We start from the raw sequence: 57671 nt of genomic DNA on the forward strand, positions 1-57671 counted from the left end.
CGTCATGAAGCTGGTGAAGCCCAAGGTCGACGGTCTGGCCGAGGGCAGCCGGGTCGCCGCCGCCGTGAAGGCCGCCCTGGTCTGAGCCGCGGCTCAGACCAGGGCCCGCCCAGGGCCCGTCCAGGGTCGAACCCCGGGCGGCCCCGGCCCCGCCCCCTGGTGCCCCGGCAGCACGCCGAAGGGGCGCCCTCCGCACTGGAGGGCGCCCCTTCGTCATGTTCCGCGGCGCGGGTCACCCCGCCGGGAGGGCGGGTCAGCCGTTCCCGTTGCCGCCGCCGTGGCGGCCGCCGTTCCCGTTCCCGGGGCCGGGCGGGAAGGTGAACCCGCCGGGGAAGCCGCCGGGCAGCCCGCCGGGCAGACCGCCGGCCTGGTTGCCGGGCAGCCCGCCGGGCTGGCCCGGGTTACCGCCCTGCTGCGGCGGCGGGGGGTTGCCGGCCGGCGGCTGCTGGGCGTTCGGGTCGGTGGCCGGCGGGGTGGTGCCCGGCGGGGGAGTGGCCGGCTGCGGGTCCGGGATGTTGGCGGTCTGGATCGGCTCCACGGGCGTGCCCTTGAGCGCCTGGTTCATCGCCAGCTGCCAGATCGGGCCGGGGCCGTCGGCGCCGAAGACCTCGGGGAAGTACTTGCCGCCGATGGTGATGTTCTTCATCTTGACGCCGCCGGCCGGGCCGCCGAGCCAGACCGAGGTGGCCAGCGACGGGGTGTAGCCGCTGAACCAGGCGGCCTTCTTCTCGTCGGTGGTACCGGTCTTGCCCGCGATCTTGCGGCCGTCGTCGAGGCCGAGGGAGGCCGCGGTGCCCTTCTCGGTGACGTTGAGCAGGACGGCGTTGAGCGAGTCGGCGGTCTGCTCGGAGAAGGCCTGGCTGCACTGGGACTGCGGGACGGGGACGTCCTTGCCGTCGACCGTGGTGATCTTGTTGATCGCGATCGGGGTGCAGTACTTGCCGCGGGCGGCGAAGGTCGCGTAGACGTTCGCCATGGTCAGCGGGGAGAGCTCCAGGGTGCCGAGGACCATCGAGGGCACCTCCTGGAAGGCGTCGCCCTTGGCGGACTGGGTGATGCCCAGCTTGTTCGCCATCTGCTTCATCGCGCAGAGGCCGACCTGCTGCTCCATCTGCACGAAGTAGGTGTTGACCGAGCGGGCCATCGCCTCCTTCAGCTGGTACGGCCCGACCTCGCTGTCCTGTTCGTTCTTCACCGTCTCCTTGGGCTTGACGGTGTTCTTCCAGGTGCCCGAGCAGGTGGACATCTGGGGGTACTCGATCTTGTTCTCGGACGGGAACGCCTGGGTGTTCGACATGCCCGACTCCAGCGCCGCCGCGGCCAGGATCGGCTTGAAGGTCGAACCGGTCTGGAAGCCGTTGCCGCCGCCCATGGCCGCGTCCACGTTGAGGTTGACGACGGTCTGGTTCTTGTTCGGGTCCAGGCCGTACGGGCGGGTCTGGGCCATCGCCAGGATCTTGCCGCTGCCCGGCTCCATCATGGTCGCGGCGGCCGACACCGGGTCGGTCACGTTGACCTTCTTGGTGACGGCGTTCTGGGCGGCGGCCTGCTTGTCCGGGTCCAGCGTGGTGTAGATGTTCAGGCCGCCGGTGTTCCACAGCTTCTTGCGCTCGTCGGCGCTCTTGCCGAAGGCCGGGTCCTGCTTGACCACGTGGCGCACGTAGTCGCAGAAGAAGCCCATGCCGGCCTGGGCGGTGATGCAGCCGTTCTGCGGGTCCTTGTACTTCAGACCCAGCGGGGCGGCCTTCGCCTCCTTCGCCTGGTCGGCGGTGATGTGCTTGTTCTCCAGCATCTTGTCGATCACGACGTTGCGGCGCTTGAGCGTGTTCTCGGGGTAGCGCACCGGGTCGTACTGCGACGGGTTCTGGACCACGCCGGCCAGGGTGGCGGCCTCGGCGACGGTGAGGTCCTTGTTGCTCTTGCTGAAGTAGCGCTGGGAGGCGGCCTCGACCCCGTAGGCCTGGTGGCCGTAGAAGGTGATGTTGAGGTAGTTGGTGAGGATCTGATCCTTGCTCAGGTCCTCCTCCAGCTTGATGGCGACCTTGAGCTCCTGGATCTTGCGGCCCAGGGTCTTGCGCTGGGCCTCCAGGACGGCCGCCTGGTCGTCGCCGGCCTTCTCCACGTTGACGTTCTTCACGTACTGCTGGGTCAGCGTGGAGGCGCCCTGGGAGGCGGTGCCGCTCTCCGCGTTCTTGCTGATCGCCCGGAGGACGCCCTTGAGGTCGACGGCGCCGTGCTCGTAGAAGCGGGCGTCCTCGATGTCGACCTGGGCGTGCCGCATGAACGGCGACATCTGGTCCGCGGTGATGACGGTGCGGTCGCGCTCGTAGACCTTGGCGATCAGGCCGCCCTTGGCGTCGAAGATCTGCGTCGCCTGGGTGAGCGGCGGGGTCTTGAAGTCGTCGGGGATGTTGGCGAAGCTCTCCGCCGTGTCCTTGGCGGTCAGCCCGATGGCGCCGACGGCGGGCAGGGCGAGGCCTGCCAGCAGGACTCCGGAGAGCACGCTGACGCCCAGGAACTTCACGCCGTTGCCGGCGTGCTCCATCGGGGATCCGCCGGTCCGGCCGCGCGGAGCTCCGGTGTTGCCTGGGGGCTGGGTTGCCTGGGGGCGCTTCGGTGCCATGGGGAGAACCCTACGTCGCGGATTCCCGCACACCGGGGCAGGTGTTCGCCTAGGCTTGTCACAAGCTTGCGACAGCTTCGGTGCGTCAACATCGTTCACTCTTGTGGGCGAGAAGACTTGCCCGAATTACCCGCTGATGTCCGGGTTTTGAGGCAGCTGTGGCCTGCTGTGCCGGTGTGGTCGGTCGCACTCAGTGACGACTCCTGTGGCGAGAGTGGGGGTTCCGCTCTTGGCAAGGTGTGCGACCTGCGATCACTCCAACGAGTGAGCTGATCGCCACCCATAGTCCAATTGGGTCATTCGAGATTGAGCCCGAAGGGGCTGTTGCAAGCTGTCGTTCTTCCGTAACGTCCTCAACTGGCAACGGTGAATATGCCGTTGCCGCCGTGGGGGAGCCTCGATACGGGAGAGGACGGCGCCGGCATGGGCTGGGTTGACGACTGGAGTGCGCAGGCCGCCTGCCGCACGAGTGATCCGGACGAACTGTTCGTCCAGGGGGCGGCACAGAACCGCGCGAAGGCGGTGTGCAGCGGCTGCCCCGTCCGGACCGAGTGCCTCGCGGACGCCCTGGACAACCGGGTGGAGTTCGGGGTGTGGGGCGGGATGACGGAGCGCGAGCGCCGGGCGCTGCTGCGCCGCCGCCCGACCGTCATCTCGTGGCGGAGGCTGCTGGAGACGGCGCGCACCGAGTACGAGGAGTCCCTCGCGACCGGGGTGATACTGACGGACTACGCCCAGGCGGGCTGAGCCCGGCCGCACCACGCGGCCCGGGCCGGTCGGCCCCGCGGACGGGGGGCCGTGCCGCGCAGGGCCGGTGACCGCGCCGGGTTGTACCGCGCGGGGTCGGTGACCGCACCGGGTGGTACCGCGCGGGCTAGACCGCGCCGTTGAGCCGGTCCCCGATGGCCCGCAGCCCGTCCAGGTCGTGCACATCGCCCGGCAGCGCCGGCACCTCCACGATCGGCACGTCCGGGTACACCGAGACGAAGCGGTCGCGGGTACGGCGTTCGCGCCCCATGATCTGCATCCGCTCGGCGTGCAGCCGCAGCAGCCCGGCCGCGAGCAGCTCGGCCTCGGGCGAGGCGTGCTCCGAGCCGTTCTCCTCCAGGGCCTCGGCGGCCGCCAGCGCCCGTTCCGCGGTGAGCTGCGGTGCGCCCGTGCCGTGCACCCGGTTGAGCACCAGCCCGGCCAGCGGCATCCGGTCCGCGGCCAGCCGGTCCACGAAGTACGCCGCCTCGCGCAGCGCGTCCCGCTCCGGCGCCGCCACCACCAGGAACGCCGTGCCCGGCGCCTTGAGCAGCTGGTACGTGCGGTCGGCGCGCTCCCGGAAGCCGCCGAACATCGAGTCCATCGCGCTGACGAAGGTCTGCACGTCGGTGAGCAGCTGGGCGCCGAAGATCTTGCCCAGGGTGCCGGTGAGCAGGCCCATCCCGGCGTTCAGGAAGCGCATCGCGCTGCGGCCGCCGACCTTGGCCGGGGCGGTGAGGATCCGGATCACCCGGCCGTCCAGGAAGGACCCGAGCCGGTTGGGCGCGTCCAGGAAGTCCAGCGCCGAGCGGGACGGCGGGGTGTCCACGACGATCAGGTCCCACTCCTCGGCGGCGCGCAGCTGCCCGAGCTTCTCCATCGCCATGTACTCCTGGGTGCCGGCGAAACCGGCCGACAGGGACTGGTAGAAGGGGTTCTCCATGATCGCCCGAGCCCGTTCGGGCTCGGCGTGGGCCAGCACGACCTCGTCGAAGGTCCGCTTCATGTCCAGCATCATGGCCTGGAGCTCGCCGGTGCCGTTCACCCCCTTGACCACCCGGGGGGTGTTGTCGAGCTCGGTCAGGCCCATCGACTGGGCGAGCCGGCGGGCCGGGTCGATGGTCAGCACCACGACCTTGCGGCCGCGCTCGGCCGCCCGCAGGCCGAGGGCCGCGGCGGTGGTGGTCTTGCCGACGCCGCCGGAGCCGCAGCAGACGATGATCCTGGTCTTCGGGTCGTCGATCAGCTCGTCCACCGCGAGCCGCCGTCCGGTGCTCCGCACCCCGTTCGAGGTCATGCCGCCCCCTGCCGCTTCAGTTCGCCCGCCAGCCGGTACAGCCCGCCGAGGTCCACGCCCTCGCCCAGCAGCGGCAGTTCGTACGTCGGGAGCCGCAGCTGCTGGATGTCGGCGCGCTGCGCGCGCTCCAGCTCGACCCGCTCGGCGTGCTCCCTGGCCTGCTCCAGCAGCGGGTCGAGCAGCGGCTCCACCGCCGCCCGGACCTTCTCCCCGGTGCGGGTGCGGCCGCCGAGCCCGGCCTCGCCGAGCGCCAGGGCGACCTCCTCGCGGTGGTCCCCGTCCACCGCGGCCACCGCCGCCGCGTCCAGCACCGGCGGCCGGACCATGTTGACCATCACCCCGCCCACCGGGAGCCTCGCCTCGCGCAGCTCCTCGATGCCGTCGACCGTCTCCTGCACCGGCATCTCCTCCAGCAGGGTGACCAGGTGCACCGCGGTCTCCGGCGACTTCAGCACCCGCATCACGGCCTGCGCCTGGGTGTGTATCGGGCCGATCCGGGCCAGCCCGGCGACCTCGGCGTTGACGTTCAGGAACCGGGTCAGCCGCCCGGTCGGCGGGGCGTCCATCACCACCGCGTCGTAGCGCCGCCGGCCGTCCGGGTCCTTGCGCCTGGTCGCCTCGCAGGCCTTGCCGGTGAGCAGGACGTCCCGTACGCCGGGCGCGATGGTGGTGGCGAAGTCGACGAAGCCGACCTTCTGGAGCGCCTTCCCGGCCCGGCCGAGCTTGTAGAACATCTCCAGGTACTCCAGCAGCGCCAGCTCGGTGTCGATCGCCAGCGCGAAGACCTCGCCGGGCCCGCCCTCCGCGGCCGGCAGCCCGAGCTGGGCGCGGGAGACCGAGGCGATCCGGCGCTCCTCGTACGGGAGCGCGGCGATCCCGAAGAGCTCGGCGACGCCCTGCCGGCCCTCGACCTCGATCAGCAGCACCCGTCCGCCGTCGGCGGCGAGGGCCAGGGCCAGTGCCGCGGCCAGCGTGGTCTTCCCGGTGCCGCCCTTGCCGCTGACCACGTGCAGCCGGACGCCCTCCCAGTCGGGGTCGCGCCGGGCCGCCTGGCCGGGGGTGCGTGCCACGCTCCGTCTCCGTCCGTCTCCGTCCTACGGGCGTCCCCTCCTGACGAGGGTGCCCCTCGCCAGGGTGCCCTCCCGCGAGGGTAACCAGGGAGCGCACCGGATGCCCGGAGCACCTGGGCCGTCAGGCCGGATCATGCCCTGTTTGTGCCCCACCTCACACGCCTCGCGGCGGGCGGCGCGGATCGCCGCGACGGCTCGTCTAGAGTCTGGCCATGACCAAGTGGGAATACATGACGGCGCCCCTGCTGGTGCACGCGACCAAGCAGATCCTGGACAACTTCGGCGAGGACGGCTGGGAGCTCGTCCAGGTCGTGCCCGGCCCGAACCCGGAGCAGCTGGTGGCCTACTTCAAGCGGGAGAAGAGCGCATGAGCAAGGTCGAGTCGAAGCTCGCCGAGCTGGGCCTGACCCTGCCGGAGGTGGCCGCCCCGGTCGCCGCCTACGTCCCGGCCCTGCGGACCGGCGACCTCGTGTTCACCTCCGGCCAGCTCCCGGTCGTCGGCGGCAAGCTGCCGAGCACCGGCAAGGTCGGTGCCGAGGTGTCCCCGGAGGAGGCCAAGGACCTCGCGCGGATCTGCGCGCTGAACGCCCTGGCCGCCGTGAAGTCGGTGATCGGCGACCTCGACCAGGTCGAGCAGGTCGTCAAGGTCGTCGGCTTCGTCGCCGCCGCCCCCGACTTCATCGGCGTCCCGGCCGTCGTCAACGGCGCCAGCGAGCTGCTCGGCGCGGTGCTCGGCGAGGCGGGCGTGCACGCCCGCAGCGCCGTCGGCGTCGCGGTGCTGCCGCTGGACTCCCCGGTCGAGGTCGAGATCCTGGTGCGGGTCAAGAGCGCCTGAGCGTGATCACGGAGGCGGGGCCGGGCTCGTCCGGCCCCGCCTCCGCGGTGCCCGGGCGGGCCCGATCCACTCGTGAGCCTGGCGGGAATCGTCGGGCACGCCCTAGCATCCGGGCATGGACCATCGAGCGACGACGCTGCCGATGCCGCCCGGCTGGCCCGCCCGGATCCGGGCGGTCGAATCCGGCGCGGTGACCCCGCCGGTGCCCAGGGCCGCCGCGACCGTCGTGCTGCTGCGCGACGCCGCCGAGGGGCCGGAGGCCTACCTGCTGCGCAGGCGCACCTCGATGGCCTTCGCGGCCGGGATGTACGCCTACCCGGGCGGCGGGGTGGACCCGCGGGACGCCGAGGTCGAGCCGGGCTGGGCCGGTCCGTCGCCCGAGGAGTGGGCCCGGCGGCTCGGGGTGGACGCCCGGACGGCGCGGGCGGTGGTCTGCGCGGCCGTCCGCGAGACCTTCGAGGAGGCCGGCGTGCTGCTGGCCGGCCCGGACGCCGACAGCGTCGCCGCGCCGCGCGACTGGTCCGCCGAGCGGGCCGCGCTGGAGGCCCACGAGCTGTCCTTCGCCGAGTTCCTCCGCGACCACGGGCTGGTGCTGCGCAGCGACCTGCTGGGCGGCTGGGCCCGCTGGATCACCCCGGAGTTCGAGGAACGGCGCTACGACACCTGGTTCTTCGTCGCCGCGCTGCCGGCCGGCCAGCGTGCGGCCCTGGAGGTCGGCGAGGCCGACCGGGTCGCCTGGCTGACCCCGGCCGAGGCGGTGCGGGGCCACCGGGAGGGCCGCTTCGGCATGCTGCCGCCGACCGTGACGGTGCTGCGCGAGCTGTCGTCGGTACGGACCGCCGCCGAGGCCCTGGCCGCGGCCGCCGACCGCCCGCTGGCGCCGGTCCTGGGCCGGGCCGAGGTCCGCGGCGACCGGCTGACGGTCCGCTGGCCCGGCTACGAGGAACTGACCATCGACGGGGAGTTCCCCGAGGGGTCCTGAGCGTTCCACCGACGGGGACCGGTCGTACGAGCCGTACGGCCGACGCGCTCCGCACGACCTGCACCACCCGCACGACCCGCACGACCCGACCTTGCCGTACCGACGCAGAGAAAGGACCGACGCCCGATGACCCACGACGACGTGGCTCGCCGGACGGCACCCGAGCTGCCCGCCCGCCGCCTGAACCCCCGTGACCTCGCCTGCGACAGCCAGGTCCCGTTCGTCGAGGTGGCGCAGCGCGCCCTCGTCCGGGCGCTGCCGTTGCGGGCCCTGCACCGGCACGTCGGAGGCGGTCGGTGAGCGGACTCCTGCCGGGCGACCCCGCCGCCGCCGTCGGCGGCGAGGCCACCCCTCGGGCGCTGTGCGTGCTGGCGCCGAACCCGTCGCCGATGACGCTGGACGGCACCAACACCTGGCTGCTCTCCGAGCCGGGCTCGGACCTCGCGGTGGTGATCGACCCGGGCCCGCTGCACGAGGGGCACCTGCGCCGGGTGGTCGACCTCGCGGAGGAACGGGGCAAGCGGATCGCGCTGACCCTGCTCACCCACGGCCACGCCGACCACTCCGAGGGCGCGGCCCGCTTCGCCGAGCTGACCGGGAGCGAGGTACGGGCCCTGGACCCGGCGCACCGGCTGGGCTCGGAGGGCCTGGTCGGCGGTCAGCGCCTGGACGTCGGCGGCCTGGACCTGCGGGTGGTGGCCACCCCGGGGCACACCTCGGACTCGCTGACCTTCCACCTGCCGGACGACGGCGCGGTGCTCACCGGCGACACCGTGCTCGGCCGCGGCACCACGATGGTCGCGCACCCCGACGGCCGGCTCGGCGACTACCTGGACTCGCTGCGCCACCTGCACACCATGGCCTCCCAGCACGGCGTGCGGACCGTGCTGCCGGGCCACGGCCCGGTGCTCGCGGACGCGCTCGGTGCCGTCGACTACTACCTGGCCCACCGGGCGTCGCGGCTCGCCCAGGTGGAGACCGCGGTCGAGGCGGGCTGCCGGAGCGCCTCCGAGGTGGTGGCCCGGGTCTACGCCGACGTGGACCGGGCGCTCTGGCCGGCCGCCGAGCTGTCGGTGCGGGCCCAGCTGGACTACCTGGAGGAGCACGGGCTGATCCAGGGCGCCGACTGACCCGGTGGACGCGTAGGGCCCGGTGAACGCGGAAGGGCCCGTCCGGATTCGGACGGGCCCTTCCGCGTTCGCGGGTTCGCTGGTGTCAGCGCGAGCGGCGCGACAGCCGCTCGACGTCCAGCAGGACCACCGCGCGGGCCTCCAGCTTCAGCCAGCCGCGGCCGGCGAAGTCGGCGAGCGCCTTGTTGACCGTCTCACGGGAGGCGCCGACCAGCTGGGCCAGCTCCTCCTGGGTGAGGTCGTGGGCGACGTGGATGCCCTCCTCCGACTGCACGCCGAACCGGCGGGAGAGGTCCAGCAGGGCCTTGGCGACGCGGCCGGGCACGTCGGAGAAGACCAGGTCGGACATCACGTCGTTGGTGCGGCGCAGGCGGCGGGCGATGGCCCGCAGCAGCGCGATGGAGACCTCGGGGCGGGCGTGCAGCCAGGGCTGGAGGTCGCCGTGGCCGAGGCCCAGCAGCTTGACCTCGGTCAGCGCGCTGGCGGTCGCGGTGCGCGGGCCCGGGTCGAACAGCGACAGCTCGCCGATCATCTCGCTGGGGCCGAGCACGGCGAGCATGTTCTCGCGGCCGTCCGGGGAGGCGCGGTGCAGCTTGACCTTGCCCTCCGCCACGACGTACAGCCGGTCGCCCGGGTCGCCCTCGTGGAACAGCGACTCCCCACGGGCGAGGGTGACCTCGGTCATGGAAGCGCGCAGCTCGCCGGCCTGTTCGTCGTCGAGTGCCGCGAAGAGTGCGGCGCGCCGCAGAACGTCGTCCACGTGCTTCCTCCTTCTCGGCCGTACGGCGGGTGGGCCGTCCGGCGCAAGTTCCGTTCAGTGTTCTGCATCACCAAGCATGGCGCATGTCGCTCCGATCATATGAGGAGGGGGTGTGTCGGGGTGTGCCGTGCGGGGCCATTCGTACCGGCGGACCACGGGTCGGGCCCGGGAACGGGAGGCCTCCGACGGTTGTCGGTCGAACTCTTGTCCGTCCGACTCGAACAGGGAATCGCCCTCGCCGTGCGGGTGTCCGGTGCGCGGCACCGCGGACATATGTTTCACGGATAAATTACCTGTTAATCTTTTTGCATGGTCACCACCGCCCAGTTCCGCCAGGCACTTCGGGTCGGTCCGGCCGGGGACGGCTGGCACAAGCCCGCGCTCAGCGCCGTGGTCACCCTCGGCGCGCTCAACCTCACCCTGCTCGGCCTCGGCCGGCTCGACCTCGCCCTCTACACCTCGGCCGGCGGCCTGGGCGCGCTGTACGGGCACGGCCTGCCGTACCGGGCCCGGGCCCGGATGCTGGTCGGCGTGTTGCTCGGGACCGTGCTCAGCACCGGTGCCGCCCTCACCGCCGCCGCGCTGACCCGCGACGCCGTCGTCCTGGTCGCGGTCGCGGCGGTGCTCGCCGCCCTGCACAAGCTGCTCTGCGACGCCGCCCGGGTCGGCCCGCCCGGCAGTCTGATCATCACCTTCACCTCCTCCAGCTGCGCCTTCGTCCCGCAGCGGCTCGGCGAGGTCCCGCCGCACCTGGCGCTCACCGCGCTCGGCGCCGCACTGGCCTGGCTGGTCTGCATGGCCCCGGCCCTGGTGCGCCCGTACGGGCCCGAGCGGATCGCCACCGCCCGCGCCCTGGAGGCCGCGGCCCGGCTGCTGCGGACCGCTCCCGGCCGGCCGGACGCCGCCGCCCGTACCGCCCTGGTCGGCGCGGTCGAGGCGGCCCGGCAGAGCCTCGCGCTCTCCGCCCCGGCCCGGCGGCGCGCCCTCGGCGACGCGCCCGAGCGGCTGCTGGTCCGCGCGGAGGCCGCGCTCGTTGGACCGGCCCGGCCCGAGGACGCCGGGTGGTACCTCGACCGGGCCCGTGAGCTCCGGCGCGGCCGCCCGCTGCCGTCGCCCGACCTCACCGAGGCGGAGGCGGCGGAGACGGAGGCCGCGGCCGCCCGCCGGCCCGGCCCCCGGCCACCGCTGCGGCGGGCGCTGCGACCGGGTTCGGCGCTGCTGCCGATCGCGCTGCGCGTCGCGGTCGGCTGCGCCGCCGCCGGGTGGCTCTCGCTGGCGCTCGGCGTCGGCCGGCCGTACTGGGCGGTGGTCACCGCCGCCTCGGTGTTCCAGGCCAACAGCACGCTGTCCTGGCAGCGCGCGCTGCAGCGGGTGCTGGGCAACCTGCTCGGCCTGCTGCTGTTCACCGCCGCGCTGCCCGTCGCCCACTCGGGCCCGGTGGCGCTGATCGGGCTCGGGCTGCTCTGCCAGTTCGGGGCCGAGGCGACGATCGCCCGCAGCTACTGGCTGGCGACGGTCTTCGTGACCCCGATGGCGCTGCTGATGACGGAGTTCGCGGGCCCGCAGCCGGCCGGGACGCTGGTCGCCGACCGCTGGCTGGACACCTGCGTCGGCGCGCTCACCGGCCTCGCGGCCTGCCTGCTGGTCACCAACCGCCGCACCGCCACCCGGCTGACCCACGCCCTGGCCGGAGCCGAGGCCGCCGGCCACCGGGCCCTGGCCGCCGTCTCCACCGTCTCCGCCGCGAGCGCCCCGGAAGCGCGCGCCGCCCGCACCGGCCTCGCCGCCGCCCTGCTGGAACTGCGCGAGGCCACCGACACCGCCGCCGGCGAGTGGCGCCGCCCCGCCCTCCCGCACCAGCGCGCCGCCGCCACCGAGCAGCGGTCCCACCACCTGCTGGCCGCCCTGCTGGAACGCCGGGGCCGCGGGGACCAACCGGACACGGCCTAGGATCGACAGGGTCGAAGCCGACCGGCAGGCCGCAGAACGGGAGCAGCACGCGTGGAGGACGTCGTCGCAGGTGTGCTGCGCCAGTGGGAGCGGGCCTACCCGGGGCTGGACACCGGTCCGATCGCCGTCCTCGGCCGGATCAACCGCTGCGCCGCCCTGCTCCAGCAGACCCCCGACCCGCTCACCCGGGCCGGCCTCACCCGCGCCGAGTTCGACATCCTCGGCGCCCTGCTCCGCCTCGACCGCGAACTGACCCCCACCCAGCTCGCCCGGGAGAGCTTCGCCTCCGGCGCGGCCGTCACCAAGCGGCTGCGGCTGCTGGAGGAGCGCGGCCTGGTCAGCCGCCGCACCGACGACCGGGACCGCCGGGTCGCCCACCTCGCGCTCACCGAGCAGGGCCGCACCCTGGTGGACGGGCTGATCCAGGAGCTGGTCGCCCACGACCGCGCCCTGCTGGCCGGCCTCACCCCCGCCGAGCAGGACCGGCTCGCCGAGGCCCTCAGCGGCCTGCTGAACAGCCTGGAGGGGACGATCGGCCGCACCCCGGGCTGAGCCGACGGGCCCCGGCTGCCGGTTCGACGGGCTCCGACGAAGCGTCAACGGCGCTGCTCCGGTGGGAACGTATGCTCGCGGTGCGGTGTACGGGGGCGCGTCGGGTACGAAGCGGGCTCCGTACGTCGCGTGCGGCGTGTCGAGTCGTCTACCGGGAGCTCCCCTTGGGCCACAGCGCGGACCGAACCGGTGGCGATCGTCTCCGGCCGAAGCGCCCGGGCGGCTCGGCCGACCCCCTCACGCGGCTCACCCGGGGCATCGTGGTCATGACCGCCGTCGGCTTCTGTGCCGCCTCGGCGGTGGCCACGGTCCGCAACCACGACGGTCTGGCCTACCAACTGCCCGCCGTCGCCCTCCTGTTGGTCCTGCTCGGCTTCCAGATCGGGCACGCCGGCCCGTGGCGCCTGGCGCGGCGCTGGTGGCCGTGGAGCCTGGTCGCCCACGGGGTGCTCACCTACCTGCCCTTCCTGCTCCTCGACGGGACGTGGGTCGGCATCCCCGGTTCGTTCGCCGGATCGGTGCTGCTGACCGTCGCGGCGCCGCGCTCCTGGGCGCTGGCCGCCGCGCTGGTGGTCGCCCAGTACCCGCTCTGCGCGGCGCTGGGCGGGAGCACCGGCCAGTGCGTCAACGCGTCGGTGTCCATCGTCGTGGGCGGCATCGTGGTGTACGGGGTGGCCCGACTCGCCGACCTGATCGCCGAGTTGCGGGCGGCCCGGACCGAGCTGGCCGAGCTCGCGGTGGATCGGGAGCGGCTGCGCTTCGCGCGCGACCTGCACGACCTGCTCGGCTCCAGCCTCTCGGTGGCGGCGCTGAAGTGCCAGCTCGTCGAGCGGCTGGCCGTGGAGCACCCGGAGCGGGCCCGCGCGGAGCTCGCCGAGGTGCTGGCGCTGGTGCGGCAGGCGATGGCGGACACCCGCCGGCTCTCCAGCGGCGACGTCCGGATGTCCCTGGCGCGGGAGGCGCGTTCGGCGGTCGCGGCGCTGCGGGCGGCCGGGATCGAGGTCGAGGCCGACCTGGACTGCGAGGGGTTGCGGCCCGAACTCGACGCGGTGCTGGCCACCGTGCTGCGCGAGGCGGTCACCAACCTGCTCCGGCACAGCACGGCCCGGCGCTGCGGGATCCGGGCGGGCCGGGACGACCTCGGCACGGTGCGCCTGGTGGTCTCCAATGACGGCGTTCCGGACGAAACCGGCGACGTGCCAGGCGAGTTGGGCGAAGGTCCGGACGAACCCGGCGGCGTAGCGCGCGAACCGGGCGGCGGGCGCGGCATCGGGAACCTCACCGAGCGGCTGCGGTCGGTCGGCGGCCGGCTGACCGCCGAGCGGGACGGAGCGGGCTGGTTCCGCCTCGCGGCCGTCGTCGAGGCCGCGCCCGCCCGGTCGGCCGCCCGCGCCGCCTGACCGCGGTCCGCCTGCCCGGTACGGCCGACAGGTCCACGCGGCCCGGCTATTCGCGCATCCCCATCGCCTCGGTCGGCTCCCGCCGCAGGGCCAGCCAGGTGGTCAGCAGGACGGTGCCCGCCCCCAGCAGCGCCGCCCCGCCCAGCACCGCGGCCACCCAACTCCCGGGCGGCGCGGGCCAGGCCGGGCCGCCGAGCGCCAGGCCGACCGGGACCAGGACGGCGGCGGTGACCGCCGCGCCGAGGAGGAGCGCCACGGCGACCGTGATCCCGCCCTCCCAGGCCATCATCCGCAGCACCTGGCGGCGCGTGGTCCCCACCATCCGCAGCAGCGCGAACTCGCGCAGCCGTTCGGACGTGGCCATCACCATGGTGTTGACGACGGAGATGGCGGTGAACAGGCTGATGACGCCGAGCAGCAGCCGGGCCACCGCGGTGGCCGCCTCCTGCTGGTGCCGGCGTGCCGCGTCGTAGTCGGCCCGGTCGCTGATCCGGGCCATCGGGTAGGCCGGGGTGAGCCCCTGGAGTTCCCGGGTCACCTGCCCGGGGTCGGCGCCGGGGGCCGTGCGGACCAGTACGGTCGCCGCGAGCAGGTCCGGCAGGTGGGCGGCGGCGAATCCGGTGGGCAGCAACGCGTCGGCGAAGCGGTCCTCGCGCTCGTAGACGGCCGCCACCGTGGCGGTGCTGTCGCTGCCGTCATCCCAGCGGATTCGGACCGGGGCGCCGACGCCGACCTTGAGGCGGGAGGCCGTCCGCCGCCCCAGGGCGATGCTCTCGCCGCGCAGCCGGTCCAGCGAGCCGGCCGTCACCCCGGGGTCGAGCAGCTGTTCCAGCCCCTGCGGGTCCACGATCCGGGCGTCCGCCCCGGCGATGCCGCCGCCGTCCGCCGCGGAGCCCGAGGACACCATGACGAAGCCGGGGACCAGGCCGCCGGCCGCCGCGACGCCGGGCAACCCGCGGACGGCTTCCGTGAATTCCGTCGGCAGTCCGATGCCCCTCGCCTGGGCCACGTGGTCGGCCAGCAGCCGCCGGCCCTCCTCGGCGGCGCCGGCCTGCGCCTTGACGACCGGGACGAGCAGCATGCTGCCGTTGAAGGCCACCGCCAGCACCAGCGGGGTGACGGCGGCCGCGAAGCGGCGGGGCTGGGCCCGCAGGGAGGCGGAGGCGAGGAACCCGGCGACCGGGAAGAGCAGGCCCACCGGCCCGCCGATCACCACACCGGCGACCCGGCCGATCAGCGGCCCGAGCAGGGCCACCCCGAGCAGCAGCGGCACCACCATGCCCTCGGCCGTACCGGCCCCGGCGCGGCCGCCCGTCGAGTGGGCCAGCACCACGCCGCAGACGGCGAGCGTCGCCAGCCCGAGGCAGGCACGGAGCCGGCCGATCCGCGGCGGCGGCGCCGAGGCGTCGCGCAGCGCCCGGGTGGGTTCGACCCGGGAGGCCCGGCGCGCGGCGGCCCGGACGGCCAGCTGGGCGGTGACGACGGTGCCGCCGAGGACGACCAGTGGGGCGGTCGGCCCGATGTGCAGCGGCACGTCCGGGCCGGTCACCCCGCGGTCGGCCAGTACGCCCCGCAGCAGTGCGGCGAGGCCGGTCCCGGCCGGGAGGCCGACGACCGCGGCCGCGAGGGTCAGCAGCAGCGTCTCCAGCGCGATCATCCGCCGCACCTGCCCGGTGGTGGCGCCGACCGCCCGCAGCAGGGCCATCTCGCGCAGCCGCTGCTGGACGGAGAGCGCGAGCGCCCCGGCCACCACGAAGGTCGAGACGAGCAGCGACAGGACGCCCATCGTCCCGGCGAGCGAGGAGAGGGCGTCCCCGGGCCCGGACGTGCCGGTGAACTCCAGCTCGCCGCGCTCGTCGCCGGTGTGCACCCGGGGCCCGGACCAGTCCGCCTCGCCGTCGCGGGCCCGCGCCTCGGCGAGCGCCCGCCGGGCCTGCCCGGCCAGCGCCCGCAGGTCGGTCCCCTCCGTGACGGTGATGCCGATCGCGTCCGCGCCGGTCGTCGTCCCGGCGAGCCGGGCGGCCTGCCCGGGGCTGAAGAAGAGCGCGCTCTGGCGGGACAACTCCCTTGGCGGCGCGGCCAGTCCGGACACGGTGTAGTCGCGCGGCGCCCCGGTGGTGGCCAGCCGTACGGTGCCGCCGGGCGCGACCCCGGCGCGGGCGGCCGTCGCGGTGTCGAGGACCACCTCGTCCGGTCCGGCCGGGGCGCGGCCGGAGGCCAGCCGGAACGGGGCGAGGGCGGCGCTCGTCCAGGAGTGCCCGAGCGAGGGGCCGCCCTGCGGTCCGGACAGGACCCGCCCGTCGGCGGTGGCCACGGCCGCCGGGAAGGAGAGCTCGGGGAGGGCGGCCGAGACGCCGGGCAGTTCGGCGAGTGCGCCGGTCAGCGGTCCGGCGTCCGGGAGGCGATGGCCGTGGCCGATCACGAGGGGGGCCGCGGCGTACCGTTCGGTCGGGGTGCCCGCGCGCAGGCCGGACTCCAGCAGGACCCCGCAGGCGGTGGTCAGGACCAGGGCGCAGAGGAGCGCGGTGAAGGCGCCGGCGAAGCCCGCCTTCCGGGCCCGTACCGTCCGCCAGGCCAGTTTCAACACGTGGCTCAGCCCCCCGCCGGTACGCCCTCGATGACATCGCGAGCCTAGCTCCGGGCGCTTCGGACGGAATTCCCTTCGTCGACGAAGGAAGGCCTTGGTGAGCCGCGTCGTGGGCCGTCCACGGCCGGATCCATGGGAAACGCACGGTCCGTCGCCCCGTCGCCCCGTCGCCCCGTCGCCCCGTGGATCCGGTGATCCGGTGACCCGACGCCTCCGGGTCGGCGGATCACCGGGAACGATCCGGACCCACCGTCGGCAGCCAGCCCATCTCCTCGGCGATCCGGATCGCGTCGACCCGGCCGCGGCCCCCGGTCTTGGCCACCGCGGCGGCCAGGTGGTTGCGCGCGGTGCCCGTCGAGACGAACAGCCGGGCGGCGATCTCGCTGACGGAGTCCCCCCGCGCCGCGAGCCGCAGGACCTCCGACTCCCGGGGCGTCAGCGGGTTCTCCCGGGTGTCCAGGGCGGCCAGCGCCAGCTCCGGGTCGACGACGCGCTCACCGGCGGCCACCTTGCGGATCGCCGCGGCCAGCTCCCGGGCCGGGGCGTCCTTCCCGAGGAACCCGAGCGCACGGGCGGAGAGCGCGGCGCGCAGGTGGGCGGGTCGCACCAGTCCGGTGAGGACCAGCGTCCGGCAGCCGGGGAGCTTCTCGTACAGTTCGGCGGCCGCCCGCAGCCCGTCCAGTCCGGGCAGGTCGATGTCGAGCACCGCGACGTCCGGGCGCACCTCCAGGGCGGTCGGCACCACCTGGTCCCCGCGCTCCACGTCGGCGACGACCTCCAGGTCCTCCTCGTACGCGAGGAGGGCCATCAGCGCGCCGCGCACCATGCTCATGTCCTCTGCCAGCAGGACCCTGATCATCCGCACACTCCCCCTGTCAGGTGACGGCCACGGGCGGAGTTCATTAGACAACAGGCCTTGCCAGGGCGGGTTTCCGTGCTTGATCGGCCCCGAGCGGTCCTCCGGTCGGCGTAGCCTTCGTGCATGGCAGAGAGCAAGGTCCGGAAGGCCGCGGCGAAGAAGCCGGTGGCGAGGACGGCGGCGGTGAAGACGGCGGCGGTGAAGCCGAGGAAGCCGGAATCGCACCTGGCGATGGTGCGGCGGGCCCGGCGGATCAACCGCGAGCTGGCGGAGCTGTACCCGTACGCGCACCCGGAGCTGGACTTCGAGAACCCCTTCCAACTGCTGGTGGCCACCGTGCTGTCGGCGCAGACCACCGACCTCCGGGTGAACCAGACCACCCCGGCGCTGTTCGCGAAGTACCCGACGCCGGAGGACATGGCGGCGGCGAACCCGGAGGAGCTGGAGGAGGTCATCCGCCCGACCGGATTCTTCCGGAACAAGGCGAAGTCGCTCATCGGCCTGTCGATAGCGCTGCGCGACGAGTTCGGCGGCGAGGTCCCCGGTCGGCTGGCCGACCTGGTGACCCTGCCCGGCGTCGGCCGCAAGACCGCCAACGTCGTCCTCGGCAACGCCTTCGGGGTCCCCGGCATCACCGTGGACACCCACTTCGGGCGGCTGGCCCGCCGGTTCGCCTGGACCACCGAGGACGACCCGGTGAAGGTCGAGGCGGCCGTCGCCGAGATCTTCCCGAAGTCGGAGTGGACGATGCTCTCGCACCGGGTGGTCTTCCACGGCCGCCGTATCTGCCACTCCCAGAAGCCCGCCTGCGGCGCCTGCCCGATCGCGCCGCTCTGCCCCTCGTACGGCGAGGGGGAGACCGACCCGGAGAAGGCACGCAAGCTGTTGAAGTACGAGATGGGCGGCCAGCCCGGGCAGCGGCTGCGGCCGCCGGCCGACTTCCCCGGGGAGGCGGCCGCCCGTGCGGACGCCGCCGTCCACCACGGACAGGTCGCGGACCTGGCGGTGGACGCGTGAGCGGGCGGTGCGGGCACCCCGGGCCGGAGGCCGGGGGAGTCGCGCGGGGCATCGAGCTGGACGGGCTGCCGGCCTGGCTGGAGCCGGTCCGGGAGGCGGCCGAGCGGGTGATGCCGGAGCAGCTGAGCCGGTTCCTGCCGCCGGCCGAGGGCGGCCGTCCGGCGGCCGTGCTGATGCTGTTCGGCGAGGGGCCGCAGGGCCCGGACCTGCTGCTGATCGAGCGGGCCCGCTCGCTGCGCTCGCACGCCGGGCAGCCGTCCTTCCCGGGCGGCGCGCTGGATCCGGAGGACGGCGACCCGAACGGCCCGGGCCCGATCGCGGCGGCGCTGCGCGAGGCCTGGGAGGAGACCGGCCTGGACCCGGCCGGGGTGCAGGTGTTCGCCGAGCTGCCCCGGCTGTACATCCCGGTGAGCAGCTTCGTGGTGACCCCGGTGCTCGGCTGGTGGCGCGAGGAGTCGCCGGTGCGCCCGGTGGACGCGGCGGAGACCGGCGCGGTGTTCCGGGTCACCGTCGCGGAGCTGGCGGACCCGGAGAACCGGGTGCGGCTGCGCCATCCGTCCGGGCACGTCGGGCCCGCCTTCGCGGTCGCCGGGCGGCTGGTCTGGGGCTTCACCGCCGGGGTGATCGACCGGGTGCTGCACCACAGCGGCCTGGAGCTGCCCTGGGACCCGTCCAAGGTCGTCGACCTGTCGGACGAGGCGCTGGCCCTGGTCCAGGGCGACCTCGAACACTCCCGGGTGCTGCCGGGCGGCGACGCCGACGCTTCGTGACGGGCCGCCGGCGCGTCCGGCGCGCGGGCCGTGGGAGGGTGTCCGAGTGAACGTCCTGGATGTGCTGCTGATCGCCGCGGCCGTGGCATTCGCCGTGTCGGGCTACCGGCAGGGCTTCGTGGTCGGCGTGCTCTCACTGGTCGGCTTCCTCGGCGGTGGCCTGCTCGCCGTCGAGCTGCTGCCGCTGCTGCTGCTCGACCACATCGGCCCCGGCACGACGGCCTCGGTGGTGGCCGTGGTGGTGGTGATCGTCCTCGCCGCGATCGGCCAGGCGGTCACCGCGCACTTCGGCTGGAAGCTGCGCGGGCACATCGGGCGCCGTCCGGCCCGGGTGCTGGACGCGAGCGGCGGCGCGGTGGTGAACGTCGTCTCGATGCTGCTGGTGGCCTGGCTGATCGGTTCGGCGCTGGCCGGGGCGTCGCTCCCGACGGTCTCCAAGCAGGTCCGGTCCTCGGCGGTCCTCGGCGGGGTGCAGAACGCGCTGCCCGACGACGCGCCGAACTGGTTCTCGGACTTCTCCAAGGTGCTCGCCCGCAACGGCTTCCCGCAGGTCTTCAACCCCTTCGAGCACGAGCCGATCACCCAGGTCGACAGCCCCGACCCCGCGCTGGCCGGCAGCCCGGCGGTGGCGCGGGCCCGGCAGAGCCTGGTCAAGGTGGTCGGCACGGCGACCTCCTGCGGCAAGACCCTGGAGGGCAGCGGCTTCGTCTTCGCCCCGCACCGGGTGATGACCAACGCCCACGTGGTCGGCGGGGTCAACGAGCCGACCGTGCAGATCGGCGGCGTCGGCCAGCTGTACGACGCGACGGTGGTCCGCTACGACTGGCAGCGCGACATCGCCGTCCTGGACGTGCCCAAGCTGAACGCGCCCCCGCTGGCCTTCGCGGGCGAGGCCAGGACCAACGACAGCGCGATCGTGGCCGGCTTCCCGGAGAACGGCGCCTTCAACGTCCAGCCGGCCCGCATCCGCGGCCGGATCCAGGCCAACGGCCCGGACATCTACCACCGCGGCCAGGTGGTCCGCGACGTCTACTCGGTGCGTTCGCTGGTCCGGCAGGGCAACAGCGGCGGACCGCTGCTCACCCCGGACGGCGAGGTGTACGGCGTGGTCTTCGCCAAGTCCCTGGACAGCGCGGACACCGGCTACGTGCTGACCGCGGCCGAGGTGCGCGAGGACGCCGTGCAGGGCGGCGCCGCGACCGCCCGGGTGGACACCCAGGGCTGCGCGCTCTGACCGGGGGGCCGGAGCCCGGGGAGTCGCGCCGGGCCGGAGCGGCCGATATCCGTCGCTCCGTCAGACGGCACTGGTAGCCTCGGCCGCGCTCACCCGTTCGGCTCAACCGGGCGCCGTCCCGGGGTGGGCCCGACAGGAGGTCGTGGCAGTCCGATGATGGGTCACTCGCACGCGGTGAGCGGGGCGATGCTGTACGCGGCCTCGGCCCCCTTCCTGCCCCCGCTGCTGCTGCACACCACCCTGCAGCCCGCGGACATACTGATGGGCACGGTGCTGTGCGCGGGCGCGGCCCTGCTGCCGGACCTCGACCACCACGACGGCTCGATCGCCAACTTCCTCGGTCCGGTCTCCAAGATGCTCTGCCGGTTCGTGGCCTGGATCTCCGGCGGCCACCGGCACGCCACCCACTCGCTGCTGTTCGTCGCGCTGATGGGCGCCGGCACCTGGGCCGGGGTCACCTACCTGGGCCGCTACTTCACCCTCGGGCTGACCTTCTTCCTGCTGGCGCTCGCGATCCGGGCGCTGCGGCTCTGCCCGCCGGGCGACGGCCCGGAGGCGTGGATCACCGTCATCGGCCTGGCCGCGCTCGGCACCTTCGGGATGAACACCTGGATGCCCAACTCGCCCGGCTGGCTGCCGTACGCGGTGGCCCTGGGCACGCTGGCGCACCTGCTCGGCGACTGCCTGACCAAGAAGGGCGCGCCGCTGCTCTGGCCGCACAAGGAGCGCTACGAGGTCGTGCTGATCAAGCGCAGCGGGAACAGCGTCGAGACCAAGGTGCTGGTGCCGATCATGTCGGTGGCGACCTTCGTCCTGCTCTGGTTCACCGCGCTGTCGCCGACGATCGTGAACTGAGGCGACGGTGTCTGTGACGACGGTGAACTGAACGGGCCCGCCGGGCGCTTCCGGCGCCCGGCGCACCGGCCGATGGTGGACGCGGCGCGAGGCCTCAGGTCTCGCGCCGCAGTCGTGCGCCCACCCAGCGGGCGCGCCGGCCGAGGATGCGGGGGATGCCGAGCTGCCGCCGCTCCGTGCGCTGACGGCCGTCGGGGCCGTCGAAACCGAGGTCGTCCGCCCGGTCGGGCCGGTGGGCGGAGCGCTGGGGGCTGTTGTGACGTCGGCCGCGCGGGGCGCCGCCGCTTTCGGGCATCCAACTCATACCGGAAGGGATGCCCCTGGGCCGGTGGAGGTAACCGCCCGGGCCTCGCCGAAATTGGCCTATGCGGTTGTCATATGAGCGTAAAGATAGGGGAGTTGGGGCCGAGAGCCCGCCCCGTGGACCGCACGTACGGCCGCGTCCCCGCCCGGTGCGACCGTGCCCCCGGTTCCGTACGGCCGTGCCCCCGTTCCGTACGGCCGTGCCCCCGTTCCGTACGGCCGTGCCCCCGGTTCGTGCGGCCGCACCGGGCGGGACCGTGCCGGGTCACTCCTTGTGGCGGCCGATCCAGTCCAGCAGCTCGGCGGTGAACTCCTCCGGCGCCTCCTCGTGCGGGAAGTGCCCGACCCCCGGCAGCAGCCGCCAGCGGTACGGCGCCGCGACGTACTCGCCGCCGCCGAGCGCGGTGTGCGACAGCAGCACCGGGTCCGCGGCGCCCTGGACGTGCAGGGTCGGCGCGGTGATCGGCTTCTTCATCCGCCGGGCGAACTGGATGCCGTCCGGCCGGGCCATCGAGCGCAGCAGCCAGCGGTACGGCTCGATCGAGCAGTGGGCGGTGCTGGGGATCTGGATCGCCTGCCGGTACGCGTGCAGCGCGGCCTCGTCCAGGCCGTTCGGACCGGTCCAGGAGGTCAGGTAGCGGCCGACCAGCTCGGCGTCGTCGGCCACCAGGCGGCGTTCCGGTATCCACGGCCGCTGGAAGCCCAGCACGTGGTCGAAGGCGGCGAACTGCCGGCGGTCGGTCAGCAGCGCGCGGCGCAGGTCCCGCGGGTGTGCGGCGGAGACCACGGTGAGGCTCTGGATGACGGACGGCCGCATCACCGCCGCCACCCAGGCCAGGGTGCCGCCGGAGGCGTGCCCGACCAGGTGCGCCCGGCGCTCGCCGAGCGAGCGGATCACCCCGGTGATGTCCAGGGCGAGGTTGCCCGGGTCGTACCCCCGCGGGGTGCGGTCGCTGCCGCCTATGCCGCGCAGGTCGAGCGCCACCGCCCGGTAGCCGGCCTCGGCGAGCGCGGTCAGCTGGTGGCGCCAGGCCCACCAGTACTCGGGCCAGCCGTGCACCAGCAGCACCAGCGGGCCGGAGCCCAGCTCGGCGATGTGGAAGCGGGCGCCGTTGGCCGCGAGGTCGCGGTGCGTCCACGGGCCGGGCTGCCGGACGTTCCAGGCCTCGCCGCTCTCCGCCGAGGTCCCGGCGGAGAGCGGACTGTTGTCCTCGGGGCCGGTGTCCTCGGAGGCGGCGCCGGGGCCGCCGGGGCCTTCGGGGCCTTCGGGAGTGAGCCCGGCGCCGGAGTCAGGACCGGAGTCGGGGCCGGAGTCGGCGGACGGCTGCGCGGGCACGGGCGTCTGGTCAAGCGGCATACCGAGAGCGTGTCACATCCGCGCGTCGGACACGTGCCCGGCACTCGTTGTCGGCCGGTCCGGCGCCCGTCGACGCGGCGCCGTCCGCCCCTTGCTGTTGCCCTGCTGCTGCCCTGGCGTCGTCCTGCCGCAGCCCCGGCGGCGCCTGGTCGGTGACGGGACGCCGGTTATGGGGCGCCGGTTACCGGGTGCCGGTTGTGGGACGCCGGTTTACGGGATGCGGCCGAAGGCCCGGTCGATCTCCTCCTGGGTGGCCGGGCGCGGCCGGGCGTTCTTCAGCACGTCGGCGGTCTTCTGGGCGCCCTCGATGGTGCGCACCGGCTTCTCGATCTTCTTGAACGAGCGCCAGGCCAGCATCCCGAGCAGCACCGCGAGCAGCAGGTAGGCGCCCGCCACGATCAGGAAGGACCAGCCCAGCGACAGGCCCAGCGCGTGGATGCCGAAGGCCGCCGCGGCGCTCAGCATCGGGATGGAGAACAGCGCCACCACGCCGGCGACGATCAGCGAGACGCCGCCCGAGACGCCGCGCTTGACGTCCGCCCGGATCTCGGACTTGGCGAGCGCGATCTCGTCGTGGACCAGCGCGGACAGGTCGGCGGTGGCCGCCGCGAACAGCTGCCCCACCGAACGCTCGCCCTCGTAGGGCGCCCGGCCGTTGCTGGACGGGTCTGCGGCTCCTGCGGGCATCAGCGGTTCTCCTCTGCGGCTGTACGGCGTGACGCCGCCGCGGGTGTGCGGTTCCGGGGGCCGGTGGGGGGTCCGGAGGCGTCTGTGGGTTGTCGACAGCTCAGAATCATGCCCCTACCGGTCAGTCGGACACCACTCCGGGGCCCCGCCGGAGGGACGTGTCCCGGCGGCCGGGGCGCTCCGGAGGCCTCCCGGAGGGGTTTGCGGGGCGCTTTTCCGGAGGGGTTCTCCAGGGGGCTCCCAGGTGCCTCAGCCGGGCTGGCCGGGCCGGTCCCGGGGGCCGGGGGAGGGGTCCTGCCCCTCGTCGGTCGTCGGGCGGGCCGCCTCGCCGACCCGTGCCCGCCAGGCCGGGTCGTCCTCCTGGTAGACGTCCGGGACACCGTCCCCGTCCAGGTCCCGGTCCTCCTCCTCGCACAGCTCGCGGTAGTGCCGGTTGCGCAGCTTCAGCAGGACCGTGGCGACCGCCGCGGCGAGCACCGAGCCGACCAGCACGGCGGTCTTGGCCCGGGCGGCGAGCGCCGGGTCGTCCGGGAAGGCCAGTTCGCTGATCAGCAGCGAGACGGTGAAACCTATGCCCGCGAGCACCGAGACCGCGACCATGTCGGCCCACTTGAGCCGCGGGTTCAGCTCGGCCCTGGTGAACCGGGCGGTCAGCCAGGCGCCGCCCAGCACGCCCACGGACTTGCCGACCAGCAGGCCGATCACGATGCCGAGCGGTGCGGCCTGGGTGAACACCTCGCGCAGCTTCGGGCCGGAGACGGCCACGCCGGCCGAGAACAGGGCGAACACCGGGACGGCCAGGCCGGCCGAGAACGGGCGGACCAGGTGCTCGATGTGCTCGCCGGGGGAGTGCTGCTCGTCGCCCTCCCGGTGGCAGCGGAGCATCAGGCCCATCGCGACGCCCGCCACCGTGGCGTGGATGCCGCTCTCGTGCATCAGCGCCCAGTTCACGACGGCCAGCGGCACGAAGAGGTACCAGCCGTGGACACCGCGCCGGTGCAGGAACCAGAACAGCACCAGCCCGGCGAAGGCGAGGCCGAGCGCCCAGAACTTGATGCCGTGGCTGTAGAAGATCGCGATGATCAGGATCGCGATCAGGTCGTCGACGACCGCCAGGGTGAGCAGGAAGGCGCGCAGCGCGGACGGCAGGTGGCTGCCGACCACGGCCAGCACGCCGAGCGCGAAGGCGATGTCGGTGGCGGTCGGGATCGCCCAGCCGCCGGGGTGCCCGCCGGGGCCGGAGTTCACCAGGGCGAAGAGGATCGCGGGCAGCGCCACCCCGCAGACGGCGGCGACCACGGGCAGCAGCGCGGCACTGGGTGTGCGCAGCTCACCCGCGACGAACTCGCGCTTGAGCTCGATCCCGGCGACGAAGAAGAAGATCGTCAGCAGGCCGTCCTTGGCCCAGGTGGCCAGGGAGAGGTCGAGGTGGAGCGGGGCGGAGGGGCCGACGGTGTAGTCGAGCACGCTCTGGTAGGCCTGCGGCCAGACGTTGGCCCAGATCAGCGCGATGACGGCGGCGCCCAGCAGCAGCATGCCGCCGACCGTCTCGGTGCGCAGGGCGTCGGTGATGAAGGTGCGCTCGGGCAGTGACAGCCGGCCGAGGAACTGCCGGCGGCGGTTCGTCGGCTCATGGACGGGCGGCTGGTCGGTCACGGGGACCTCCTGGGGCTGGGAGCGGCAACGGATGCACGGGTGGTGCAGTTGCCGACCAGACTTCCCGGCGCGCCCTGTGACGCCCGCGACTCCCGTCAGGGATCTTGATGCGTCCTTAATAGTCTAGCGGGACGTTTGGGTGACATCCGGATTGTCCTATCCAAGGACTTAAGCCCTACGGGCCGGTTCTGCACTCCGGAGGAGCAGCGACCCGGCACCCGAACGGCCGCTCTGTACCCGAACGGGTGCGGAAGCGGCGGTTGACGGAACGACCGGCGAGACGACCGGCGAGACGGCTGTCGTACGGCTGTCGTACGGCTGACGAAGCGGATGGCGAAACGGCTGTGCCCCGGACGGTGATCACCGTCCGGGGCACAGCCGTTGTCTCAGTGGGTCAGCCGTCGCGGACCCGGAGGGTCAGCGGCCGCCGGCCCGGTGGGCTCAGCCCTTGCCGTTGTCCGAGGACGGCAGCTGGGCCTGGATCTGGCTCATCACCGTGCTGTCCGCCAGGGTGGTGGTGTCACCGACCTCGCGGCCCTCGGCGATGTCGCGCAGCAGGCGGCGCATGATCTTGCCGGAGCGGGTCTTCGGCAGCTCGCCGACCACCTTGATCTGCTTCGGCTTGGCGATCGGGCCGAGCGTGCGGCCGACGTGGGCCCGCAGCTCCTCGACCAGCTCGGGGCTCTCGGTGGCACCGCCGCGCAGGATCACGAAGGCGACGATGGCCTGGCCGGTGGTGGCGTCGGTCGCGCCGACCACGGCGGACTCGGCCACGGACGGGTGGCCGACCAGGGCCGACTCGACCTCGGTGGTCGAGATGTTGTGGCCCGAGACGAGCATGACGTCGTCCACCCGGCCGAGCAGCCAGATGTCCCCGTCCTCGTCCTTCTTGGCGCCGTCACCGGCGAAGTAGCGGCCCTCGAAGCGCGACCAGTAGGTGTCGATGTAGCGCTGGTCGTCGCCCCAGATGGTGCGCAGCATGGACGGCCACGGCTCGGTGAGCACCAGGTAGCCACCGGAGCCGTTCGGCACCTCGGCGGCGTTGTCGTCCACCACGGTGGCCGCGATGCCCGGCAGGGCGCGCTGGGCCGAGCCCGGCTTGGTCTCGGTGACGCCCGGCAGCGGGCTGATCATGATGGCGCCCGTCTCGGTCTGCCACCAGGTGTCCACGATCGGACACGTGCCGCCGCCGATGTGCTCCCGGTACCAGATCCAGGCCTCGGGGTTGATCGGCTCGCCGACGCTGCCCAGCACCCGCAGCGAGGACAGGTCGAACTTCGCGGGGATGTCGTCGCCCCACTTCATGAAGGTGCGGATCGCGGTCGGCGCGGTGTAGAGGATGGTCACGCCGTACTTCTGGACGATCTCCCAGAACCGGCCCTGGTGCGGGGTGTCCGGGGTGCCCTCGTAGATGACCTGGGTGGCGCCGTTGGAGAGCGGCCCGTAGACGATGTACGAGTGGCCGGTGACCCAGCCGATGTCGGCGGTGCACCAGTAGACGTCGGTCTCCGGCTTGAGGTCGAAGACCGCGTGGTGGGTGTAGCTGGCCTGGGTGAGGTAGCCGCCCGAGGTGTGCAGGATGCCCTTGGGCTTACCGGTGGTGCCCGAGGTGTAGAGGATGAACAGCGGGTGCTCGGCGTCGTGCGCCTCGGGGGTGTGCTCGGTGGACTGGCGCGCGGTGATCTCGTGCCACCAGACGTCGCGGCCCTCGGTCCACGGGATGTCCTGCCCGGTGCGGCGGACCACCAGGACGTGCTCGACGCCGTCGGCCTTGGTGAGCGCCTCGTCGATGGCCGGCTTGAGGGCGGAGGGCTTGCCGCGCCGGTAGCCGCCGTCGGCGGTGATGACGAGCTTGGCCTCGGCGTCCTGGATGCGGGAGGCGACGGCGTCGGAGGAGAAGCCGCCGAAGACCACCGAGTGGGTGGCGCCGATCCGGGCGCAGGCGAGCATCGCGACGACCGCCTCGGCGATCATCGGCAGGTAGACGGCGACCCGGTCGCCCTTGCGGACGCCGAGCTCCAGCAGCGCGTTCGCGGCCTGCGAGACCTCGTCCTTGAGCTGGGCGTACGTGATCGAACGGCCGTCGCCGGGCTCGCCCTCGAAGTGGATGGCGACCCGGTCGCCCAGGCCGTTCTCCACGTGGCGGTCGACGCAGTTGTACGCGACATTGAGCTTGCCGTCGGCGAACCACTTGGCGAAGGGAGGGTTGGACCAGTCGAGGGTCTCGGTCGGCTCGACGGCCCAGGTGAGGCGACGGGCCTGCTCGGCCCAGAAGCCCAGACGGTCCTCGGAGGCCTGCGCGTACGCGGCCACGGTGACGTTGGCGGCGGCGGCGAGCTCTGCCGGAGGGGCGAAGCGCCGCTCCTCCTTGAGCAGGTTGGCCAGGCTCTCGTTGCTCAACGCGCACTCCTCATCGAGTCATGATCGGGGGCGATCCCGTGCGTGGGGATTGTCCCGTGTGTCCCAGCGCACAGCTCACCAGGCGAACGGGGCAGTTGACAAGAGGCTCCTGTGAATTGGTGTAGACCTTTGACCGACGGCCGGGCGGCGGCCGACCGGCGACCGGCCGGCCTCGCGTCCGGTCCGCCGCGGAGGACCGGACGGCCGTTCGGGGGTGGGTGGGCCCGTGCCCCGGCCCGCCCGGCGGGGACACGGACCCGGCTCTCAGGCGGCCAGCCGGGGGCCCTCCTCGCCGCCCTCGACCGGAACCCGATCATCCTCCCTCACCCGTTCGGCCGATGCTGTGTTCGGCCGGACATCGGGGCCGGTTCCGATGGGGGCCTCGGTGTGGTGTTCGATTCCGTTCGCGTCCTTCCCGGTGCGGGCCTCGACCGGGCTGAACGTCCCGGCTGCCCGGTCGAGGACGTAGGCCTGGGCCGTCGCGAGGTCGAAGTACATCCCGACCAGCCGCAGGGTGCCCTCCTCGACCCGGCGCTCCACCGCCGGGTTGGCCAGCAACTGGTCCAGCTGCTGGACCACGTTGGTGATGCAGAGCTGCTCCACGACGTCCACCGCGGGCCGGGCGGCGAACTCCGCCGGGACCCGTCGGAGCCGGTCCAGCGAGCCGCGGCCGTTGCGCAGCCAGCGGGCCAGCGGGGTGGGCGGCCCGGGGCGCTCGTGCACGCCGTCCAGCAGGGCCTGCATCGCTCCGCAGCCGGAGTGGCCGCAGACCGTGATCGAGCGCACCTCCAGCACCTCGACCGCGTACTGCACCGCAGCGGCCACCGAGTCGTCCGCCGCGCCGGGTTCGTGCGGGGCCGGCACCAGGTTGCCCACGTTCCGCACGGTGAACAGGTCCCCCGGACCGCTGTTGGTGATCATGCTGGTGACCATCCGGGAGTCCGCGCAGGTCAGGAAGAGCTGGGAGGGTGTCTGCCCCTCGCGCGCCAGCCGGGCGAGTTCCGGCCGGACCAGCGGGGCGGTGTGCAGCTGGAACACCCGGACGCCGTCCAGCAGTCGGCCGTGCGGGTCCTCCTGCTGCTCGATGCAGTGGTGGCCGACCCAGGGCGTCCAGGCCCGGCAGCGGTGCGGGCCCGGTGAACTGCCCGCACGCACGGTGCCGTCCGGGTCGAGCACCTCGTCGTCCTGGCGGCGCGTCACCATCGAGACCAGGCCGCCCGCCTCCTGGTGCCCGGCCCGCCAGGTGTGCAGCGTCTCGTACGCGGCGTGGTCCAGGAAGGAGCCGTCGTGGACCACGGTGACCTCGGCCCCGGCCGGGATGCCGGCCAGTGCCCGACCGAGCCGGGGCACGGTGGTGAAGGTGAGCGGGCCGTGCGTCCGGACGGTGACCGCGCCCCCGGGGCCGGTCTCCACGTCCACATGGGCGCGGGTCAGCCGGTAGAGGGCGAGCAGGACGGCGGTGCCGGTGCCGATCGCGACGCCCCACAGCACGCCGGCGGCCACCACGCCGAGCACGGTGATCAGGTAGACCGGGAACTCGCGGTGCCGGTGCACCTTGCGGATGTGCGCGAAGCTCACCATCTGCAGCCCGACCACCAGCACCAGCGCGGCGAGCGCGGCCAGGGGGATCCGGCGCAGTCCGCCGGTCAGCGCCAGCGCGGCGGCCAGCACCCAGACGCCGTGCAGCACCGAGGCCCACCTGGTCTGGCCACCGGCCCGCACGTTGGCGGTGCTGCGCACCGCGCCCCCGGCGACCGGCAGCCCGCCGACCAGTCCGCTCACCAGGTTGGCGAGGCCCTGCCCACGCAGTTCGCGGTCGAGGTCGCCGGTGCGGCGGGACATCCGGTCGGTCGCGACGGCGGACAGCAGCGACTCCACGCTGGCCACGGCGGTGACGGTGAGGACGGCGGCGAGCAGCCCGAGGACCGGGCCGTGCGGCAGCGCGGGCAGGAGCGCCTGCGGCCGCCAGGCGGGCAGCTCGATGTGGGCGAGCCGCAGGTCCAGGGCGAACACGAGGGCGGTGGCCAGTGCGACCCCGGCCAGCGGGCCGGGGACCCTGGCCAGCCGGGCGCCGAACTCGCCCGCTCGGCCGGGCAGTCGGCCGAGCCGGGGCCAGCCGACCAGGACGGCCACGGTCACCGCGCCGGCCAGCAGTGCGGGTGGGTGCGGGCCGGCCAACTGGCCGGGAAGGGCCAGGATGTCGGCGATCGCGGAGCTCTGCGGCGAGCCGCCGAGGACGACGTGCAACTGCGCGATGGCGATGGTGATCCCGACCCCCGCCAGCATGCCGTGCACGATCGCGGGCGAGACGGCGAGCGCGGTCCGGGCCACCCGGCGTGCGCCGAGCAGGAGTTGGAGCAGGCCGGCGGCGACGGTGATGGCGCAGGTGGCCCGCCAGCCGTACTGGGCGATCAGTCCGGCGGTGATCACCGTCAGCGCCGCCGAGGGGCCACTGACCTGGAGCGGTGTGCCGCCGAACAGCCCGACCACGATGCCGCCCACGGCCGCGGCGGCCAGGCCGGCGGTGAGCGGGGCGCCGGTGGCGAGCGCGATGCCGAGGGAGAACGGCACGGCGATCAGAAAGACCACGAGGGACGCGGAGAGGTCCTGGGCCCACCGGATGCGGGGGCCCGCGCCCGGCGGCGCGTGGTCGGTGGTGTCGGAGGCGATGGGGGCACTGGAGATGTCGAGGGTCATTGTCTTCCCGTCTGTCCGGGGGAGCGAACGCAGTCAGGTCCGGCGGTGAATCCGGGGTGGGGCTCCGGGGCGGATCGGCTGTCGTGGGCGCGACGGTGTGGCGGGATGGCGTGGGCGCGGCGGGGGAGTGCGGGTGTCACCGGCCGGCGTTGACCATCAGGCCCGCCAGGGCTTCGGGCGAGGTGCGGGACGTCTCACCGGGGGCCACCGGGCGAACCATCAAGACTCGGTAAACCGAGGGTAATGAAAGCTTTGCACAGCGTGGTTCCGGGAGGGAAGCGGAAAACCCCCTGATTCACCCCAATGGGTGGTGGCCTAACGGTCGGGAATCTGCTGGTCGCAGCGGTCGTGGCTCCCGTCCGCCGGGGTCGGCTCCGGGGCCGGGCGCGGCGAACGGGCCGCGACCTCCCGGAGCGGGGGAGGTCGCGGCCCGTTCGGCGGCGGTGGTGGGGGTCAGGCGCGGGCGCCCGCCGGGGCGGTGCGCGTGTCGCCGTCCGCGAACCCGCCCAGGACGAAGTCCTCGTCCACCTGGGTCGCGAGGTCGATGCCGACCTTGGAGTTGGCCCAACTCTCCGCGTTGCGGCGGTGGAAGAGCACCGCCTGCTCGGTGTAGCGGCGCGCGTCCCGCCGCCCGTACGCCGCGTCGGCCTCGATCCGCAGCTCCTCCAGCACGGCCCGGTCGGCCGTCTCCAGGGACTTCAGCGGCGGTTCGGCGCCCTGCTCCAGGCGGCGCACCCAGTCCGACTGCCGGAAGGTGGTGAGCAGGTCGTCGCCGACCTCGCGGCGCAGGAAGGCCAGGTCGTCCGGCCCCTGCACCTTGTTGCCGACCACCCGCAGCCGCACGCCGAAGTCGCGGGCGTAGTCCTTGTACTGGCGGTAGACGGAGACGCCCTTGCGGGTCGGTTCGGCGACCAGGAAGGTCAGGTCGAAGCGGGTGAACAGGCCGGAGGCGAAGGAGTCCGAGCCCGCGGTCATGTCGGTCACCAGGTACTCGCCCGGGCCGTCCAGCAGGTGGTTGAGCAGCAGCTCCACCGCGCCGACCTTGGAGTGGTAGCAGGCCACCCCGAGGTCCTCCTCGGTGAACGCGCCGGTCGCCAGCAGCCGGACCGAGCCCTCGTCCAGCGCGATCGGGCGGGCGCAGGCGGCGTAGACCGGGTTCTCTTCGACGATCCGCAGCAGTCGCGAACCGCGGCCGGGCGGCGTGGTTTTGATCATCTCGTCAGAGGAGCGGATGAGCGGGTTGCTGCCGCGCAGGTACTCCTTGATCTCCGGCAGGTGCCCGCCCAGTGAGGGCAGGGCGGCGGCCTGATCGTCCGTCAGGCCCAGTGCGGGGCCCAGGTGCTGGTTGATGTCGGCGTCCACGGCGACGACCGGCCGGCCCAGGGCTGCCAGGTGGCGGATGAACAGCGCGGACAGCGTGGTCTTCCCGCTGCCGCCCTTGCCGACGAAGGCGATCTTCATCTGGGGACTCCGGCTCTCGCTCAGGGCCCTCGCTGCGGGCCGTCCGCCCAGGGGCCGCGCGACGCCGCCCCTAGTTGGAAATCGTTATCGTCTCCGATAGCGGCCATGCTAGCCGGGGTTTGGGCGTCGCCGGGGGCGGGAAGTGAGGATTGCCTCTAACGGGTGATGCGGGGTTGCTGTTCCGGGAGGGGCGGCCCGTTCATTACTCTCGGGTAGGTGAGCACTGGAACTGATCCCCTCGCCCCGCTGGCCCAGCTCCCCGGGGTGCCCGACGCGGTCGCCGAGGTGCGCAAGGCCGTCGACCGGCTCTACGGCCACCGGGTGATGCGCCGCCGCGCGGCCGAGGTCACCTCCGAGTCCGCGCTGCGCGGCGCCCGCGCGTCGGCGGCCCTGGCCGGGGCCGACTGGCCGCTGGAGGAGGTCCGCCGCCGCAGCGACTTCGGCGCGGACCCCGAGGCCCGGACGGTCGGCGCGGCCCTGCGGATCGCCGCCGAGGCCGGCCAGCTGCTCAGCATCTGGCGGCACTCGCCGCTCCAGGTGCTGGCCCGGCTGCACCTGCTCGCGGTCGGCGACGGCGATCCGGCCGCCGGTCGCCCGCGGCGGGCCGGGGAGGGCGCGGAGGCGCTGTTCCCGCAGGAGCTGGAGCCGGTGGAGAGCGTCGAGGTCGAGGCCGTCGACGGGCCGCCGCCCGTGCTGCCGCCCGCTCCGGGTGCGGAGGAGGTCGCGGCCCGGCTCGACCAGCTCTCCCGGCTGCTGGTGGCGCGTGCGGAGGGCCAGGGCGTGGGCACGCCGGCCCTCGTCGTGGCCTCGGTGGTGCACGGCGAACTGCTCGCGCTGCGGCCGTTCGGCGCCCACAACGGCGTGATCGCGCGGGCCGCCCAGCGGATCGTGCTGATCGCCGAGGGGCTCGACCCGAAGTCGATCTGCCCGGCCGAGGTCGGCCTGGCCGAGCTGGGCACCGCCGCCCACCGCCGAGCCCTGGCCGGCTACCTGGCGGGAACCCCCGAGGGGATGGCGGCCTGGATCGCGTACAGCGGTCGGGCGCTGCGGCTCGGGGTGCGGGAGAGCACGGCGGTCTGCGAGGCGATGCAGCGCGGGATGGTCTGAGCGCCCCGCTCGGGACGGCGCGCGCGCCCCGGGAGGGGGCGCGCGGAGACGAGGATGCGGCGGCACCTGCTCCTGCCGGGTGCCGCCGCTGGTGCAGATACCGGGTGACCATGCATGCACCGGAAGTGCCGATCAGACGGGGATCCTGCCCGTTCGTCTGGTCCGGCGGCCCGACAGCGGGTCGGCTGCATGTGGGTGCCCGGATATCTGTACGTGCGGTCCGTGGGGCCTGAACTGCGTTGTCGGTTTGACCTCTTAAGGTCCTGACCGGGTCTCGCGGGCCGTGCTTCATTTGTATCGCGTTTCGGGGGAAAGGGGAACCCGAAAAGAGAAGTCTGTCCCGATTGACCGTTTTGTCCAAGGGCTGCCGGGCCGCCCGCCTCAGGCGAGGGGGCGCCTCCGGCGGGCCAGGTACCAGATCACCCCGGCGGTCACCACGGCCGTCCCGACCGCCACCGCGGTCAGCACCGAGCCGCTCGGGGCCGAGAACTCGGGCAGTCGGCGCCGCAGTTCCACCGGCTTGTCGAAGACCAGCACCGGCCACTCCCGGGCCTGCGCCTCCTTCCGCAGCGCGCGGTCCGGGTTGACCGCCGACGGATGGCCGACCGCCTCCAGCAGCGGCAGGTCGGTGGAGGAGTCGCTGTAGGCGAAGGAGGCGGCCAGGTCGTAGCCCTCGGTCGCGGCCAACTCCCGAATGGCCGCGGCCTTGTTCTCGGCGTAGGCGTAGTACTCGATCTCGCCGGTGTAGCAGCCGTCCTCGACCTGGAGCCGGGTGGCGATCACGTGGTCCGCGCCGAGCAGCCGGCCGATCGGCTCGACCACCTCGGAGCCGGAGCTGCTGACGATCACCACGTCCCGGCCGGCCGCGTGGTGCTGCTCGATCAGCGAGGCCGCCTCGTCGTAGATGATCGGGTCGATCAGGTTGTGCAGGGTCTCGGCGACGATCTCGCGGACCTGCTGGACGTTCCAGCCCCGGGTGAGCGCGGAGAGGTACTGGCGCATCTTCTCCATCTGGTCGTGGTCCGCGCCGCCGACCAGGAAGACGAACTGGGCGTACGCGCTGCGCAGTACGGCCCGACGGTTGATCAGTCCGCCCTGGTAGAAGGGGCGGCTGAAGGCCAGTGCGCTCGACTTGGCGATGATGGTCTTGTCGAGGTCGAAGAAGGCCGCGGTGCGCAGCCCGCCGGGTCGGGGGCGAACGGGCGGGCGGAGCTCTTCGGGCCCGGTGGCGTCGCCCTGGGACTCGTCGGCGTAGTCGTCGGCGTTCTCGGTGGTGTCCACGGGAACCGAGGATAGAGGGAGCCGCAAAAGACCCCGCCATTCGGCGTACTCGCGGGCGTGCGGGTTTGTGTTTCTGGCCGCTCGGGTACACCATGGAAGTCACGGATCGTTCGCGACCGTGCTAACCCGGTCCGGCTCCTCCCCCCCGAGCCGGGCTGTGGATAGACGACCCCCGCTCTCCCCCCCGGCGGGGGTCGTCGCACGTCCGGGGCCATTTTCAGGGCTTGAACGCCCCTCGCCGCGGGTGCGCCGCCGTCGTGTCGACGGCTTACAGGGGGTGTCGCCACTCCGGCCCGTCGATCGACTTTCGTCACTCTGTGTTGCCATTTGCTCATGCCCGTCGAGGATCGAACGGCTGGTTCCGATCGGTGGTGCGAGCCCGTTCGGAAGCCGTTCGGAAGCGGTGTCCGGAAGGCGGCGGGTGGAGGTCGGGAGAACGGCTGAACGGGCCGGGGCGGGTCGCCGGTTCATCTCGGTGACCCCCTTTCGTCAATTCTTCGCCGAATAGCCCCCCGCCCGGGTGAACGTTTTCCTCCACAGCACACGAGTTATCCACAGGCAATCGGAACCCGGATGACGAAATCCGGATCTCCCCCCACCGTGATGACCGGCGGCGGTCGCCGGGCAGGGCCTCACCCCCTTCCTCCCTCAGAGGCCTGTCGGGCGGCCGTCCGCCGGAACCGTCCGACGTGCGCCGTCGGCCACCCCGGTGGTCGGCGGCGCGGAGGGGAGCAACCATGTCGACGCCGATCGCCGACCACATCACCGCCGAGGGCCCCGCGGTCGCCGGGCCGCTCGTCGTCACCGAGGACGAGGGCCTGGCCGAGCACCTGCTGCGGATCTGCGCGGCGGCGGGCACCGAGCCGAGGCTGGTCCGGGGCGCGCCGCCGACGCGGGACCTCTGGGAAGGGGCCTCGCTGGTCCTGGTCGGGGACGACCAGGCCGTCCGCTGCTCCGGGCTGGGGCGGCGCGGCGGAGTGCTGCTGCTCGGGCTGGACCTGGACGACCCCGGGGTGTGGGTCAGAGCCGTCCAACTCGGGGCCGAGCACGTGCTGTTCCTGCCCGACGCCGAGGCCTGGCTGCTTGACCGGATCGCCGACGCGGCCGAGGGCGTCGGCTGCCCGGCGGTCACTGTCGCGGTGCTCGGCGGGTCCGGCGGCGCCGGGGCCTCGACCCTGGCCTGCGCGCTGGCGGTCACGGCCGCGCGGGCGGGCCGGCGGACGATGCTCCTGGACGGCGATCCGCTGGGCGGGGGCCTCGACATCCTGCTCGGCGGCGAGCGGGTCAGCGGGCTGCGCTGGCCCGATCTGGCCGGCTCCCGCGGGCGGGTCAGCGGGGCCGAGCTGGCCCGGGCGCTGCCCGCGCTCAAACGGCTCTCCGCGCTGTCCTGCCTGTCCTGGGATCGCGGCGACACCCTGACGGTGCCGCCGGAGGCCATGCGCAGCGTGCTGGCCGCCTCCAGACGGCGCGGCGGGCTGGTGGTGGTCGACGTGCCCCGGCACCTCGACGCGGCCGCCGGGCAGGCGCTGGAGCAGTCCGACCTGGCGCTCCTGGTGGTGTCGGCCGAGCTGCGCGCGGTGGCCGCCGCCGACCGGGTCGCGGCGGCGGCCCGGATGCGGCTCGGGGACGTCCGGGCCGTGGTGCGGCCGGTGCGGGCCGGCGGGCTCCCGGCCCGGCAGATCGTCCGCGGGCTGCGGTTGCCGCTGGCGGGGGAGCTGGAGCCGGAGCCGGGCCTGGCCCAGGACGTCGTGAAGGGCGTCCCGCCCGGAAGCAGGGAGGGCGGCCCGCTCGCGCGCTTCTGCGCGAGCTTCCTGACCGAGGTGCTGCCGCCGGTGCCGGTGGCCGGAGGAGGTGTGTACTGATGGTCCGTCTGCGCAGAACGGTCCTTCGGAGCGGATCGCCCGGTCCGGGCGGCGGTGCGCGGGAGCACCGGCCGCTGCGGAGCGTGCCGCCGCCCGGCGGGCCGCCGGAGCCCGGGCACGGGCCCTGTCCGTACGGTCGTACGGCCCGCGAGCAGCGGGCGGCGGCTCTGGTGGACGCGGTCCGGCTGCGGCTGGCCGAGTCGGGGGCCGCCCCGACGGCAGGCTCGGTCGCGGCCGCGCTGCGGGCCACGCGCCCGCCGCTCGGCGGGGACGAGGTCCTGGACACCGTGCGCTCGCTGCGCGCCGAACTGGTGGGTGCGGGCCCGCTGGACCGGCTGCTGGCGGCGCCCGACGTCACGGACGTCCTGGTGAACGGTCCGGACGAGGTGTGGGTCGACCGTGGCGGCGGCCTGCAGCGAACCACCGGAGTCCGTTTCGCCGACGCCGAGGCGGTGCGGCGGCTGGCCCACCGGCTGGCCACGGCGGCTGGCCGGCGGCTGGACGACGCCCGCCCGTGGGTGGACGCCCGGCTGCCGGACGGGACCCGGCTGCACGCCGTACTGCCGCCGATCGCGGCCAGCTGCACGCACATCTCGCTGCGGGTCTGCCGCCCCCGGCCCTTCACGCTCGACGAGCTGGTGGCGGGCGGGTCGCTGCCACCGGAGGGTGCGGAGCTGCTCGCGGGCATCGTGCGGGCCCGGCTGTCGCTGCTCGTGTCCGGCGGGACGGGCTCGGGGAAGACCACGCTCCTGTCGGCCCTGCTCGGTCTGGTCGGGCCGGACGAGCGGATCGTGCTCGCCGAGGACTCCGCCGAGCTGCAACCGGCCCACCCGCACGTGGTCCGGTTGCAGAGCCGGCCTCCCAACCAGGAGGGGCTGGGCGAGTTCACCCTGCGGGACCTCGTCCGCCAGGCGCTGCGGATGCGTCCGGACCGGCTGGTGATCGGCGAGGTCCGCGGGCCCGAGGTGTCGGACCTGCTGGCCGCGCTGAACACGGGGCACGAAGGCGGCTGCGGCACGGTCCACGCCAACACGGCGGCGGACGTGCCGGTCCGGCTGGAGGCCCTGGGCGCGCTCGCGGGCCTCGACCGGACGGCGCTGCACGGCCAACTGCGGGCCGCGCTCGACGTGGTGGTGCACCTGATCCGCGATCCGGGCTCGGGGCGGCGCCGGGTGGCGGAGATCCACACGCTGGCCGGGGCCGGTGACGGGTCGGCCGTGACCACACCCGCGGTGGCCTTCCCGGCGTCCGGTGGCCTGAGTCCCGGTGCGGGGTGGGAGCGGCTGGTCGGACTGCTGGCGGCGCGCGGGGTGTCGCTCGGGCGGGGGCGCCCGTGATCGCCGTGACGGTGGCCGGGCCGGTGGGCGCGGACGTGCGGGTGGTGGAAGTCGCCTTCGCCCTGTTGGTGGGCGGGTGCGCCGTGGGAGCTCTGGTGCTGCTCGGCGGCGCGGGCCGGAAAGACCGAGGTCAACGGAGGTGGGTGAAGTGATGCAGAGTCAGCTCGCGTTCTGCTGGGTGCTGGCGTTGTTCCTGGTGGCCGTCGCCGCGTGGCGTGCGGTGCAGGGGCAGTTGCCGGGCGGGCAGCGCTCCAGGCTGGTGCTGGCGGGCAGCGGGCCTCCGGTGCGGGGGCCCGGCCCGGCGATCGCGGTGCGGTCCTGGGCCGGGGGGCTGCTGCCGGGCTTCCTGGTGCCCGAACTGCTGCTCCTTCCGCTGGGGTTGGCCGCTGGGCAGGCCACCGCCTCACCGGTGCCGGTACTCGCGGCCGCGCTGGCCGTCCTGCCGCTGCGCAGGTGGCGGCTGCGGCGACGCCTGGCGGTGGAGGCCCGGCACCGGGCCGCGGCCGTGGTGGAGCTCTGCGCGGGCCTGGCAGGGGAGTTGCGCGGTGGTGCGACGCCGGAGCAGGCGCTGCACCTGGTCACCGCACGGATCGCCGCCGACCCGGAGGGGCTTCGCAGGCTCGGTGAGGAGCCGGTGGCCCGACTGGCGGCGGGCCGTTACGGCGGGGACGTACCCGCCGCGCTGCACCTGCTGGCCGAACTTCCGGGCGGCAGTGGGGCCGCGGCCGTCGCGGCCTGCTGGCGGGTGGCCGAGGGCAGCGGATCGGGGTCGGCCGATGCGCTGGACCGGGTCGCGGAGGCGCTGCGCGGCGAGCGGGCGCTCGCGGAGGAGATCGCCGGGGAACTGGCAGGACCGCGCGCGACGATCGCCGTCCTGGCCGCGCTGCCGGGCGTCGGGCTGCTCCTCGGTGCGGCGCTCGGGGCGCACCCGCTGGAGGTCCTGCTGCACACCCCGGCCGGGCTGGGCTGCCTCGTGGCGGGGGCGGTTCTGGAGGGGCTGGGCGTGCTCTGGACGGCACGCATCGTCCGGGCGGCGGCCCACGGCGCGCTGGAGGCGCCGGCTGGGCCGGGTGGGCGGTGTGCGGCCTCAGGTCGTGCGGGGCCCGCTCTTCGACCGGGCGAGCGGAACCGCGGGCTGTCGCGGGTGCGTGCACGGGCGCTCGGGGTGGAAGCGGGGGCGAGGTGATGCGGGGCATCGAGTGGGCGGCTTTCGCCCTCACGGCAGGCGTGGTTGCTGCGGGGTGGGCGTCGGTGCGCGGCCGGGTGAGACGCCGACGGGTACTCGTCCGGGCCCGGGGTGGAGAGGGGATCGGAAGGCGAACCAGGGCTGCTGCCTTGGTGGTTGAGCGTCGCCGACGGTTGGTGATGGCGGGCGTCGCCGGGATCACGGCGGCGGTGCTGCTCGGTGGCGGCCGCGGGCTGGCCGTCGGGGTGCTGCTCGCGGTGGGCGTCCATCGCTGGTCGGCCCGGGTGTGCTCGCCGGCCGATCGCAGGGCGGCCCGCGAGGAGGAGCTGCTGACCAGGCAACTCCCACTGTGCGCCGAGCTGTTGGCGGCCTGCCTCGGCTCGGCGGCGCTCCCCTCGGAGGCCGTGTCGGCGGTGGGTCGAAGTGTGGGGGCGCCGCTGGGGCCCCGGCTGGCGGCGATCGGGGCCGAACTGGCCCTGGGCGCACCGCCGGAGCTGTGCTGGCACCGCCTGGGCGAGCAGTACCCGTCGCTGGCGCCGCTGGCGCGCTGTCTGGAGCGCAGCAGCCTCGGCGGCGTCCCCGCCGCCGGCCCGCTGATCGGGCTGGCGCAGGGGCAGCGCACGGCGGCCGCCCGTGCGGCCCACACCCGGGTCCGCCGGGCCGCGGTGCTCGCCACCGCGCCGCTGGGGCTCTGCTTCCTCCCGGCCTTCGTCCTGATCGGCGTGGTGCCGGTGGTCGTAGGCCTCACCAGCCGCTTCGCCGAGGCGATGTGAATGATCGTCGGCCGCACGAGCGGCCGTCGTACGTCGAGTGACAGGAGAGTTTTCATGACCGCAGTGATCGCGATTCGGCCCGGTGCCGGGCGTCCGCTCCGCCCGTTGGCCGAGGAGTGGCAGCGGAGGAGCCACCGGTCGGCCCGTCGGGTGCGTTGGGCAGCCCGCCGGGTCCGCCGGGTGGCTCGACTCCGAGGCCGCTCGGACGCCGGGATGACCACGGCCGAGTACGCCGTCGGGACGCTGGGCGCGTGCGCCCTCGCGGCCGGGCTGTACAAGGTGGTGACCAGCGACGCCATCACCGGTGCGCTGACCGACATGCTGGTACGGGCGCTCCATGCGACCTGAGGCCGGCTGCCGAACTCCCGCCGGTGGGCCGCCTTCGGCCGGTGGACCCCTGGGGGCGGGCGCACCCCGTGGGGCTGCCTCCGGTCGTCGGTGGCCCCCGGCCGGGCGGTCGGGAGGAGGTTCTGTCTCCGTCTCGCGAGGCACGCACCCCGGCGTCGCTCCGCCCGTGCTCCGGGCGGGCGGCAGGGGCCTGAGAACGGGCCCGGGCCGGGCGTGGTCGCTGCGCCCGGGGCGACGCGGCGACGCGGGCTTCGTGACGGCGGAGACGGCGGTGGCACTGCCGGCGCTCCTCCTGCTCGCGGCGATGCTCATCTGGGGTGTGCTCGCGGCGGCCGCGCAGATCCGCTGTGTGGACGCCGCCCGGGTCGGCGCCAGGGCGGCCGCTCGCGGGGAGGCGGACGCCGCCGGGCTCGCCCGCGCGGCGGCCCCGCCGGGCGCACAGGTCCGGGTCGCCCTGGCGGCCGACACGGTCCGGGTCGACGTGGAGGCGCCGTGCGCTGGGCCGGGCAGGCTCGGCGGGCTGCTCGCCGTCCGGCTCACTGCGGCGGCCGTGGCGGCGCGGGAGGACGTCCTGGTGGCGGGCGCGGAGGCAGGTGGTGGCCCGTGGCCGTCCTGACCGGGCTGCGGGAGGCGGCGGAGCGGCTGGCACGCGCCCGTGCGGCCCGAGCGGTCGCGGTGGGCGGCCGGGGGCCGGACGCCGGCTCGGCGACGGTCTGGCTGCTCGCCCTGGCGATGCTGGGCACGGCGGTGTTCGCCGGGACGATCGCGGTCGGCTCGGTGGTGGCCGCTCGGCACCGGGCCGAGTCGGCGGCCGACCTCGCGGCCCTCGCCGCGGCGGACCGACTGCTGCTGGACCGGGACGGCGGCTGCGCCCGGGCCGCCGGGATCGCCGCCGTCCAGGGCGCCGGGCTGGTGTCCTGTGCGGTCGACCGGTCGGCGGACGCCGTGGAGGTGGTGGCCGAGGTGGAGGTCCGCGGGCTCCCGGCCCGACTGCCGGTCGGCCCGGCGCGGGCGAGGGCTCGGGCCGGGCCGGTACGGGCCCCGGTCACCGGCCCCGAGGACGCGCCGGAGGGCGGGCCGGGCGAGGCTCCGGGCGGAGTCCCGAGCGCGGCTGCGGGGGCGGCCTCATGAACCGGCCGGTGCGCCACCGTCCGGTCCGGGGACCGCTTCCGGTCCGTCCGGTGTCTCCGGCCCGCCCGCCCCCGGCCCGTCGTCCGGTGCCTCCGTGGCTTCGGGTGCCCCGGCCAGCAGGACGTCCAGGAGCCGGACGGCGGCGGCCTTGTCCAGCGGGTCGTTCCCGTTGCCGCACTTGGGCGACTGGACGCAGGACGGGCAGCCGCGCTCGCACTCGCAGGAGGCGATCGCCGTCCGGGTGGCCGTCAGCCACTGGACCGCCCGCTGGAAGCCGCGTTCGGCGAAGCCGGCCCCACCGGGGTGGCCGTCGTAGACGAACACGGTCGGCAGGCCGGTGTCCGGATGCAGCGGCACGGAGACGCCGCCGATGTCCCACCGGTCGCAGGTGGCGAACAGCGGCAGCAGCCCGATCGAGGCGTGTTCGGCGGCGTGGGCGGCGCCGGGCAGCTGGTCGGGCGGGATGTCCGCGTCGAGCAGCTGGTCCTCGGTGACGGTCCACCAGACCGCCCGGGTGCGCAGTGTGCGGGGCGGCAGGTCGAGCTTGGTCTCGCCCATGATCTCCCCGGTGGAGATCCGCTTGCGGAGATAGCCGACCACCTGGTTGACCACCTCCACCGAGCCGAAGCTGAGCCGGCCCTCGCCCCAGTCCACGGTGGTGTCGGTGTCGAGGACGGAGATGGAGGTGATGTCGCGGGCGGCCGTGGTGTACGGCGGGTCGGCCGGTTCGACCAGGGCGACGGAGTTCTCCAGGTCGAACTCCCGGACCAGGTAGGTGCGGCCCTGGTGCAGGTGGACGGCGCCGGTGTGGACGGTGGTGTGCGCGGCCGCGGCGTCCACCGTGCCGAGCAGCCGGCCGGTGTCGGCCTCGACGATCTGCACCGGGCTGCCGCCGCTGCCGCGCAGGTCCACGGCGTCGGCCGCGCGCTCGCGACGGGTCCAGTACCAGGAGCCGTCGCTGCGCCGGCGCAGCAGGCCGCGCCGCTCCAGGACCGGCAGCAGTGGTGCGGTGGACGGCCCGAACAGCTCCAGGTCGGCGTCGGTGAGCGGGAGTTCGGCGGCTGCCGCGCACAGGTGCGGGGCGAGCACGTGCGGGTTGTCGGGGTCGAGCACGGTGGCCTCGACGGGGGCCGCGAACAGCGCCTCCGGGTGGTGCACCAGGTAGGTGTCCAGCGGGTCGTCCCGGGCGATCAGGACGGCCAGCGCGCCCTGGGCCTCCCGCCCCGCGCGGCCCGCCTGCTGCCAGAGCGAGGCCCGGGTGCCGGGGTAGCCGGCCATCAGGACGGCGTCGAGGCCGGAGATGTCGACGCCGAGTTCGAGAGCGGAGGTGGAGGCGAGGCCGAGCAGTCGGCCGGAGTGCAAGTCGCGTTCCAAGGCCCGGCGTTCGTCGGCGAGGTAACCGCCGCGGTAGGCGGCCACCCGTCCGGCGAGCGGGCGGCCGAGCTGGTCCTGGGCCTGGAGCGCGACGAGCTCGGCGGCGCGCCGGGAGCGCACGAAGACGACGGTGCGGGTCTCCCGTTCGACCAGCTCGGTCAGCAGGTGGGCCGCCTCGGCGGTCGCGGTGCGGCGCACAGGTGCGCCGTGCTCGCCGACGTTCTCGGTCAGCGGCGGCTCCCAGAGGCCGAAGACCATCGGCCCGCGCGGCGAGGCGTCCTCGGTGACGGCCACAGCGGGCAGGCCGGTCAGCCGCCGGGCGGTCGCGGCCGGGTCGGCGGTGGTGGCGGAGGCCAGCAGGAAGGCGGGTGACGAACCGTAACGGGCGCAGATGCGGCGCAGCCGCCGCAGCACCTGGGCGACGTGCGAGCCGAACACGCCCCGGTAGCTGTGGCACTCGTCCACGACCACGTAGCGCAGCGCCTTGAGGAAGGAGGACCAGCGGGCATGGCCGGGCAGGATGCCCCGGTGCAGCATGTCCGGGTTGGTGAGCACGTAGGAGGCGTACTGGCGGACCCACTCGCGCTCCTCGGGCGGGGTGTCGCCGTCGTAGAGGGCGGCGCGCACCCTCGGCAGGGCGAGTTCGGCGGCCCGGCGCCGCTGGTCGGCGGCGAGCGCCTTGGTCGGGGCCAGGTAGAGCGCGGTGGCGCCGCGGCCGTTGCGGGCCTCGGTGCCGTCCAGCAGGTCGCTGAGCACCGGGGCCAGGTAGCCCAGCGACTTGCCCGAGGCGGTGCCTGTGGCGATCACCACAGTCTGGCCGCTTTTGGCCAGATTCATCGCTTCTGCCTGGTGCGCCCACGGCTGTTCGACCCCGACGGCACGAGCCGCGGCCACGACCTCCGGACGGATCGAGTCCGGCCATGGTGAATAACGCGCAGGTCGGGCGGGAAGGTGCTCCGTATGGGTGAGTCGGTCGGACCGCCCCCGGCCGGCGGCCAGGGTCGTGAGCAGTGCCTCGGGCGGGCTGTGTCGGGGCGGCATGAGGACCCAGTGTGTCACCGGCGTGACGGAGAATCGTCGTAAGCCATCGTGCGGGCATGGTCGCAGGTGGTTGAATGTGGCCGTGACGGCCGTATGGCCGTGGGTCGCAGCGCCGAGGCTTGCCACGCGTGGCTGGGCGCGCCCGGGCTCGCGACCATGCGGTGGCGGCCGTCCGGCCGAGGATCGCACATGACGTAGCAAGGCAAGGTGCTGGAGGTTCCGTGGACCTGTCCCTGTCGACCCGTTCAGTCGGCGATCGTACGGTCGTCGAGGTTGGCGGCGAGATCGATGTGTACACCGCCCCGAAGCTGCGGGAGCAGCTGGTCGAGCTCGTCAACGACGGCAAGTACCACCTCGTCGTCGACATGGAAGGCGTTGACTTCCTCGACTCGACCGGCCTCGGTGTGCTGGTGGGCGGTCTGAAGCGAGTGCGTGCCCACGAGGGCTCGCTGCGCCTCGTCTGCAACCAGGAGCGCATCCTGAAGATCTTCCGCATCACCGGCCTGACCAAGGTCTTCCCGATCCACACCTCGGTGGACGACGCGGTCAACGCGACCGACTGACGCGGCCGGGCCGGCCCGTGCGGCCGGCCCCGCTCGTTCTTCGCGTCCGGGTGCCCGGGGCCGTGTGGCCCGGTGCGTCCCCCGGGCGCCCCTGGGCCGGTTCCGCCGGCCCGCAGGGGCCGGGTCTCCGGCCCCGGTCGGAGCACCCCGAGGGGGAGAGATGGCAACCGTCGAACTTCGATTCAGCGCGCTTCCCGAGCACGTGCGGACGGCCAGGCTGGTCGCCGCGGCCGTCGCCAGACGGGCCGGGGTCGACGAGTCGGTGCTCGACGAGGTACGGCTCGCGGTCGGCGAGGCGTGCTCCCGCGCGGTCGGACTGCACCAGCGCGGCGGCATCGGCGGCGCGGTCCGGGTCGCGCTGACCGATCAGGAGAAGCGTTTCCTCATCGAGGTCGAGGACGAGGCCGGCCCCGCCGCCGTCCCGGCCTCCGGCGACGCCGAGGGCGGCGAGCCGGACGAGGACACCCTGGGCCTCGCCGTGATCACCGGCCTGGTCGAGGACCTGGAGGTCACCAACGGCGCGGCCGGTGGCCTGATCCGGATGAGCTGGCCGGTTTCGGTCGCCTCCATCGCGGTCTGAGGCGCTGCCTCGACGTCTCCTCGCGTCCCCGCCGCCTCGCGGGCGCTTCCTCGCGCCCGAGAGCGGGCCGGGGTCCTGTTCCCGGGCATGCGGTGACACACCGCTGATCCCGGCGGTTCGCCGCTTCGCGGACGAGGACGTCCACGCGGATCCGCGCCGTGCGGCGGCCCTGGCCGCTCGCGCAGACCACCCCACCACCGAACCACCCCACCGCCGAAACACCCGGGCCGGGACGAGTGCGAGCGGGCCTGACCCGGGCCGGGGCGTCGAGAGGGCGGCCCCTGGAGGGCGGGGGAGCCGGGAATCGGGGGACGGACGAATCGGGGGACGGACATCGGCCGTGTAGGTTCGACGACCGATGACGACCGAACCGAAAGGCTTCTCCCGGTGAACAAGCGACTGCTGGCCGTACCCGCCCTCGGCGTGCTGCTCGCGTTCGGCGCCGTCGGCTGCGGCGGCGACGACAACAACAGCAAGCAGCTGGAGTCCTGGGCGTCGAACGTCTGCGGCGCTGCCAAGGACCCGATCGCCCAGGCGCAGACCGCGCTGGCCGACACCGGCCAGGTGAAGACCGGCGAGGCCCCGGCCGACCTCCAGAAGCGGCTCTCCACGGACATCGGGCGGCTGGCCAAGACCAACCAGGACATAGCCGCCGCCATCGACGCGGCCGGGGCACCCAAGGTGCAGGACGGCGCGGCCCTCCAGAAGGACACCGTCGAGGAGCTGAAGAAGGCGGCCGACGGGTACGTGGAGGTCCAGAAGAAGGTGGACGCGCTGCCCAACAACGACCAGGCCAAGTTCGCCGACGGGCTGCGCAGCGTGGCCGACCAGGTGCAGCAGCTGGCCTCGCTCTCCACCCAGGCGCAGAGCAAGCTCCAGCGCGGTGAGCTCGGTGCGGCGATGGCCAAGCAGGAGGGCTGCAAGCCGTCCCCGACCACCGCCCCGAGCGGCGGCGCCACCGGCGGTGCGGGGGCCGGCGCGAGCGGCACCCCAGCCCCGGGCGGCACGACCCCGGCGCCGGGCGCCACCGACACCCCGAGCGCCCCGGCCACCACCCCGGCGCCCGGCGCGACCGACGGCACGAGCCCGGCCGCGGCCGGTGCGACCACTGCTCCGGCCGCCCCGCCCGCCACCCCGGCGAACCCGGCTCCCAGCGCGAGCTGAGCCCGGGCGGACCGGAGGGTCCGACGCGCCCGTCCCCGGTACCGGGGACGGGCCCGGTGACGGGGACGGCGAGCCGCCGCCCCCGGAGTCGCCGTCCCGCGAGTCGCCGTCCCAGTCGGCGCCCCTGCCACAGGCCCGCCGCTGAACGACTCGGGGCCCCCGGCAGGGCGGCGCGTGGTGGCTTCCAGGGGGCGCGCGGGGTGGTGCGGGCTTCCGTCTGCCGGCCGCGGGGCGCAGCGGCGGCCACCGGGTGGGTGGCGGGGGACAATGGCGGGGTGATCAGTAGCCCCGTTCTCGACCCGACCCGCCTCGCCAAGTTCCGCGAGGCGCTGCTCGCCGCCTCGTTCACCGCCGACGGCTGCCTGGACCTGCTCGGGCCCACCGGCTATTCGGCGTTGGCCCGCAGCGAGGCGGTCCCGGCGCTGCGGGCGACCCGCGGTGGCAGCCCGCTGGAGACGCTGGTGCGGCTGTTCCTGCTGCAGCAGCCGGTCCCGTACCGGGCGGCCGCCGCCGCACTGCCGGTGGAGGACTGCCTGGCGGACGGCTGGCTGCGCCCCGACGGCGATCTGGTGCGCGCCACCGTCGACGTCCGGCCGTACGCCAACGAGGTGGCCGGGATGCCCAGTTCGGACGCCTGGGTGGTCTCCGACCTGGGCTGCGCGGTGGGCGGCGCGGGCGGCATCGGCTCCGGTGAGACCGCGCACGGGGTGGCCCGCAAGGACCTGGTGCTGGGCGTCGGAGGCGCCTCCACCACGCTGGCCAACATCACCGTGCGCCGCCCCGTCCGGGCCGCGCTGGACCTCGGTTCGGGTTCCGGCGTGCAGGCGCTGCACGCGGCCCGGCACGCCGGGACCGTGACCGCCACCGACCTCAACCCGCGCGCGCTGCGCTTCACCGAGCTGACCCTGGCGCTGTCCGGTTTCGACAGCACCGAGGTGTCCGCCGGAAGCCTCTTCGAGCCGGTCGGGGAGCGGAAGTTCGACCTGATCGTCTCCAACCCGCCGTTCGTGATCTCGCCGGGCGGCCGGTTCACCTACCGCGACGGCGGCATGGCCGGCGACGACCTGTGCCGCGGCCTGGTCCGCTCGGCCGCCGACCACCTGGAGCCCGGCGGCTACTGCCAGCTGCTCGCCAACTGGCAGCACGTCAAGGGCGAGGACTGGCACGAGCGGCTGGCCGGCTGGGTCGCGGGCACCGGACTGGACGCCTGGGTCGTCCAGCGCGAGGTCCAGGACGTGGCCCAGTACGCCGAGTTGTGGCTGCGCGACGGCGGCGACCACCGCGGCCCCGGCGGCGACTACCAGGCCCGGTACGGCGAGTGGCTGGACGCCTTCGAGGCGGGCCGGGTCGAGGGCATCGGCATGGGCTGGATCACCCTGCGGGCGAGCGGCGCCGAGCGTCCGACCGTCCGGGTGGAGGAGTGGCCGCACCCGGTGGAGCAGCCGCTCGGCCCGCACATCGAGGCCTGGTTCGACCGGCAGGACTTCCTCCGCTCGCACGACGACGCGGGCCTGCTCGCGGCCCGTTACGTGCTGGCCGACGAGGTGGTCCAGGAGCAGGTCGGCGCGCCCGGTGCGGAGGACCCGGAGCATGTGATCCTGCGTCACAACCGCGGCATGCGGCGGGCCACCAAGGTGGACACCGTGGGCGCCGGCTTCGTCGGGGTCTGCGACGGGACGCTGTCGGCGGGCGAGATCGTGGACGCCATCGCGCGGCTGCTCGGCGAGGACCGGGTGGTCCTGCGGGACCGGGTGCCGGAGTCGCTGCGCCTGCTGACCGAGCAGGGGTTCATCGACCCGGTCCGCTGAGACCCGGTCCGCTGAGACCGGAGCCGCTGAGACCGGAGCCGCCGAGGCCCGCCCCGCCCGGGCCCGCCCCGCCGGGACCGGAGCCGCTGATCGCGGCGGGACCGGTTCCGCCGCGACGCGGCCGGTTCACCGGTCCGTACCCCCTGGTTCGTCCGACCGCCGCCGGGCGGCTGTCTCCCGTTGGTCCTCCGCTGTGAAGCTCTGTCCACAGGCTGTGGACAGAGCTGGGGAGCCGGGGGCCAGAGTGGACACGACGACGGCGATGGTGGGCGGGTCGGTGCTCGCCCTCTTCGGTGGCGTGCTGCTGCTCTGGTGCGCCGCCGAAGTGGGCCTGCGCCTGCGGGTGCGCCGCCGGGGGGCGTCGGCGGTGGCCACCGTGGTGGCCGAGGACGACGTGCACGGCCAGTTGGACAGCGCGCCGCTGCTGTCCTTCTCGGTGCCGCCCTCGGTGGGCGGCTCCGGCGCGTGCGGGATCGCGGGGCTCGTGATCGCCCGCCCGCGCGGGCACACCCCGCTGCGCCGTCCGGACCGTTTCGCGCCAGGTGCCTCGGTGCGGATCTGTTACGACCCGCGGCGCCCGAGCCGGGTGGTGCTGGCGCCCGGGGAGGTCGGCCGGGCGGCCGTCGTCGACCTGCTGTGGAGCGTCCTGGGCGTGGGGTGTCTGGCGGCGGGCGCCGGGCTCCTGGTCGCGGTCGGCGGCTGAGCCCCGCACTCCGCGAGGGATCCGGGAGGGGCCGGCAGCAGATCCGGGGGCGGGCGCCCAGGGCGGATTCACGCCATCCCGCGCCGACCTGTCGATTTTCCGTTGACAGATCTTGAAATCCGTCATTCCATCCTCCGGAACCTGCCGAAGGCCCCCCTCCACGGGGCGCGAACCTCCGTCATCGGGTTACCGTTCGAGTGGCGTCGGTGAGGCCGGCAAGTGAAAAAGCGGGATCCGTCCGTTTGACAAGGGTGGCCGGGGTACGGTCACACTCCGCTGGTGGGGGTGTCGTGCCGCGGCAGCCCCGGGACGGTGGAGGGGTCGGGCGGAGCGCAGCCCGTGCGGCCGGCGCCGACCAGCCACATAAGGACCGGGAGAGAAGAGCGAAGGTGTCCCCGAGCAGCGAGACCGCGCACGGACAGCGACTCGTCATTGTCGAGTCGCCGGCCAAGGCGAAGACGATCAAGGGCTACCTTGGCCCCGGCTACATCGTCGAGGCGAGCGTCGGGCACATCCGCGACCTCCCCAGCACCGCGGCCGAGGTGCCGGACAAGTACACCGGCGAGGTGCGTCGCCTCGGGGTGGACGTCGATCACGACTTCGCGCCCATCTACGTGGTCAACGCGGACAAGAAGTCCCAGGTCAGCAAGTTGAAGTCGCTGCTCGCGGAGTCCGACGAGCTCTTCCTCGCCACCGATGAGGACCGCGAGGGCGAGGCCATCGCGTGGCACCTCCAGCAGGTGCTCAAGCCCAAGGTGCCGGTGCACCGCATGGTGTTCCACGAGATCACCAAGTCGGCGATCCAGGAGGCCGTGGCCAACCCGCGCGAGCTCAACCAGCGCCTGGTCGACGCCCAGGAGACCCGCCGCATCCTCGACCGCCTGTACGGCTTCGAGGTCTCGCCGGTGCTGTGGAAGAAGGTCATGCCGAAGCTGTCGGCGGGCCGCGTGCAGTCCGTCGCGACCCGCCTGGTGGTCGAGCGCGAGCGCGAGCGGATGGCCTTCCACACCGCCTCGTACTGGGACCTGGTCGGCACCTTCGGCACCGGCCGCACCCCGGCCGACGCCGCCAACCCGGAGACCTTCGGCGCCCGGCTGGCCGCCGTCGACGGCAAGCGGATCGCCAGCGGCCGCGACTTCGGCCAGGACGGCCGGCTGAAGGCCGCCAGCGCGAACACCCTGCACCTGGACGAGCAGGCGGTCCGTCAGCTGGCCGCCGCCCTGGAGCAGACGGCGTTCGCCGTCCGCAGCGTCGAGTCCAAGCCCTACCGCCGCTCGCCGTACGCGCCGTTCCGCACCACGACGCTCCAGCAGGAGGCCAGCCGCAAGCTGGGCTTCGGCGCGAAGCGGACCATGCAGGTGGCCCAGAAGCTGTACGAGAACGGCTTCATCACCTATATGCGTACCGACTCCACCACGCTGTCGGACACCGCGGTCTCGGCCGCCCGGGCCCAGGTCACCCAGCTGTACGGCGCCGACTACCTGCCGGACGCGCCGCGCACCTACGCCAGCAAGGTCAAGAACGCGCAGGAGGCGCACGAGGCGGTCCGCCCGTCCGGCGACCGCTTCCGCACCCCCGCCGAGACCGGTCTGACCGGTGACGACTTCAGGCTCTACGAGCTGATCTGGATGCGCACCGTCGCCTCCCAGATGAAGGACGCGGTCGGCCAGTCCGTCACCGTCCGGGTCGGCGGCACCTCCGCCGACGGCCGGGACGTCGAGTTCTCCGCCTCCGGCAAGATCATCACCTTCCACGGCTTCCTCAAGGCCTACGTCGAGGGCGCCGACGACCCGAACGCCGAGCTCGACGACCGCGAGCGCCGGCTGCCGCAGGTCGCCCAGGGCGACCCGCTGGCCGCCGACCGGATCACCCCGGAGGGCCACGCCACCAAGCCGCCGGCCCGCTACACCGAGGCCTCGCTGGTCAAGGAGCTGGAGGACCGGGAGATCGGCCGCCCCTCCACCTACGCGTCGATCATCGACACGATCATCCAGCGCCGGTACGTCTTCAAGAAGGGGACGGCGCTCGTCCCGTCGTTCCTCTCCTTCGCCGTGGTCAACCTGCTGGAGAAGCACTTCGGCCGGCTGGTCGACTACGACTTCACCGCCAAGATGGAGGACGACCTCGACCGGATCGCCGCCGGTGAGGCGAAGTCCGTGCCGTGGCTGAAGCGCTTCTACTTCGGCGAGGGCGAGGGCAGCGCCGCGGGCGGCGCCGCCGAGGCCGGCAACGGCGACGGCGACCACCTGGGCGGCCTGAAGGAACTGGTCACCGACCTCGGCGCGATCGACGCCCGGGAGATCAGCTCGTTCCGGGTCAGCGACGACATCACCCTGCGGGTCGGCCGCTACGGCCCGTACGTCGAGCGCGCCTCGACGGTCGAGGGCGAGCCCGGCCAGCGTGCCGACATCCCGGACGAGCTGCCGCCGGACGAGCTCACCGTCGAGCTGGCCGAGGAGCTGCTGGCCAAGCCCAGCGGCGACTTCGAGCTCGGCGCGGACCCGGTCAGCGGCAACATGCTGGTCGCCAAGGACGGCCGCTACGGCCCGTACGTGACCGAGATCCTGCCCGAGGGCACGCCGAAGACCGGCAAGAACGCGGTCAAGCCGCGCACCGCCTCGCTGTTCAAGACGATGTCGCTGGACACCGTCACGCTGGAGGACGCGCTGCGGCTGCTCTCGCTGCCGCGGGTGGTCGGCACCGACGCCGAGGGCGCGGAGATCACCGCGCAGAACGGCCGCTACGGCCCGTACCTCAAGCGCGGCACCGACTCCCGCTCGCTCACCGACGAGGACCAGCTCTTCACGATCACCCTCGACGAGGCGCTGGCGATCTACGCCCAGCCCAAGCAGCGCGGCCGGGCCGCCGCCGCCCCGCCGCTCAAGGAGCTGGGCAACGACCCGGTCAGCGAGCGCCCGGTGGTGGTCAAGGACGGCCGCTTCGGCCCGTACGTGACCGACGGCGAGACCAACGCCACGCTCCGCAAGGACGACGAGGTCGAGACCATCACGCCGGAGCGCGGGTACGAGCTGCTCGCCGAGAAGCGGGCGCGCGGACCGGTGAAGAAGGCGGCGAAGAAGGCCCCGGCGAAGAAGGCCGCGGCCAAGAAGACGACCACCGCCAAGACCGCGGCGACCAAGACCGCCGCGAAGAAGACCGCGGCGAAGAAGACCACCACCACCACCAAGACGGCGGCGGCGAAGAAGACGGCGGCGAAGAAGACCACCGCGAGCAAGACGGCGGCCGGCCAGGCCACCGCCACCGACGAGGGCTGATCCCAGGTCACGGCAGCCGGGCCCGTGCCCCCGATCCCGGGGGTGTGGGCCCGAGGCCCGTCGGGTCCGTGCGGGCTACGTCACAACCCGGTGATGAGCGCGATCCGGAAGCCCGTTCGCAGCGTTCCGGCCAGGCCCCGCCCGCTACGCTGACCGTATGACGAGCGAGGAGCAGCCCACCCCCAGCGCCGTCCCGGCCGCCAGAGCCCGGGCGTTCGACCTGCCCGAGGTCGCGCCCGCCGGGAGCCCGGCGGACCGGGCCAGGGCCCTGCTGCGGACACGCGCCTACCGGCGCCTGTGGACCACCCAGCTGATCGGCGGCACCGCCGACCGGCTCGGACTGCTGGTGCTGCTCGCGCTCACCGTGATCGCCGCCGCCCAGGGCGGACAGTTCGGCAGCCTGCCGCGCAGCCTCGCCTTCGCCCTCGCCGCGGTCCTCGCCGTCCGGGTGCTGGCCACCGGGCTGGTCGGCGTCGCGCTGCTCGGCCCGGTGCACCGGCTGGTCACCGGCCGGCTGGACCGGCGCTGGACGTTGTTCGGCGCCGACGTGCTGCGCGCCCTGCTGATCGGCCTCGCGCCCTGGTGGAGCGTCTGGCTGGGCTCCGCCGCCAAGCCCTCCGGGGCCGCCGTCTACGTCCTGCTCGCCACCGTGTTCGTGACCGGTGCCGCCGAGCGGGTCTGGGGGATCGCCAAGTCCGCCGCCGTCCCGGGCCTGCTGCCGCCGGCCAACCCGCACCTGCCGGCCGCCGAGCAGCGCCCGGCCGCGGCCAACCTGGACAGCGTCCGGAGCATCGACCGCTTCACCGGCTGGGTGACCGTGCCGCTCGGCGCCGTCGGCCTGGTCGCCTTCACCCTGCTCAACAACATCGGCGCGGCCGTCGGCTCCGACTGGCTCCGCGCCCACCAGCTCACCTTCGCGGCGCTCGGCGCGGCCGGCCTGTTCGCCGCCTCGGCGGTCCGCGGCTATCTCCAGCAGCTGCCCGGCGGCCCGGTGACCGTCGCCCCGGTCTCCCCGTTCCAGGGCCTGCGCGCCCCGACCGACGCGACCCCCGGCCCCGCGCTCGGCAAGGGCCGCACCGGCAGCGCCCCGTACTTCACCTTCGCCGTCGCGGCCGGCTACGCCTCGATGGCGGGCGTCGCCGCGCTCGCGCTGCTGACCGCCGCCGAGCACCGCGCCGGGCCGATCGGCTACGGCCTGCTGGTGCTCGCCGCCGCCGGGACGCCCGCCCTGGGCACCCGGCTCACCCGGGCCACGCTGCCCTCGCTGTCCCGCCGCCGACTGCTCGCGCTGGCACTGCTCACCCAGGGCGTCGCGCTGATCCTGGCCGGCCTGGTGCTCGACTTCGTGCTGGTCCTGCTGCTCACCGTGCTGGCCGGCCTGGCCGCCGGGATCGTGGTCTCGGCCGGGCGCACCCTGCTCGCCCAGGAGGTCGAGGAGGCCCGGCTGCCGAAGGTCACCGAGCACCTGTTCGCGGTGCTCCGGGCCGTGGTCGCCGCCGCGCTGGTCGTCGTCCCGCTGATCGCCGCCGCCTACGGGGACGTCGAGTACGGCACCGTCGAGCCCGGCTCCTTCACCTTCATCCACGGCGGCGCGGCCCTGGCCGTCGCCACCTCCGGGCTGCTCACCCTGGTGCTCGCCGCGGTCGTGCTGCTGCGCACCGACGACCGGCGCGGCACCGCGCCGTTCGTCCGGGACCTGGTGGACTCGGTGCGCGGCGCGGGCGGCCCGGTGCCGCACCAGGGTGCGGGCACCGGCTTCTTCATCGCCCTGGAGGGCGGCGACGGCGCCGGCAAGTCCACCCAGGCCCAGGCGCTCGCCGAGTGGATCCGCGGCAAGGGGCACGAGGTCGTGCTCACCCGTGAGCCCGGCGGCAGCCCGGTCGGCCAGCGGCTGCGCGGCCTCGTCCTGGACGTCGGCAACACCGGCCTGTCGCACCGCGCCGAGGCGCTGATCTACGCCGCCGACCGCGCCGAGCACGTCGAGAACGTCATCCGGCCGGCCCTCGCCCGCGGCGCCGTGGTCATCACCGACCGGTACATGGACTCCTCCATCGCCTACCAGGGCGCCGGGCGCGACCTGGCCGCGACCGAGGTCTCCCGGATCTCCCGCTGGGCCACCGGCGGGCTGCTGCCCGACCTGACCGTCGTCCTGGACGTCGACCCGACCAGGGCCCGCGAGCGCTTCACCGAGGCGCTGGACCGGCTGGAGTCCGAGCCCACCGAGTTCCACCAGCGGGTCCGGGCCGGCTTCCTCTCCCTCGCCGCCGCCGACCCGGCGCGCTACCTGGTCGTGGACGGCAGCCAGGCCCCCGACTTCGTCACCACCGCCATCCGGCACCGGCTCGACCGCGAGCTGCCGCTCTCCGAGCAGGAGAAGGCCGCCCGCGCCGAGCAGGAGCGGCTGGCCAAGGAGGAGGCCGAGCGCCGCGCCGCCGAGGAGGCCCGCAAGAAGGCCGAGGAGGAGGCCGCCGAGCGCAAGCGGCAGGAGGTGCTGGCGCAGCTGCGGGCCGAGCAGGCGGAGAAGGAGCGGCTGGCCAAGGAGGAGGCGGAGCGGGCCGCCGCCGAGGCCCGGCGCAAGGCCGAGGAGGAGGCGCGCCGACGGGCCGCGGAGGAGGCCGAGCGCCGCGCCGCGGAGGAGGCCAAGCTCCGCGCGGCCGAGGAGGCCCGGCTGGCCGCGGAGGCCGTCGAGCGCAAGCGGATCGCCGACGAGGCGGCCGCCCAGGCCGAGCTCCAGCGGCAGCGCGAGCTCGCCCGCGAGGAGCAGCGGCGCCGGGCGGAGGAGGCGCTCCAGCGGGCCGAGGAGGCGCGGCTGGCGCAGGCCGCCGCGCTCGCGGCTGCGGCCGCTGCGGCGGAGTCGGCGGAGGGCCGGGCCGAGGGGCGGCCGGGGTCGGGTTCCGGCTCGGGTTCGGGTTCGGCGGCGGGTTCGGGCTCGGGTTCGGACTCGGGTTCGGCGTCGGGGGAGGCGACCACGGAGCTGCGGGCGGTCCGGGACATCCCGAAGGACGCTCCGCAGGACGCGGCTCAGGCCTCGTCGGGCGGGCTCGGGGACGAGGCGACGCGCGAGCTGTCGCCGCGGGACCGGCAGGCCGCCGTCCGGGCGGCCGAAGCCGCAGAGGCGCGCAAGGCTGCCGAGGCGCGTCGGGCCGCCGGTGCGGTCGACGAGACCACCAGGCTGCCGGTGGTACCGGCCTCGGCGGTGGACGAGACGGCCGTGCTGCCGAAGGTCCCGGCGGAGGCCGACCGGACCGCGGTGCTGCCGCGGATCGAGCCCGGGCGCGTTGAGGGCCGCACGGACGGCCGCGCCGAAGGGCGGGCCGAGGGCCGGGCGGCGCAGGCGCCGAGGCGCGCGGAGCCGGTCGACAGCACCCGTGAGCTGCCGGTGATCGGCGCGGAGCCGGCTTCCGGGCCGCAGTCGCCGTCGCAGCCGCAGCCGGCCGCCGAGCGGCCGCGGCCGGAGTGGGCCGAGGAGACGCCGATGGACGACCTGCCGAGCCTCACCGACACCCTGCTCGGCTCGCACGACGAGTGGGCGCGCTGGGAGCACGGCGGCCCGGGCCAGGGCGGTTCGTACGGCGGCCCGCAGAGCGGCGCCCAGGGCGGTGCGGAGCGGCCCGAGGGCCGTGGGAACGCCCAGGGCGAGGGTGACGGCAAGGGCAAGGGCCGTCGCTGGGGCCGCCGGGGCTGACCGGACACGCGTGCGCGGCGCCGTCGGGGCGGGTCCCCGGCGGCGCCGCCGCGTTCCGTCGGGCGGTCGCCGGTGGGGTCGCGGTCCGTCGGGTGTCGGTCCGTCGCCCGCGGGACCGGCCTTCCCGTCCGCCTTCCCGTCCGCCGTGTCCTCCGCCGTCCCCCGGACGGAGCAGTGGGTGTCGGAGCGGAGACGTATGCTCGACGGCGGGGAAGAGGCGCCACCGGCGCTGCCGTACGGAGCTTGGGAGCAGCAGTGGCCGTCTGGGACGACCTGGTGGGCCAGGAGCGGGTGGTCGAGCAGCTGACCGCCGCAGCCCGGGCGGCCGGGGCGACGATCGAGGCCGGTCGCGGGGCCGCCCCGGTCGAGGGCGTGAACGCCTCCCTGATGACGCACGCCTGGCTGTTCACCGGCCCGCCCGGCGCCGGGCAGGTCACCGCCGCGCGTGCCTTCGCCGCCGCCCTCCAGTGCACCAGTCCGGACCTCGCGCTCGGCGGCACGCCCGGCTGCGGGTTCTGCGACGGCTGCCACACCGTGCTGGCCGGCAGCCACGCCGACGTCAAGTACGTCCGGACCGACGGCCTCTCCATCGGCGTCGGCGACATGCGCGACCTGGTCATGCGCGCCTCCAGCTACCCGACCGGCGGCCGCTGGTCGGTGATCCTGGTGGACGCCGCCCACCGCCTCACCGAGGCCGCCGCGAACGCGCTGCTCAAGGGCGTGGAGGAGCCCTCCCCGCGCACCGTCTGGCTGCTCTGCGCCCCCTCCGTCCAGGACGTGCTGCCGACCATCCGTTCGCGCTGCCGCCTGCTGGTGCTGCGCACCCCCGCGGCCGAGGCGGTCGCCGACACCCTGGTCCGCCGCGACGGCGTCGACCCGGAGACGGCCCGGCTCGCCGCGCTCGCCGGTCAGGGCGACATCGAGCGCTCGCGCCGCCTCGCCGTCGACGAGCAGGCCCGGACGCGCCGGACGGAGGTGCTGCGCATCCCGCTGGAGGTCGGCGACATCGGCGGCTGCCTGACCGCCGCCCAGCGCCTGGTCGACACCGCCAAGGCCGATGCCGAGGCGCTCGCCGAGACCCAGGACGCCAAGGAGACCGACGACCTCAAGGCCGCCTACGGCGCCTCCGAGGGCAGCAAGGCGCCGCGCGGCATGGCCGGCGCGGTCAAGGAGCTGGAGAAGCGGCAGAAGAGCCGGGCCACCCGCACCCGCCGGGAGACCCTGGGCGTTGCCCTGCTCGACCTGCTCGGCTTCTACCGGGACGTGCTCGCCATCCAGCTCGGCTCCACCGGCGCGCTCGCCAACGAGGACCAGCGGCAGGCGCTGAACCGGGTGGCCCAGGCCGGGCCCGCGGAGGGCACGCTGCGCCGGATCGAGGCGGTGCTGGCCTGCCGCCAGGCGCTGGACCGCAACGTGGACCCGCTGCTCGCGGTCGAGGCGATGACGGTGGCGCTGCGCGCGGGCTGAGGGCCGGGCGGGGCCGTTCTTCCTGGATTGCTCCAGCGGGCGGTACCCGTACGCCTCCCGGGGCGATACGCCGTCCCACCTTCGAGTGAACGAGCGACACTCGCCGGGCACACGGTCGTGTGACGGTCCGCCCGTTGTGCACGCTGGGGGCCGACTGCGCCCGCTGCCGGGGCGGTCGCCTCCCGTACGCGCCGGTTCCGGTTCGGCGCGGCCCCCTCCAGAGGTGGTGCGTCCCGTGGTTCGTTCGCTCCTCGTCATTCCCCTGCTGGCCGCCGCCCTCGGCGGGATCTGGCTGGCCCGGGGTGCCCAACAGCGCTGGCGCGACCTGCGCGCCGCCGAGACCTACGAGCTGGCCGGCGACCGCCTGCCGATGCTGGTGCGGGCGGCCGGGGCGATGGTCTGCGGGGTGTGCGTCACCGCCCTGACGGTGCTCACCACGCTCGGCGCCTTCGGCGGCCTCGGCCGGGACGTCCAGGCGCCGGACCGGGCGGAGCCGGTGGTGGACGCGGGGAGCGCGGGATCGGGGGCGGGGTCGGGCGGCGGGACCGGTGCGGGGGCGGCGGCCCGGCCGCAGCAGGCGGCGCCGCCGGTGGCCGCCGAGTCGGCCGCTGCTGCCGGTGCCGGTGCCGGCGCCGCCCCGGTCGCCCCTGCCGCCGTCGGAGCGGCCGGAGCTGTCGGAGCGGCTGGACCCGCTGCGGCTCCCGCCGTGGCCAGCCGCTTCGACAGCGTCGGCCACCCCGGCGGCGGCGAGCTGCTCCAGTCCGCCGTGCTCGGCCCCGACGGCCACCCCCGCAATGTCCGGGTCTGGCTCCCGCCGCAGTACGCCAAGGAGCCGAACACCCACTTCCCGGTCGTCGTGATGCACGCGGCCGCACCCCAGAAGACCGCCGACGCCGAGGTCCCGGACGTCTTCGAGGGCATCGGTTCGGCCCTCCAGGCCGGCAGGACCCGCCCGTTCATCCTGGTCGCCCCCGAGGCGCCGAACGGCACCGCGCACCCCTGCGAGCTGGTCGCCGCCGCCCCGGCCGCCGTCGCCGACGACGCGACGCTGCGCGGCACCATCGCGGCCTCCTTCCGCACCCTGCCGCCCGGCCCGGCCTCCTGGGGCGCCCTCGGCGTCGACGGCGGCGCGCCCTGCGCGGCCGCCGCCGGACTGTCCCGGCCCGACCTGTACGGCGCGGCCGCGGCGGTCTCCGGCCGCTACGACGCCATCGCGCTCACCCAGACCGGCGCCGAGGCCCCGGCCGGCAGCTCCGCCAAGCTGCTGCTGGCCGCCGCCAAGGCCGACTCCGCCGGGCTGGACGCGGCCCGCAAGCTCCAGTCCGCGCTGAAGGCCGGCCCCGGAGCGGCGGCCAAGGCCGACGTGCGGATCTCGGACAACGTGCAGGACTTCACCCCCGACCGGGAGCGGCTGCGGCTGGTCCGGCAGGCGGCGCAGTTCCTGGCCGAGGCGCTGGCCAAGCCGTCCTGAGCGCCCGTCCGGCGGCGCTACGCTGCCCGGTACCCCGGGGAGGGGTGCCGGGCAGCGGCGTTTCCTCCGGGGTGCTCCACTGGTTTTTCCACGGGTTGTTCCACGTGCTGGTCGATTGCGGAGTGGTGGCGGATGAGGGCCTTCGGGCGGGCGCCGGTACGGGCGTGGGCACGGACGCGGGCACTGGCCGCGGCGCTGGCCGTCGCCGGGCTGCTGGCGGGCGGGTGCGGCGCCGATCCGTCCGAGGCGCCGGGAGCGTCCCCGTCGGACCCGGCCGGCTCCGGCA

47 protein-coding genes (2 of these 47 cut by a window edge) are annotated in these 57671 nt (G+C 74.6%); 32 read left to right on the plus strand and 15 right to left on the minus strand.

Annotated features, from left to right (window positions below; translation table 11 throughout):
- Positions 1–85, plus strand: partial view of a GatB/YqeY domain-containing protein gene (locus ACWDD9_RS09155; RefSeq protein WP_049658244.1) — the 3' portion only. The gene continues 368 nt to the left of window position 1, outside the view; the window shows 85 of its 453 coding nt (coding positions 369–453); its start codon lies off the left edge, out of view; its stop codon occupies positions 83–85.
- Positions 86–253: 168 nt separating this feature from the next.
- Here ACWDD9_RS09155 and ACWDD9_RS09160 read toward each other — a convergent pair whose 3' ends face one another.
- Entirely contained in the window at positions 254–2545 is a 2292-nt protein-coding gene (locus ACWDD9_RS09160) for a transglycosylase domain-containing protein (protein ID WP_074001794.1), read from the minus strand.
- A gap of 501 nt (positions 2546–3046) precedes the next feature.
- Between ACWDD9_RS09160 and ACWDD9_RS09165 the strand changes: the two genes are divergently transcribed.
- A complete protein-coding gene (locus ACWDD9_RS09165; RefSeq protein ID WP_030240986.1) occupies positions 3047–3370 on the plus strand; it encodes a WhiB family transcriptional regulator in 324 nt (107 codons plus the stop codon).
- Between the two features lie 127 nt (positions 3371–3497).
- Here the strand turns inward: ACWDD9_RS09165 and ACWDD9_RS09170 are convergent, their stop codons facing one another.
- Positions 3498–4667, minus strand: a complete 1170-nt coding sequence (locus ACWDD9_RS09170; protein ID WP_049656832.1) for an ArsA family ATPase — start codon at positions 4665–4667, stop codon at positions 3498–3500.
- Complete coding sequence (locus tag ACWDD9_RS09175; protein ID WP_074001791.1) at positions 4664–5737, minus strand: ArsA-related P-loop ATPase; 1074 nt, start codon at positions 5735–5737, stop codon at positions 4664–4666. The genes ACWDD9_RS09170 and ACWDD9_RS09175 overlap by 4 nt, the downstream gene beginning before the upstream one ends.
- A gap of 212 nt (positions 5738–5949) precedes the next feature.
- On the opposite strand from ACWDD9_RS09175, the gene ACWDD9_RS09180 reads away from it, so the two are divergent.
- From ACWDD9_RS09180 to ACWDD9_RS09200, 5 genes are all read left to right on the plus strand, one after another.
- On the plus strand, positions 5950–6108 hold the full coding sequence (locus ACWDD9_RS09180; RefSeq protein WP_158835332.1) for a DUF4177 domain-containing protein: 159 nt from the start codon (positions 5950–5952) through the stop codon (positions 6106–6108).
- Positions 6105–6572 (plus strand): RidA family protein, encoded by a 468-nt coding sequence (locus tag ACWDD9_RS09185; protein WP_049656835.1) that lies wholly within the window; start codon positions 6105–6107, stop codon positions 6570–6572. The genes ACWDD9_RS09180 and ACWDD9_RS09185 overlap by 4 nt, the downstream gene beginning before the upstream one ends.
- 115 nt (positions 6573–6687) lie before the next feature.
- The gene (locus tag ACWDD9_RS09190) at positions 6688–7554 is read left to right on the plus strand and encodes an NUDIX hydrolase (RefSeq protein WP_074001790.1); all 867 of its coding nucleotides are present in this window, start codon (positions 6688–6690) and stop codon (positions 7552–7554) included.
- A 126-nt stretch (positions 7555–7680) separates the two neighbouring features.
- Positions 7681–7854, plus strand: coding sequence for a hypothetical protein (locus tag ACWDD9_RS09195; protein ID WP_158077682.1), 174 nt, complete (start codon positions 7681–7683; stop codon positions 7852–7854).
- Positions 7851–8684: an MBL fold metallo-hydrolase gene (locus ACWDD9_RS09200; protein WP_049656840.1), complete on the plus strand. Its 834-nt coding sequence runs from the start codon at positions 7851–7853 to the stop codon at positions 8682–8684. Before ACWDD9_RS09195 ends, ACWDD9_RS09200 begins: the two co-directional genes overlap by 4 nt.
- 85 nt (positions 8685–8769) lie before the next feature.
- On the opposite strand, the gene ACWDD9_RS09205 is transcribed toward ACWDD9_RS09200, so the two are convergent.
- Positions 8770–9444 (minus strand): Crp/Fnr family transcriptional regulator, encoded by a 675-nt coding sequence (locus ACWDD9_RS09205; RefSeq protein ID WP_030288117.1) that lies wholly within the window; start codon positions 9442–9444, stop codon positions 8770–8772.
- 309 nt (positions 9445–9753) lie between these two features.
- On the opposite strand from ACWDD9_RS09205, the gene ACWDD9_RS09210 reads away from it, so the two are divergent.
- From ACWDD9_RS09210 to ACWDD9_RS09220, 3 genes are all read left to right on the plus strand, one after another.
- Positions 9754–11394, plus strand: a complete 1641-nt coding sequence (locus ACWDD9_RS09210) for an FUSC family protein (protein ID WP_449811204.1) — start codon at positions 9754–9756, stop codon at positions 11392–11394.
- Positions 11395–11445: 51 nt separating this feature from the next.
- A complete protein-coding gene (locus tag ACWDD9_RS09215) occupies positions 11446–11946 on the plus strand; it encodes a MarR family winged helix-turn-helix transcriptional regulator (protein ID WP_049659810.1) in 501 nt (166 codons plus the stop codon).
- Positions 11947–12212: 266 nt separating this feature from the next.
- The gene (locus tag ACWDD9_RS09220) at positions 12213–13346 is read left to right on the plus strand and encodes a sensor histidine kinase (protein WP_449811205.1); all 1134 of its coding nucleotides are present in this window, start codon (positions 12213–12215) and stop codon (positions 13344–13346) included.
- Positions 13347–13392: 46 nt separating this feature from the next.
- Here the strand turns inward: ACWDD9_RS09220 and ACWDD9_RS09225 are convergent, their stop codons facing one another.
- Both ACWDD9_RS09225 and ACWDD9_RS09230 read right to left on the minus strand, forming a co-directional pair.
- Positions 13393–15933: an ABC transporter permease gene (locus tag ACWDD9_RS09225; RefSeq protein ID WP_449811206.1), complete on the minus strand. Its 2541-nt coding sequence runs from the start codon at positions 15931–15933 to the stop codon at positions 13393–13395.
- Positions 15934–16159: 226 nt separating this feature from the next.
- Complete coding sequence (locus tag ACWDD9_RS09230; protein WP_380778627.1) at positions 16160–16792, minus strand: response regulator transcription factor; 633 nt, start codon at positions 16790–16792, stop codon at positions 16160–16162.
- 123 nt (positions 16793–16915) lie between these two features.
- On the opposite strand from ACWDD9_RS09230, the gene nth reads away from it, so the two are divergent.
- The 4 genes from nth (at position 16916) to ACWDD9_RS09250 (ending at position 20668) form a co-directional block, all read left to right on the plus strand.
- Positions 16916–17809 (plus strand): endonuclease III, encoded by an 894-nt coding sequence (nth, locus tag ACWDD9_RS09235; RefSeq protein ID WP_375876585.1) that lies wholly within the window; start codon positions 16916–16918, stop codon positions 17807–17809.
- Complete coding sequence (locus tag ACWDD9_RS09240) at positions 17806–18579, plus strand: NUDIX hydrolase (protein ID WP_049652149.1); 774 nt, start codon at positions 17806–17808, stop codon at positions 18577–18579. Before nth ends, ACWDD9_RS09240 begins: the two co-directional genes overlap by 4 nt.
- 46 nt (positions 18580–18625) lie before the next feature.
- Positions 18626–19813, plus strand: a complete 1188-nt coding sequence (locus ACWDD9_RS09245) for a MarP family serine protease (RefSeq protein WP_049652148.1) — start codon at positions 18626–18628, stop codon at positions 19811–19813.
- Between the two features lie 153 nt (positions 19814–19966).
- A complete protein-coding gene (locus tag ACWDD9_RS09250; protein WP_049652147.1) occupies positions 19967–20668 on the plus strand; it encodes a metal-dependent hydrolase in 702 nt (233 codons plus the stop codon).
- A 94-nt stretch (positions 20669–20762) separates the two neighbouring features.
- On the opposite strand, the gene ACWDD9_RS09255 is transcribed toward ACWDD9_RS09250, so the two are convergent.
- From ACWDD9_RS09255 to ACWDD9_RS09285, 7 genes are all read right to left on the minus strand, one after another.
- The gene (locus tag ACWDD9_RS09255) at positions 20763–20963 is read right to left on the minus strand and encodes a hypothetical protein (RefSeq protein ID WP_049652146.1); all 201 of its coding nucleotides are present in this window, start codon (positions 20961–20963) and stop codon (positions 20763–20765) included.
- A 273-nt stretch (positions 20964–21236) separates the two neighbouring features.
- Entirely contained in the window at positions 21237–22328 is a 1092-nt protein-coding gene (locus ACWDD9_RS09260; protein ID WP_049652145.1) for an alpha/beta fold hydrolase, read from the minus strand.
- Positions 22329–22538: 210 nt separating this feature from the next.
- Positions 22539–23015: a phage holin family protein gene (locus tag ACWDD9_RS09265; RefSeq protein ID WP_049652144.1), complete on the minus strand. Its 477-nt coding sequence runs from the start codon at positions 23013–23015 to the stop codon at positions 22539–22541.
- Between the two features lie 249 nt (positions 23016–23264).
- On the minus strand, positions 23265–24671 hold the full coding sequence (gene nhaA, locus ACWDD9_RS09270; RefSeq protein ID WP_380738339.1) for a Na+/H+ antiporter NhaA: 1407 nt from the start codon (positions 24669–24671) through the stop codon (positions 23265–23267).
- 441 nt (positions 24672–25112) lie between these two features.
- Positions 25113–27071 (minus strand): acetate--CoA ligase, encoded by a 1959-nt coding sequence (gene acs / locus ACWDD9_RS09275; protein ID WP_449811207.1) that lies wholly within the window; start codon positions 27069–27071, stop codon positions 25113–25115.
- A 264-nt stretch (positions 27072–27335) separates the two neighbouring features.
- Entirely contained in the window at positions 27336–29768 is a 2433-nt protein-coding gene (locus ACWDD9_RS09280) for a SulP family inorganic anion transporter (protein ID WP_449811208.1), read from the minus strand.
- Between the two features lie 453 nt (positions 29769–30221).
- The gene (locus tag ACWDD9_RS09285) at positions 30222–31229 is read right to left on the minus strand and encodes an ATP-binding protein (protein ID WP_049652142.1); all 1008 of its coding nucleotides are present in this window, start codon (positions 31227–31229) and stop codon (positions 30222–30224) included.
- Between the two features lie 216 nt (positions 31230–31445).
- On the opposite strand from ACWDD9_RS09285, the gene ACWDD9_RS09290 reads away from it, so the two are divergent.
- A complete protein-coding gene (locus tag ACWDD9_RS09290) occupies positions 31446–32336 on the plus strand; it encodes a Fic family protein (protein WP_117488513.1) in 891 nt (296 codons plus the stop codon).
- 381 nt (positions 32337–32717) lie between these two features.
- On the opposite strand, the gene ACWDD9_RS09295 is transcribed toward ACWDD9_RS09290, so the two are convergent.
- On the minus strand, positions 32718–33515 hold the full coding sequence (locus tag ACWDD9_RS09295; protein WP_049660070.1) for an HAD family hydrolase: 798 nt from the start codon (positions 33513–33515) through the stop codon (positions 32718–32720).
- A gap of 839 nt (positions 33516–34354) precedes the next feature.
- On the opposite strand from ACWDD9_RS09295, the gene ssd reads away from it, so the two are divergent.
- The 7 genes from ssd (at position 34355) to ACWDD9_RS09330 (ending at position 40254) form a co-directional block, all read left to right on the plus strand.
- Positions 34355–35479 (plus strand): septum site-determining protein Ssd, encoded by a 1125-nt coding sequence (gene ssd, locus ACWDD9_RS09300; protein ID WP_074001780.1) that lies wholly within the window; start codon positions 34355–34357, stop codon positions 35477–35479.
- The gene (locus ACWDD9_RS09305) at positions 35479–36816 is read left to right on the plus strand and encodes a TadA family conjugal transfer-associated ATPase (RefSeq protein WP_449811209.1); all 1338 of its coding nucleotides are present in this window, start codon (positions 35479–35481) and stop codon (positions 36814–36816) included. The genes ssd and ACWDD9_RS09305 overlap by 1 nt, the downstream gene beginning before the upstream one ends.
- A gap of 151 nt (positions 36817–36967) precedes the next feature.
- Complete coding sequence (locus ACWDD9_RS09310; protein ID WP_449811367.1) at positions 36968–38002, plus strand: type II secretion system F family protein; 1035 nt, start codon at positions 36968–36970, stop codon at positions 38000–38002.
- A gap of 152 nt (positions 38003–38154) precedes the next feature.
- On the plus strand, positions 38155–38775 hold the full coding sequence (locus ACWDD9_RS09315) for a type II secretion system F family protein (protein ID WP_449811210.1): 621 nt from the start codon (positions 38155–38157) through the stop codon (positions 38773–38775).
- A gap of 54 nt (positions 38776–38829) precedes the next feature.
- Positions 38830–39123, plus strand: a complete 294-nt coding sequence (locus tag ACWDD9_RS09320) for a DUF4244 domain-containing protein (protein WP_079271963.1) — start codon at positions 38830–38832, stop codon at positions 39121–39123.
- Between the two features lie 190 nt (positions 39124–39313).
- Positions 39314–39739 carry a TadE family type IV pilus minor pilin gene (locus ACWDD9_RS09325; protein WP_449811368.1) on the plus strand — a complete coding sequence of 142 codons (426 nt, stop codon included), beginning with the start codon at positions 39314–39316 and terminating at the stop codon, positions 39737–39739.
- Positions 39727–40254 carry an Rv3654c family TadE-like protein gene (locus ACWDD9_RS09330; protein WP_375876573.1) on the plus strand — a complete coding sequence of 176 codons (528 nt, stop codon included), beginning with the start codon at positions 39727–39729 and terminating at the stop codon, positions 40252–40254. The genes ACWDD9_RS09325 and ACWDD9_RS09330 overlap by 13 nt, the downstream gene beginning before the upstream one ends.
- Here ACWDD9_RS09330 and ACWDD9_RS09335 read toward each other — a convergent pair.
- Positions 40249–42669, minus strand: coding sequence for a DEAD/DEAH box helicase (locus tag ACWDD9_RS09335; protein WP_449811211.1), 2421 nt, complete (start codon positions 42667–42669; stop codon positions 40249–40251). The genes ACWDD9_RS09330 and ACWDD9_RS09335 overlap by 6 nt on opposite strands.
- A 221-nt stretch (positions 42670–42890) precedes the next feature.
- On the opposite strand from ACWDD9_RS09335, the gene bldG reads away from it, so the two are divergent.
- The 10 genes from bldG to ACWDD9_RS09385 all read left to right on the plus strand — a co-directional run.
- A complete protein-coding gene (gene bldG / locus ACWDD9_RS09340; protein ID WP_049659132.1) occupies positions 42891–43232 on the plus strand; it encodes an anti-sigma factor antagonist BldG in 342 nt (113 codons plus the stop codon).
- 160 nt (positions 43233–43392) lie between these two features.
- Positions 43393–43812 carry an ATP-binding protein gene (locus tag ACWDD9_RS09345; RefSeq protein WP_049659131.1) on the plus strand — a complete coding sequence of 140 codons (420 nt, stop codon included), beginning with the start codon at positions 43393–43395 and terminating at the stop codon, positions 43810–43812.
- 387 nt (positions 43813–44199) lie between these two features.
- Positions 44200–44976, plus strand: a complete 777-nt coding sequence (locus ACWDD9_RS09350; RefSeq protein ID WP_380775701.1) for a hypothetical protein — start codon at positions 44200–44202, stop codon at positions 44974–44976.
- Between the two features lie 275 nt (positions 44977–45251).
- Positions 45252–46784, plus strand: coding sequence for a DUF7059 domain-containing protein (locus ACWDD9_RS09355; protein ID WP_079271961.1), 1533 nt, complete (start codon positions 45252–45254; stop codon positions 46782–46784).
- A 244-nt stretch (positions 46785–47028) separates the two neighbouring features.
- Positions 47029–47487 carry a DUF3592 domain-containing protein gene (locus tag ACWDD9_RS09360; protein ID WP_117488501.1) on the plus strand — a complete coding sequence of 153 codons (459 nt, stop codon included), beginning with the start codon at positions 47029–47031 and terminating at the stop codon, positions 47485–47487.
- Positions 47488–47876: 389 nt separating this feature from the next.
- Positions 47877–50762: a type I DNA topoisomerase gene (topA, locus tag ACWDD9_RS09365; RefSeq protein ID WP_449811212.1), complete on the plus strand. Its 2886-nt coding sequence runs from the start codon at positions 47877–47879 to the stop codon at positions 50760–50762.
- Between the two features lie 157 nt (positions 50763–50919).
- A complete protein-coding gene (tmk, locus tag ACWDD9_RS09370; RefSeq protein WP_449811213.1) occupies positions 50920–54447 on the plus strand; it encodes a dTMP kinase in 3528 nt (1175 codons plus the stop codon).
- A 255-nt stretch (positions 54448–54702) separates the two neighbouring features.
- A complete protein-coding gene (locus tag ACWDD9_RS09375) occupies positions 54703–55914 on the plus strand; it encodes a DNA polymerase III subunit delta' (protein ID WP_049660729.1) in 1212 nt (403 codons plus the stop codon).
- A gap of 235 nt (positions 55915–56149) precedes the next feature.
- The gene (locus tag ACWDD9_RS09380; protein ID WP_449811214.1) at positions 56150–57385 is read left to right on the plus strand and encodes a hypothetical protein; all 1236 of its coding nucleotides are present in this window, start codon (positions 56150–56152) and stop codon (positions 57383–57385) included.
- Between the two features lie 132 nt (positions 57386–57517).
- Positions 57518–57671: the start of an alpha/beta hydrolase gene (locus ACWDD9_RS09385; RefSeq protein WP_449811215.1), read on the plus strand. Its footprint extends 1511 nt past the window's final position; the window shows 154 of its 1665 coding nt (coding positions 1–154); its start codon is at positions 57518–57520; the stop codon falls past the right edge of the window.

The organism is Kitasatospora sp. NPDC001119, assembly GCF_053598475.1.

Coding starts and splice junctions, on each gene's coding strand:
- ACWDD9_RS09260 (WP_049652145.1), bottom strand. CDS start 22,328: ATGCCGCTTGACCAGACGCCCGTGCCCGCGCAGCCGTCCGCCGACTCC.
- ACWDD9_RS09280 (WP_449811208.1), bottom strand. CDS start 29,768: ATGACCCTCGACATCTCCAGTGCCCCCATCGCCTCCGACACCACCGAC.
- ACWDD9_RS09255 (WP_049652146.1), bottom strand. CDS start 20,963: ATGCCCGAAAGCGGCGGCGCCCCGCGCGGCCGACGTCACAACAGCCCC.
- ACWDD9_RS09230 (WP_380778627.1), bottom strand. CDS start 16,792: ATGATCAGGGTCCTGCTGGCAGAGGACATGAGCATGGTGCGCGGCGCG.
- ACWDD9_RS09265 (WP_049652144.1), bottom strand. CDS start 23,015: ATGCCCGCAGGAGCCGCAGACCCGTCCAGCAACGGCCGGGCGCCCTAC.
- ACWDD9_RS09345 (WP_049659131.1), top strand. CDS start 43,393: ATGGCAACCGTCGAACTTCGATTCAGCGCGCTTCCCGAGCACGTGCGG.
- ACWDD9_RS09195 (WP_158077682.1), top strand. CDS start 7,681: ATGACCCACGACGACGTGGCTCGCCGGACGGCACCCGAGCTGCCCGCC.
- ACWDD9_RS09250 (WP_049652147.1), top strand. CDS start 19,967: ATGATGGGTCACTCGCACGCGGTGAGCGGGGCGATGCTGTACGCGGCC.
- ACWDD9_RS09310 (WP_449811367.1), top strand. CDS start 36,968: ATGCAGAGTCAGCTCGCGTTCTGCTGGGTGCTGGCGTTGTTCCTGGTG.
- ACWDD9_RS09190 (WP_074001790.1), top strand. CDS start 6,688: ATGGACCATCGAGCGACGACGCTGCCGATGCCGCCCGGCTGGCCCGCC.
- ACWDD9_RS09220 (WP_449811205.1), top strand. CDS start 12,213: ATGACCGCCGTCGGCTTCTGTGCCGCCTCGGCGGTGGCCACGGTCCGC.
- ACWDD9_RS09185 (WP_049656835.1), top strand. CDS start 6,105: ATGAGCAAGGTCGAGTCGAAGCTCGCCGAGCTGGGCCTGACCCTGCCG.
- ACWDD9_RS09165 (WP_030240986.1), top strand. CDS start 3,047: ATGGGCTGGGTTGACGACTGGAGTGCGCAGGCCGCCTGCCGCACGAGT.
- ACWDD9_RS09335 (WP_449811211.1), bottom strand. CDS start 42,669: ATGCCGCCCCGACACAGCCCGCCCGAGGCACTGCTCACGACCCTGGCC.
- ACWDD9_RS09180 (WP_158835332.1), top strand. CDS start 5,950: ATGACCAAGTGGGAATACATGACGGCGCCCCTGCTGGTGCACGCGACC.
- ACWDD9_RS09285 (WP_049652142.1), bottom strand. CDS start 31,229: ATGAAGATCGCCTTCGTCGGCAAGGGCGGCAGCGGGAAGACCACGCTG.
- ACWDD9_RS09210 (WP_449811204.1), top strand. CDS start 9,754: ATGGTCACCACCGCCCAGTTCCGCCAGGCACTTCGGGTCGGTCCGGCC.
- ACWDD9_RS09320 (WP_079271963.1), top strand. CDS start 38,830: ATGACCGCAGTGATCGCGATTCGGCCCGGTGCCGGGCGTCCGCTCCGC.
- ACWDD9_RS09160 (WP_074001794.1), bottom strand. CDS start 2,545: ATGGAGCACGCCGGCAACGGCGTGAAGTTCCTGGGCGTCAGCGTGCTC.
- ssd (WP_074001780.1), top strand. CDS start 34,355: ATGTCGACGCCGATCGCCGACCACATCACCGCCGAGGGCCCCGCGGTC.
- nth (WP_375876585.1), top strand. CDS start 16,916: ATGGCAGAGAGCAAGGTCCGGAAGGCCGCGGCGAAGAAGCCGGTGGCG.
- ACWDD9_RS09170 (WP_049656832.1), bottom strand. CDS start 4,667: ATGACCTCGAACGGGGTGCGGAGCACCGGACGGCGGCTCGCGGTGGAC.
- tmk (WP_449811213.1), top strand. CDS start 50,920: ATGACGAGCGAGGAGCAGCCCACCCCCAGCGCCGTCCCGGCCGCCAGA.
- ACWDD9_RS09305 (WP_449811209.1), top strand. CDS start 35,479: ATGGTCCGTCTGCGCAGAACGGTCCTTCGGAGCGGATCGCCCGGTCCG.